Origin of the sequence: Acinetobacter sp. YH12043 (genome assembly GCF_013419915.1) — a bacterium.
In the GTDB taxonomy this organism is placed as follows: Bacteria; Pseudomonadota; Gammaproteobacteria; order Pseudomonadales; family Moraxellaceae; genus Acinetobacter.
Map to the genome: position 1 here is coordinate 1 of NZ_VOZD01000010.1, position 57671 is coordinate 57671.

Annotated in this window: 55 protein-coding genes and 1 pseudogene (1 of these 56 running past the window's edge); 24 read left to right on the forward strand and 32 right to left on the reverse strand. The window is 43.8% G+C overall.

Translation table 11 applies throughout. The features are described 5' to 3' along the window. The 6 genes and pseudogenes from FTU01_RS06400 to FTU01_RS06425 form a co-directional block, all read right to left on the reverse strand. Nucleotides 1–103, reverse strand: a pseudogene (locus FTU01_RS06400) (IS5/IS1182 family transposase); the annotation flags it as partial. A gap of 206 nt (nt 104–309) precedes the next feature. Then, nucleotides 310–1218 (reverse strand): acetylglutamate kinase, encoded by a 909-nt coding sequence (argB, locus tag FTU01_RS06405; RefSeq protein ID WP_159123314.1) that lies wholly within the window; start codon nt 1216–1218, stop codon nt 310–312. A 10-nt stretch (nt 1219–1228) separates the two neighbouring features. Next, nucleotides 1229–2647: a phosphomannomutase/phosphoglucomutase gene (locus FTU01_RS06410; protein WP_166137954.1), complete on the reverse strand. Its 1419-nt coding sequence runs from the start codon at nt 2645–2647 to the stop codon at nt 1229–1231. A gap of 419 nt (nt 2648–3066) precedes the next feature. Further along, on the reverse strand, nt 3067–3519 hold the full coding sequence (dut, locus tag FTU01_RS06415) for a dUTP diphosphatase (RefSeq protein WP_004783254.1): 453 nt from the start codon (nt 3517–3519) through the stop codon (nt 3067–3069). A gap of 65 nt (nt 3520–3584) precedes the next feature. Continuing rightward, entirely contained in the window at nt 3585–5624 is a 2040-nt protein-coding gene (locus FTU01_RS06420) for a UvrD-helicase domain-containing protein (protein WP_180011379.1), read from the reverse strand. Nucleotides 5625–5759: 135 nt separating this feature from the next. Further along, complete coding sequence (locus FTU01_RS06425; RefSeq protein WP_159124472.1) at nt 5760–6413, reverse strand: OmpA family protein; 654 nt, start codon at nt 6411–6413, stop codon at nt 5760–5762. A 253-nt stretch (nt 6414–6666) separates the two neighbouring features. On the opposite strand from FTU01_RS06425, the gene FTU01_RS06430 reads away from it, so the two are divergent. From FTU01_RS06430 to FTU01_RS06455, 6 genes are all read left to right on the forward strand, one after another. Then, the gene (locus FTU01_RS06430) at nt 6667–7593 is read left to right on the forward strand and encodes an acyltransferase (protein ID WP_180138560.1); all 927 of its coding nucleotides are present in this window, start codon (nt 6667–6669) and stop codon (nt 7591–7593) included. 17 nt (nt 7594–7610) lie between these two features. Then, the gene (locus FTU01_RS06435; RefSeq protein ID WP_180138561.1) at nt 7611–8675 is read left to right on the forward strand and encodes a preprotein translocase subunit SecA; all 1065 of its coding nucleotides are present in this window, start codon (nt 7611–7613) and stop codon (nt 8673–8675) included. Between the two features lie 157 nt (nt 8676–8832). Then, nucleotides 8833–9543 (forward strand): septum site-determining protein MinC, encoded by a 711-nt coding sequence (gene minC, locus FTU01_RS06440; protein WP_166137965.1) that lies wholly within the window; start codon nt 8833–8835, stop codon nt 9541–9543. Nucleotides 9544–9607: 64 nt separating this feature from the next. Further along, complete coding sequence (gene minD / locus FTU01_RS06445) at nt 9608–10420, forward strand: septum site-determining protein MinD (protein ID WP_166137968.1); 813 nt, start codon at nt 9608–9610, stop codon at nt 10418–10420. A gap of 2 nt (nt 10421–10422) precedes the next feature. After that, on the forward strand, nt 10423–10695 hold the full coding sequence (gene minE, locus FTU01_RS06450; protein WP_004783265.1) for a cell division topological specificity factor MinE: 273 nt from the start codon (nt 10423–10425) through the stop codon (nt 10693–10695). Between the two features lie 249 nt (nt 10696–10944). Beyond that, on the forward strand, nt 10945–11232 hold the full coding sequence (locus tag FTU01_RS06455) for a PA4642 family protein (RefSeq protein WP_004783267.1): 288 nt from the start codon (nt 10945–10947) through the stop codon (nt 11230–11232). 61 nt (nt 11233–11293) lie between these two features. Here the strand turns inward: FTU01_RS06455 and FTU01_RS06460 are convergent, their stop codons facing one another. Then, nucleotides 11294–14341 (reverse strand): DNA translocase FtsK, encoded by a 3048-nt coding sequence (locus FTU01_RS06460; protein ID WP_180138562.1) that lies wholly within the window; start codon nt 14339–14341, stop codon nt 11294–11296. Nucleotides 14342–14579: 238 nt separating this feature from the next. Here FTU01_RS06460 and trxB point away from each other — a divergent pair, with 238 nt between their 5' ends. The 3 genes from trxB to FTU01_RS06475 all read left to right on the forward strand — a co-directional run bounded on the left by trxB (nt 14580) and on the right by FTU01_RS06475 (nt 17191). Further along, on the forward strand, nt 14580–15539 hold the full coding sequence (trxB, locus tag FTU01_RS06465; RefSeq protein ID WP_004783272.1) for a thioredoxin-disulfide reductase: 960 nt from the start codon (nt 14580–14582) through the stop codon (nt 15537–15539). An 83-nt stretch (nt 15540–15622) separates the two neighbouring features. Then, nucleotides 15623–16354, forward strand: coding sequence for a leucyl/phenylalanyl-tRNA--protein transferase (gene aat / locus FTU01_RS06470; RefSeq protein ID WP_034704429.1), 732 nt, complete (start codon nt 15623–15625; stop codon nt 16352–16354). 21 nt (nt 16355–16375) lie between these two features. Beyond that, entirely contained in the window at nt 16376–17191 is an 816-nt protein-coding gene (locus tag FTU01_RS06475; protein WP_005234302.1) for an arginyltransferase, read from the forward strand. 27 nt (nt 17192–17218) lie between these two features. On the opposite strand, the gene rimI is transcribed toward FTU01_RS06475, so the two are convergent. From rimI to FTU01_RS06510, 7 genes are all read right to left on the reverse strand, one after another. Further along, nucleotides 17219–17677: a ribosomal protein S18-alanine N-acetyltransferase gene (rimI, locus tag FTU01_RS06480; protein WP_180002414.1), complete on the reverse strand. Its 459-nt coding sequence runs from the start codon at nt 17675–17677 to the stop codon at nt 17219–17221. Between the two features lie 113 nt (nt 17678–17790). Then, complete coding sequence (locus tag FTU01_RS06485; protein ID WP_180054089.1) at nt 17791–18672, reverse strand: metal-dependent hydrolase; 882 nt, start codon at nt 18670–18672, stop codon at nt 17791–17793. 234 nt (nt 18673–18906) lie between these two features. Further along, nucleotides 18907–20097 carry an elongation factor Tu gene (tuf, locus tag FTU01_RS06490; RefSeq protein ID WP_004781663.1) on the reverse strand — a complete coding sequence of 397 codons (1191 nt, stop codon included), beginning with the start codon at nt 20095–20097 and terminating at the stop codon, nt 18907–18909. A gap of 94 nt (nt 20098–20191) precedes the next feature. Then, nucleotides 20192–22327, reverse strand: coding sequence for an elongation factor G (gene fusA / locus FTU01_RS06495; protein WP_159123545.1), 2136 nt, complete (start codon nt 22325–22327; stop codon nt 20192–20194). A 131-nt stretch (nt 22328–22458) separates the two neighbouring features. After that, nucleotides 22459–22929 carry a 30S ribosomal protein S7 gene (rpsG, locus tag FTU01_RS06500; protein ID WP_004783282.1) on the reverse strand — a complete coding sequence of 157 codons (471 nt, stop codon included), beginning with the start codon at nt 22927–22929 and terminating at the stop codon, nt 22459–22461. Nucleotides 22930–23109: 180 nt separating this feature from the next. Then, a complete protein-coding gene (gene rpsL, locus FTU01_RS06505; protein WP_004783283.1) occupies nt 23110–23484 on the reverse strand; it encodes a 30S ribosomal protein S12 in 375 nt (124 codons plus the stop codon). Between the two features lie 155 nt (nt 23485–23639). Continuing rightward, on the reverse strand, nt 23640–25142 hold the full coding sequence (locus tag FTU01_RS06510; protein WP_180032230.1) for an EcsC family protein: 1503 nt from the start codon (nt 25140–25142) through the stop codon (nt 23640–23642). 275 nt (nt 25143–25417) lie between these two features. Between FTU01_RS06510 and FTU01_RS06515 the strand changes: the two genes are divergently transcribed. Next, nucleotides 25418–26647, forward strand: a complete 1230-nt coding sequence (locus tag FTU01_RS06515; protein ID WP_180032228.1) for a beta-ketoacyl synthase N-terminal-like domain-containing protein — start codon at nt 25418–25420, stop codon at nt 26645–26647. Nucleotides 26648–26670: 23 nt separating this feature from the next. Beyond that, the gene (locus FTU01_RS06520) at nt 26671–27123 is read left to right on the forward strand and encodes a CopD family protein (RefSeq protein WP_004783286.1); all 453 of its coding nucleotides are present in this window, start codon (nt 26671–26673) and stop codon (nt 27121–27123) included. Nucleotides 27124–27177: 54 nt separating this feature from the next. Here the strand turns inward: FTU01_RS06520 and FTU01_RS06525 are convergent, their stop codons facing one another. The 4 genes from FTU01_RS06525 to FTU01_RS06540 form a co-directional block, all read right to left on the reverse strand. Then, nucleotides 27178–28617, reverse strand: a complete 1440-nt coding sequence (locus tag FTU01_RS06525) for an amino acid permease (protein WP_180138563.1) — start codon at nt 28615–28617, stop codon at nt 27178–27180. A gap of 152 nt (nt 28618–28769) precedes the next feature. Further along, nucleotides 28770–29132, reverse strand: a complete 363-nt coding sequence (locus FTU01_RS06530) for a RidA family protein (RefSeq protein WP_034701622.1) — start codon at nt 29130–29132, stop codon at nt 28770–28772. A 38-nt stretch (nt 29133–29170) separates the two neighbouring features. Continuing rightward, complete coding sequence (gene alr / locus FTU01_RS06535) at nt 29171–30283, reverse strand: alanine racemase (protein WP_180138564.1); 1113 nt, start codon at nt 30281–30283, stop codon at nt 29171–29173. A gap of 35 nt (nt 30284–30318) precedes the next feature. Further along, nucleotides 30319–31578, reverse strand: a complete 1260-nt coding sequence (locus FTU01_RS06540) for a D-amino acid dehydrogenase (protein WP_034701616.1) — start codon at nt 31576–31578, stop codon at nt 30319–30321. Between the two features lie 140 nt (nt 31579–31718). On the opposite strand from FTU01_RS06540, the gene FTU01_RS06545 reads away from it, so the two are divergent. Next, nucleotides 31719–32186, forward strand: coding sequence for an Lrp/AsnC ligand binding domain-containing protein (locus FTU01_RS06545; protein ID WP_004783295.1), 468 nt, complete (start codon nt 31719–31721; stop codon nt 32184–32186). Between the two features lie 124 nt (nt 32187–32310). Here the strand turns inward: FTU01_RS06545 and lysM are convergent, their stop codons facing one another. The 6 genes from lysM to FTU01_RS06575 all read right to left on the reverse strand — a co-directional run bounded on the left by lysM (nt 32311) and on the right by FTU01_RS06575 (nt 36107). Further along, nucleotides 32311–32820 carry a peptidoglycan-binding protein LysM gene (gene lysM, locus FTU01_RS06550; RefSeq protein WP_004783297.1) on the reverse strand — a complete coding sequence of 170 codons (510 nt, stop codon included), beginning with the start codon at nt 32818–32820 and terminating at the stop codon, nt 32311–32313. 182 nt (nt 32821–33002) lie between these two features. Beyond that, nucleotides 33003–33239: an acyl carrier protein gene (gene acpP / locus FTU01_RS06555; protein WP_004783299.1), complete on the reverse strand. Its 237-nt coding sequence runs from the start codon at nt 33237–33239 to the stop codon at nt 33003–33005. A gap of 86 nt (nt 33240–33325) precedes the next feature. After that, nucleotides 33326–34060 (reverse strand): 3-oxoacyl-ACP reductase FabG, encoded by a 735-nt coding sequence (gene fabG / locus FTU01_RS06560; RefSeq protein ID WP_159123542.1) that lies wholly within the window; start codon nt 34058–34060, stop codon nt 33326–33328. After that, entirely contained in the window at nt 34057–35043 is a 987-nt protein-coding gene (fabD, locus tag FTU01_RS06565; RefSeq protein WP_034701605.1) for an ACP S-malonyltransferase, read from the reverse strand. The genes fabG and fabD overlap by 4 nt, the downstream gene beginning before the upstream one ends. A gap of 246 nt (nt 35044–35289) precedes the next feature. After that, nucleotides 35290–35472: a 50S ribosomal protein L32 gene (gene rpmF / locus FTU01_RS06570; protein ID WP_004783304.1), complete on the reverse strand. Its 183-nt coding sequence runs from the start codon at nt 35470–35472 to the stop codon at nt 35290–35292. Between the two features lie 77 nt (nt 35473–35549). Continuing rightward, nucleotides 35550–36107 carry a DUF177 domain-containing protein gene (locus FTU01_RS06575; RefSeq protein WP_004783305.1) on the reverse strand — a complete coding sequence of 186 codons (558 nt, stop codon included), beginning with the start codon at nt 36105–36107 and terminating at the stop codon, nt 35550–35552. A 99-nt stretch (nt 36108–36206) separates the two neighbouring features. Here FTU01_RS06575 and FTU01_RS06580 point away from each other — a divergent pair, with 99 nt between their 5' ends. The 3 genes from FTU01_RS06580 (at nt 36207) to FTU01_RS06590 (ending at nt 37882) form a co-directional block, all read left to right on the forward strand. After that, nucleotides 36207–36869 (forward strand): elongation factor P hydroxylase, encoded by a 663-nt coding sequence (locus tag FTU01_RS06580; protein WP_125278772.1) that lies wholly within the window; start codon nt 36207–36209, stop codon nt 36867–36869. Between the two features lie 84 nt (nt 36870–36953). After that, nucleotides 36954–37571, forward strand: coding sequence for an L-threonylcarbamoyladenylate synthase (locus FTU01_RS06585; RefSeq protein ID WP_004783309.1), 618 nt, complete (start codon nt 36954–36956; stop codon nt 37569–37571). Nucleotides 37572–37609: 38 nt separating this feature from the next. Beyond that, nucleotides 37610–37882 (forward strand): hypothetical protein, encoded by a 273-nt coding sequence (locus tag FTU01_RS06590; protein ID WP_125278773.1) that lies wholly within the window; start codon nt 37610–37612, stop codon nt 37880–37882. A 26-nt stretch (nt 37883–37908) separates the two neighbouring features. Here FTU01_RS06590 and FTU01_RS06595 read toward each other — a convergent pair whose 3' ends face one another. Next, on the reverse strand, nt 37909–38472 hold the full coding sequence (locus tag FTU01_RS06595) for a hypothetical protein (RefSeq protein ID WP_125278774.1): 564 nt from the start codon (nt 38470–38472) through the stop codon (nt 37909–37911). Between the two features lie 450 nt (nt 38473–38922). Between FTU01_RS06595 and FTU01_RS06600 the strand changes: the two genes are divergently transcribed. The 4 genes from FTU01_RS06600 to FTU01_RS06615 are packed head-to-tail and all read left to right on the forward strand — an operon-like array spanning nt 38923 to nt 41970. Continuing rightward, the gene (locus FTU01_RS06600; protein WP_180031794.1) at nt 38923–39717 is read left to right on the forward strand and encodes a ScpA family protein; all 795 of its coding nucleotides are present in this window, start codon (nt 38923–38925) and stop codon (nt 39715–39717) included. Next, nucleotides 39714–40304 carry an SMC-Scp complex subunit ScpB gene (scpB, locus tag FTU01_RS06605; RefSeq protein ID WP_004783317.1) on the forward strand — a complete coding sequence of 197 codons (591 nt, stop codon included), beginning with the start codon at nt 39714–39716 and terminating at the stop codon, nt 40302–40304. Before FTU01_RS06600 ends, scpB begins: the two co-directional genes overlap by 4 nt. Before the next feature lie 42 nt (nt 40305–40346). Continuing rightward, on the forward strand, nt 40347–41390 hold the full coding sequence (gene rluB, locus FTU01_RS06610; RefSeq protein WP_004783318.1) for a 23S rRNA pseudouridine(2605) synthase RluB: 1044 nt from the start codon (nt 40347–40349) through the stop codon (nt 41388–41390). 55 nt (nt 41391–41445) lie between these two features. Continuing rightward, nucleotides 41446–41970 carry a hypothetical protein gene (locus tag FTU01_RS06615; RefSeq protein ID WP_180052739.1) on the forward strand — a complete coding sequence of 175 codons (525 nt, stop codon included), beginning with the start codon at nt 41446–41448 and terminating at the stop codon, nt 41968–41970. Between the two features lie 46 nt (nt 41971–42016). On the opposite strand, the gene FTU01_RS06620 is transcribed toward FTU01_RS06615, so the two are convergent. The 6 genes from FTU01_RS06620 to FTU01_RS06645 are packed head-to-tail and all read right to left on the reverse strand — an operon-like array spanning nt 42017 to nt 51472. After that, nucleotides 42017–43744, reverse strand: coding sequence for an ABC transporter ATP-binding protein (locus tag FTU01_RS06620; RefSeq protein WP_180031796.1), 1728 nt, complete (start codon nt 43742–43744; stop codon nt 42017–42019). A gap of 10 nt (nt 43745–43754) precedes the next feature. Continuing rightward, nucleotides 43755–44903 (reverse strand): ABC transporter permease, encoded by a 1149-nt coding sequence (locus tag FTU01_RS06625; protein ID WP_180031798.1) that lies wholly within the window; start codon nt 44901–44903, stop codon nt 43755–43757. Nucleotides 44904–44910: 7 nt separating this feature from the next. Next, nucleotides 44911–45849, reverse strand: coding sequence for an ABC transporter permease (locus FTU01_RS06630; RefSeq protein WP_004783323.1), 939 nt, complete (start codon nt 45847–45849; stop codon nt 44911–44913). A 17-nt stretch (nt 45850–45866) separates the two neighbouring features. Then, nucleotides 45867–47870, reverse strand: a complete 2004-nt coding sequence (locus FTU01_RS06635) for a M3 family metallopeptidase (protein ID WP_180031800.1) — start codon at nt 47868–47870, stop codon at nt 45867–45869. Nucleotides 47871–47889: 19 nt separating this feature from the next. Further along, entirely contained in the window at nt 47890–49692 is a 1803-nt protein-coding gene (locus FTU01_RS06640) for an ABC transporter substrate-binding protein (RefSeq protein WP_180031802.1), read from the reverse strand. 22 nt (nt 49693–49714) lie between these two features. Continuing rightward, nucleotides 49715–51472 carry an ABC transporter substrate-binding protein gene (locus FTU01_RS06645; RefSeq protein ID WP_180031804.1) on the reverse strand — a complete coding sequence of 586 codons (1758 nt, stop codon included), beginning with the start codon at nt 51470–51472 and terminating at the stop codon, nt 49715–49717. A 741-nt stretch (nt 51473–52213) separates the two neighbouring features. On the opposite strand from FTU01_RS06645, the gene FTU01_RS06650 reads away from it, so the two are divergent. From FTU01_RS06650 to FTU01_RS06670, 5 genes are all read left to right on the forward strand, one after another. Then, on the forward strand, nt 52214–54880 hold the full coding sequence (locus FTU01_RS06650) for a TonB-dependent receptor (protein WP_180031806.1): 2667 nt from the start codon (nt 52214–52216) through the stop codon (nt 54878–54880). Between the two features lie 149 nt (nt 54881–55029). After that, complete coding sequence (locus FTU01_RS06655) at nt 55030–55731, forward strand: energy transducer TonB (RefSeq protein ID WP_086044090.1); 702 nt, start codon at nt 55030–55032, stop codon at nt 55729–55731. A gap of 36 nt (nt 55732–55767) precedes the next feature. Next, nucleotides 55768–56667: a MotA/TolQ/ExbB proton channel family protein gene (locus FTU01_RS06660; protein ID WP_180017059.1), complete on the forward strand. Its 900-nt coding sequence runs from the start codon at nt 55768–55770 to the stop codon at nt 56665–56667. 15 nt (nt 56668–56682) lie between these two features. Then, nucleotides 56683–57108 carry a biopolymer transporter ExbD gene (locus FTU01_RS06665; protein WP_005234255.1) on the forward strand — a complete coding sequence of 142 codons (426 nt, stop codon included), beginning with the start codon at nt 56683–56685 and terminating at the stop codon, nt 57106–57108. A 20-nt stretch (nt 57109–57128) separates the two neighbouring features. Further along, nucleotides 57129–57548 (forward strand): biopolymer transporter ExbD, encoded by a 420-nt coding sequence (locus tag FTU01_RS06670; RefSeq protein ID WP_004783336.1) that lies wholly within the window; start codon nt 57129–57131, stop codon nt 57546–57548. Between the two features lie 54 nt (nt 57549–57602). Here the strand turns inward: FTU01_RS06670 and bfr are convergent, their stop codons facing one another. Next, nucleotides 57603–57671, reverse strand: the 3' end of a protein-coding gene (bfr, locus tag FTU01_RS06675) for a bacterioferritin (RefSeq protein WP_004783337.1). Its footprint extends 396 nt past the window's final position; only the last 69 of its 465 coding nucleotides appear in the window; its start codon lies beyond the right edge, outside the window; the stop codon is at nt 57603–57605.

Genomic DNA, 57671 nt, shown 5'->3' on the forward strand with positions numbered 1-57671 from the left:
CTTCAATAAAATTGCGTAAATTTGAGTTGTGGTGAATGGATAAATTACGCAGAATAACTTTCAACTTTTGCCAGTGTTGATCTGTCAGCATGGTACGAGGCATAGCGAATAGTAAAATTGGGTTTGGCGATTTGATTTTACTACTTCGCTATTTTTTTAAGCTAAAAGTGTCAACACACCCTAAGCTTCAAAACTTAGCTTAAAAATAAATACTTTAGATTTAACTTTCATATTTCTAGTGATCAAAATCTTAAAATAAAAGAAATAAAAAAGAGCCTCAAGTGAGACTCTTTGATATTCAATTTATCTTTATGGACGATGTGGATTAGAACGATTGGTAATTAAAGTTCCTACACCATGATCAGTAAAGATTTCTAACAGGCTCGCATGTGGTACACGACCATCCACGATATGTGCACTGATCACGCCGCCTTTTACTGCGTCAAGTGCACAGCCGACTTTAGGAATCATGCCACCATAGATCACACCCGTTTCAATCAGACGATCAACTTCCTGAGTCGTTAAACCGGTCAGCAGATTTTTATTTTCGTCGAGCACCCCCGTAATATTGGTCAGAAGAATCAGCTTTTCTGCCCCTAATGCTTCTGCCACTTTACCCGCAACCAGATCCGCATTGATATTATAGGTGTTGCCTTCTTCATCGACACCGAGCGGCGCAATCACTGGAATGAAATCACTGTTGGTAAACATTTCCAGTACATCAGTTTTCACGCCAACGACTTCACCCACCATACCCAGGTCCACTTTTTGGATTGAACCGTCTTCAGCCGTCTTTTCCATTAACAGCTTTTTGGCGCGTAACAGGTTGCCATCTTTACCGGTTAAACCAATTGCACGGCCACCATGTTTGTTGATCAGGTTCACAATTGATTTGTTTACGCTACCGCCCAGAACCATCTCGACCACTTCCATGGTTGCCGGATCTGTCACGCGCATACCATCAATACGGTCAGATTCACGACCTAGCTGTTTCAGCATAGAATCGACTTGTGGACCACCGCCGTGTACCACAATCGGATTTAAACCGACTGTTTTTAATAAAACGATGTCACGTGCAAAAGAGCTTTCTAGCTCAGGATCCGTCATCGCGTTGCCACCGTATTTTACCACTAGGGTTTTACCCGCAAAGCGTTGGATATACGGCAAAGCTTCAGTCAAAATTTGTGCTTTGTCGATGCCTGTATGCTGATTTGGCATTCGCCTCTCCTTATTGAGCATCTAAAATGTCTTGAGCGATCTGTGGATAACGGTCACGCAACATGGATACAAACAGATGTCGAATTTCATTCAGGCCTTGTGCATCATTGGCATCAAAGCGCACCGTGAAATATTCACCCGTATTGGATGCTCGAATGATGCCAAAACCATCATCAAAATCAAGACGTATCCCGTCAATTTTACTGATTTGTGCATTTAATTGCGTAGATTGCTGCTCAACAAAGTTTAAAAGCTCAACAGGCTGCACCTGATGAGTGGAAATATATAAGTCTTCAGTTCCGTGACGTTTTGGATAAGCACGCAAGGCTTCACTTAAAGTCATACCTTTCTGGTCCAGATATTCCATGACCCGGAGCGCCGCATAAAGACCGTCATCATAACCCCAGCCACGTGCGTCATTAAAAACATAATGCCCGGCATATTCACCACCAAAAATGGCCTGATGCTGGGATTGCGCCAGATATTTACGCAGGAATGAGCTACCAGTACGAATCATCACCGGTTTTCCGCCCAGGCGTTGAACTGTATCGCGAATCAGGGTTGAACATTTAACGTCATAAACAAACTGACATGCTTTTGTGCCAGTCATACAAATTTCTGCGAATAAACAGAGAAGCTGATCAGCACTAATAATGACACCCTGTTCATCCACCAGTACCAACCGGTCCCCATCACCATCTAGGGCAATACCCAGATCTGCCTGCTGTTGCATGACAACCTGACGCAAGGTTTGTAAATGCGCTTCCTGAGAAGGATCAGGCGCATGATCCGGAAAATGCCCATTGGCTTCACAACGTAAGGCGGTAACTTCACAACCTAGTTTTTGCAGCACCAAGTTGGCACAACGTCCTGCTGAACCGTTCAGACCGTCCAGCACTACTTTAAATGGGCGCTTCAACTGAATATCTTCAAGCATTTCCTGCTGATATTGCAGACAAAATTCGGGAATAATTTGGTGAGGCAAATCATTCAGACACGATAAAGAACTATTTACATGAAGTTTTGCTTTTTGTGCGACCTGCTGAATCATCTCGGGACAAGGCGGCTCCCCTGCAATAATCCATTTAATTCCATTATCTTCTTTAGAATTATGGCTGGCCGTGACCATCACACCATTACCATCAAACTGACGCGCTGTGTAGTACAGCATCGGACTGGAACAACAGCCGATAATGACGGCTTCAATAGCATAGTCTTGAAAAATACGGCGAATGGTTTCAGCAAAAGCCGGACTGCTGATTCGGGCATCATAGCCAATCGCAACCCGAGTCTGTCCCGCAGCTTGATATTGCTGAGCCAGACCATGCGCAATAGCATCAATCACACCTGTACTGAGTAAACTGACTTTACCTCGGATATCGTAGGCACGAAAAATGTGAGCCGGAAAGGGTTGATTCATGGATCCCATAAACTGTTCTTTTCACTATTGAATATAAGGAGATAAAATAATGATTAAGCAATCATCATGACTTTAAACATTTGTTTTTGTTTTAAGACTCTGTATTTTTATATGAATTGAATGTGACAATCAATTATAAAAGTATAATTATTAATCTTTTATGTATTTAATTTGTATAACTAGTAAAATAAATAAACCCAACTAAAAATGACTTCTTGCATTATTTATCATCTATTTTCTTAAATTCTGAATGATTTTATTTTTCTATTTAAATGATACTAAAAATTTATTTAAATATTTTTCATTGAAATAAAATTCAAGAATAAAGTTTATTAAATAGCTCTGTCATTTTTTTATTGTTTTTATGATTAAAACTCTAAAAAAAGATGACTTAACTCAAAACATCCAAGTTAAGTCATCCTTTAATTTTAGTTTTTACCAGTATGACCGAAACCGCCCGCGCCACGCTCGGTTGCTTCAAACTCATTCACCAGATCAAATTCGGCCTGTACCACAGGGACTAATACATATTGGGCTAAACGCTCACCAGGTTCCAGGCTAAATGCCGTCTGACTGCGGTTCCATACAGAAACCATCAGCTCGCCTTGGTAATCTGAATCGATCAGACCCACCAGGTTACCTAAAACGATCCCGTGTTTATGACCTAAACCAGAACGTGGCAAGATCAAACCAGCAAATGCTGGATCTTCAATATAAATTGCCAAACCAGTTTTTACTAAAACTGTTTGACCCGGTTCAATCACAGTCGTTTCGTTGACACATGCACGAAGATCGAGTCCTGCTGAGCCAGTCGTTGCATAAGTCGGCAATGGCCATTCCTGACCTAGACGTGAATCAAGGACTTTCACCTGAACTTTCATGTATTTATTCCTGTTGTTTAATATCAAAAAATTTAAAGAATCAAAATCGTAGCGTTCTGTTACTTTTACCGTTTAATCAAGGCACGTAAATTATCCAGATAATGCTGAGCCTGCTGTTTTGGATCAATATTGCCTGCAAGTTTTTTCTTGCGGCCTAACCACTCCAGTTCATCTTCTGGCAGCTCATCCAGGAAGCGGCTTGGGGTCATCTGCTTCATCTGTCCACCCGCCTTACGCTGTTCCGCTAAGGTAATAGTCAAGCCCTGACGCGCACGGGTAATCCCCACGTACATTAGACGGCGCTCTTCTTCGACTGTTTCCGCAGCAATCGAGTTTTTATGCGGCAGAATTTCTTCTTCCAGTCCGATTAAGTAGACATAAGGAAATTCTAGTCCTTTAGAAGCATGTAAGGTCAGAAGGTTGACCTTATCCGTATCTTCCTCTTCCTGCTGCTGTTCCAGCATATCGAGGAGCACCATCTTACGAATGACACTTTCGATATTTTTCTCATCAACATCTTCTGCACGATTGATTAGGCTCTGAATACTGCTATACAGCACTTCAATATTATCGAGCTTGGTTTTTTCCTGTGCCGGCGTCGCTGCGGATTCCTTGATATAGTCGATATAGCCTGCTTCGACCATCATCTGACGGATAATCGGTACAGGTTCATCGTCTTCCAGCAAGTTGCGGGTAAAGTTATTAATGAAATCTGAAAATTCTGCTAGTTGTGTCGTTGCTTTCTTTGGAATGACCATAGTTAAACGCTGATCGCCTGCCGCTGACAGTAGAGACAGATTATTTTCCTGGGCAAACAGACCGAGTTTTTCTAGCGTCACCGGGCCAATGGCACGTTTCGGTGTGTTAATAATCCGCAGGAAAGCGCTGTCATCTTCCGGGTTAATGATCAGACGCAGGTAACTCATAATGTCCTTGATCTCTGCACGCGCAAAGAAAGACTGACCGCCAGAGAGCTTGTAAGGAATCTGCATCTGGCGCAGCTGAGTTTCCAGAATACGTGCCTGGAAATTACCACGATACAGAATCGCGTAATCTTTCCAGTTTTTACCATTCATCAGCTTATGCGTGATCAGGTCTTTCACTACGCGTTCTGCTTCATCATCATCATTACGACAAGTGATGACCCGAATCACTTCACCATGGCCTTTATCTGACCAGAGCTTTTTATCAAAGATATGCGGGTTGTTGCCAATCACGGTATTGGCAGCTTTCAGAATACGACTGGTAGAACGATAGTTCTGTTCCAGCTTGATCACTTTCAGATTCGGGAAATCCTGTTGTAACAGTGCCATATTTTCTGGCTTGGCACCACGCCAGGCATAAATCGACTGATCATCATCCCCTACCGCAGTGAACTGGCCCATGACCCCGACGAGCAATTTCACCAGAATATACTGTGCAGTGTTGGTATCCTGATATTCGTCCACCAGCAAATAGCGTACACGGTTTTGCCATTTATCGCGAACTTCCGCATTTTCCTGCAGCAGGCGCGTTGGCATCACAATCAGGTCATCAAAGTCTACAGCGTTATAGGCACGCAGATTACGCTCATAAAGTTGGTATAAATGCGCGAACTGAACATCTTCCGGGGTTTCACAAGTCGTGTGAGCCTGTTCTGGTGGAATCAGATCGTTTTTCCAGTCCGAAATCACCTTCATGGCTTTAGCAATCAGTTCTTTGCTTTCTGCACCTGAAAGATTATCGCGATGCATCAGATCCATCAGAATCCGCTTACAGTCATCGGCATCCAGAATCGAGAAATTATTTTTTAGCGGTGTGTGTTTGAGCTCTAAACGTAATAAATTTAGACCAAAAGTATGGAAGGTCGAGACTGAAAGGCCTTTGGCTTCTTCTCGGGTCAGCAATTTGGTGACACGCTCTTTCATTTCACGTGCCGCCTTGTTGGTAAAGGTCATTGCCGTAATCCGGTGAGCCGGAATCCCGCAATGCTTGACCAAGTACGCGATTTTTCTTGTAATTACCGAGGTCTTGCCTGAACCCGCTCCGGCAAGTACTAACAAGGGTCCTTGAGTATATTTCATGGCTTCAAGTTGCTTGTCATTTAACTGACTGGCGAGTGACATATGGCTTCCTCTTCTAGATTCGGCTCCGATTATAGTCATCTCATGCCCAGATGCCTAATTGAAAATTCATTTTCCTGCGTCATCTTTCAGACATAAAAAAACCACCCGAAGGTGGTTTTTCTGCAAAATCAGTGATTACTGAACGGCATATACTGCGATTTCAACACGACGGTTTTGTTCTTTACCAGCCGCAGTTGAGTTGTCTGCGATCGGGTTCGCTGAACCAAGACCTTGTGCATTAATACGAGTACGTGCTACGCCTTGACCAGCAAGGTAGTTCGCAACAGATTGTGCACGTGCTTGAGACAATGGAATGTTGATTGAGTCATTACCAGTGCTGTCTGTATAACCAGTTACCAAGATACCGCTTTGGCTGTCTTCAGTCAGAACTTGGGCAACTTTATTCAATGTTGCATAGAAGTTTGGTTTGATGTTTGACTTGTTAGTGTCAAATGTAATCGCACCAGGCATTACCAAGTTGATTGAACCGTCTGGATTACGGTTTACATCTACACCAGTACCCGCAGTCGCTTGACGTAATTTTTTCTCTTTATTGTCAAGGTAAACACCCGCTGCACCACCAAGTACTGCACCAATTGCAGCTGCACGGTTGTTTTGACGGCTAGTATTGGCATTACTTTTAGAAATACCATAACCTGCAGCAGCACCAATTACTGTACCCAAAGCTGTTTTGTCGTACTCAACACCACCCAGGTTATTGCCAGTAGTTTGACAACCTGTAAGTGCTACTGCCCCTGCTACAGCTGCTGAAATTAATAGTGCACGCATTGCATGCCTCCTTTGTAGTGTAATTTGTATCTTAGGTCAGATAATGATTTAAAAATAATGGGATAACCATTGAATTTTTGTTAATAATAAATCTTTTAGTAATATTTTATAATGTTTATGTGTAACCAATTTCCTGAATTTCATCATAGTTTCTTCATAGTTTAACGATCGGACTTTTCTATTCGCTCAACTCCCTCTATATTGTTCAAAATGTGATGAAATTTAGACGATTATTCTCTGGGACTGTTTTTATATGTCATCTAAAAGCAAGCAACAAACGACTTTAAAAAAACTTACCCGTGGCCTCACGGTGACATCTGTCATGACTGGCAGTACTTTTTTTCATGGACCACCCGTACTGGCTTTGGGGCTGACCAAACTTTTTAAGAAATCTTCTAAGATTGATGCAACCAATATCAAGATTACCAATAGCTGGTTGGGCGTAAATAACTGGCTGATTGACAATGTCCTGAAAAATACCGAATGGCAAATCAGTATTGACGAATCTCTGGATCTGAACATGCAGGGGCGTTATTTAATGACCTGTAATCATCAGAGCTGGGTGGATACCACGGTAAACCAGTATTTCGGTTTAACGCGCATGCCTCTCACCCGCTTTTTTACAAAATGGGAACTAATTTTTATTCCATTTGTAGGTCAAGCCTTTAAAATTCTGGGCTTCCCGATGATGAAAAGGCATAGCAAGGAACAGATTGCCAAAAACCCTTCCCTGAAATATCGGGATATGGAAGAAGCACGTAAGGCATGTGAACAACTGGTTAGCCAGCCATTTACCTTGCTGAATTATCTGGAAGGTACACGTTTTACCCCAGAAAAGCATGAACAGCAAAAATCGCCTTATAAGCATTTGTTGAAGCCTAAGGCGGGCGGTCTCGCGCTGGCACTGAACATTCTGGGGGACAAAATTGATGCACTGGTGGATATGACTATTGTTTATCCTGACGGTGTGCCAGGTTATGGGGAATTCTGGTTAGGCGAAGTCCCGCGTATTGCCGTGAACTTGAGAAAAATTGACATTCCAGACTGGGTACTCGGCGGCAATTATGAAGATGATGCAGATTACCGTGCGCGTTTCCAGCAATGGGTAGACCAAATCTGGACTGAAAAAGACCAATTAATTGAGCAAATGCAGCAGAACCTGATTTCCGCTTCTGCCTGACATTTGCCAGAGAGACTATGAAGAACGACAACCCGGACCTCGTGTCCAGCTCATTTAAGTTTATTCGCAAAGGCACCTGGGGCTGGAAAATTGCACTGATTTATGACATTTTCATGATGGTTGTCATCATCATCAATTTGTTCTGTCTCTGTGCCAATGCCATTCTGATGAGCGATTTTGGGCACTGGTTGTTTGACTTCATTCGTCTGCCTGATGTCTTGCAGTTTTATAAAAGTGAATTACGTCCCTGGGTAATGATTACCGAGGGATGGTTTACCACCTTCCTGATTATTGAACTCATCGTTCGCTGGTTCATTGCCATTGTTATGCGCCACCATGCCCGCTGGTGGTTCTTTCCCTTTGTGCACTGGTATGAAATTTTATCCATCATCCCACAGCTACGTTTTCTGCGTTTGTTACGTGCAGTCGCGATTGGCTACAATCTGCATAGCCATGGATACAAAGTCATACCGGCAAGCTGGTATAGACGGGGTAATTTCTACTATAACCTGCTGATGGAAGAACTTTCGAGCCGTGTAGTATTGACGGTACTGGATGGCATTAAACGTGAACTCAGCACCAGCACATCACATAAACAATTAATTGATGATTTGGTGGAACATCACCGTAAATTACTGGCTGTTGCTTTGACAGATATCTTGCAAGAGTCTTTGGGCAAGGAATTACAGGCACGGCGCTTCATGATTTCAAAAAATGTCGGGCAAGTCGTCAATCAGGCCATTGAAGATACACCTGAGCTCACCCAGCTTCTGCGTCTGATTCCCATTGTGGGTGGACGGCTGGAACGCCAGATCCAGAGTATTGGTCAACGTCTGGGAGAAAATATCACTCAAGGCCTGATCGATCCTTTTACACATAGTGGATCACAAGAAAACCCGACTTTTGCCATGATTTCAGATAAGATTAGCCAGATTCAGATTGAACATAATCCACATATTGATAAATTAGTCGAATCGGCTGTTTTTGAAACACTTGAAGCCATTCAAAAACAGGTCAAAGTAAAACAGTGGCAACAGATTTTAGAAGAACACGAACAAAATCAGGGCTCAATCGATAGATGAGTTTTCATTTGTGGAATCGGCTAAGATAAGTGGATTCTATTCGTATAAAAAAATAACTTGGATCGCTAGAGAATTAACGAAATTTGTTCTAGGATTTGCACTATTTACAACATTGCTTCGACATAAAACAGCAAGTCAGAAGTATTAAGGAAAAATTATGGCTGACATACGGATAAAAGGCAGAATGGTCAATGCGCTACGCATTAGCCTCGATACCAATGATCATGATGCAATCCGCCAGCAACTGAAACCAAAATTACAAGCGGCTTTTCCGCCAGGCACATTGGCGGTAATTGAAAGTTCAGTCGACCAGGAACTGATTGCCCTGATCCAGTTACTGATTGATCTCGAAGTTCAGCCTATGGCGGTGACTGAAGGGATTCTGGGGGATCAGGCTCGTGCGATTCAGTTCCCTGTTCTGCCACCTGACCGTCAGTTGCAGGAAATTAAGGCGACCAAAGAACAGGTCGTGGAAGTCAAACCTGAATCTACTGCTGACGATGAAAAAGCTGATGCAGCACCTATTATTGCGCATGTGACTTCTTATCATGATGAAATTCTGCGCACCGGCCAATGCATTGTGCAGAATCAGGGTGACATTATTATTACGGCCGGAATAAACAGTGGTTCAGAAGTGATTGCTTCAGGCAATATCCATATTTATGGCAGCGCGCGTGGCCGTGTGATTGCAGGTGCGGGTGGCAATACTGCAGCGCGTATTTTCTGCCATGCGCTGGAGGCCGAACTGATTTCTATTGCAGGTACTTACTGTGTGGCCGACGACATTCCACCGAATGTTGTGAAAAAACCCGTGCATATTTACTTGAATGATCAACAAGAGCTTGTATTTGAAGCTCTACAATTTTAATGTATAAATAAACACCAAAAACCCCATTTTATAGGGGATTTGAACCATAACAGGAGTGGATTCGGTGGCGAAAATTGTTGTCGTAACATCAGGCAAAGGTGGCGTAGGTAAGACTACAACAAGTGCATCTTTTGCAACAGGTTTAGCCCTACGTGGCCACAAAACTGTGGTAATCGATTTTGATGTAGGCTTGCGTAACCTTGATTTGATTATGGGCTGTGAACGCCGTGTAGTATATGATTTTGTAAATGTTCTCAATAACGAAGCACGATTACAACAAGCACTGATTCGCGATAAAGATATTGAAAATTTATATATTTTACCTGCTTCACAAACACGTGATAAAGATGCTTTAACTGATGAAGGCGTAGAACGTGTAATGGATGAGCTTTCACAGGAATTTGATTATATCGTCTGTGACTCACCTGCAGGTATTGAACGTGGTGCCATTTTAGCCATGTACCATGCAGATGAAGCCATCATTGTGACTAACCCTGAAATTTCTTCAGTACGTGACTCTGACCGCATCATTGGCATGTTAGATAGTAAAACTAAAAAAGTAGAACAAAACGAAGGTCGCATCCGTAAACACCTGTGTATTACCCGTTTCAATCCGGAACGTGCCGATAAACAGGAAATGTTAACGATTGACGATATTTCTAAAGATATTTTACGTGTTCCAACCTTAGGTGTTATTCCTGAGTGTCCAAGCGTTCTACAGGCATCGAATGAAGGTAAACCAGTGATTCACTTTACCGAATCTGCCGCAGGTCAGGCTTATGATGACCTTGTAGCACGTTTCCTGGGTGAAGAGCGCCCTTACCGTCATATCGAAGTAAAACCTAAGGGCTGGTTAGCACGATTATTTGGAGCGTAAACATGGCTGGATTCTGGAGTAAACTTTTTAGTAGCGAGGATAAACCATCAAGCGCACAAACCGCGAAAGACCGTTTGAAAGTCATTGTTGCTTCTGAACAGGGTTTGGGGCGCCGTTTGAGTCAGGATAAAATTGACCAGATGAAGACAGAGATCATGCAAGTGGTCAATCGCTACGTCCGCGGGGTTGATGAACAGCACATTCAGATGCAGGTACGTTCTGAAGCAAACATTGAAATGCTTGAAATGAATATCAATTTACCTGAAGAGCGATAATCTGAATTTTGATTAGTCAAGTAAATTGATTCAAGGCAAAATATGAGCCTCAACAAAGCGCCGCTTTGTTGAGACGCAAGACCAGAAGCTTGGCTTCGCGTAGACTTGATAGTAATTAGTATTTTTTTTACCTCATCTCAAAACGTGAAGTGATACTTCGAATAGACAAAGTGCATGATAAGACTTTGCCTCTTGCGAACTCATATTTTGCCTTTTTTCATGCCGAAGAATTACATCAAGGAGATTGCGATGGCATTATCTCAACCAGCGACCTTTAACGAAGAATGGTCAGATGAGCGTGTATATGCCTACCTGAATCAGCTTCCTCCTGCAGGCGTCAATGCAGATTTTCATGTGCTTTATCATGCATTCAAGCATATGCGCCCTTTTGATTATGAACGCCTACTAACCAAATTTGTCGCAGACGGTCGCGATCTTAACGCCACCAATCCGGAAGGACAGCGCATTCATGACGTGATTGCCACTTATCCGCGTCAAAGTGCCGAGTTCCTCGCAGTATTAGAAAAATTTGCATAAGTTGTAATGCATAAAAAAGCCTGCTTAAAGCAGGCTTTTTTAATCGCTAGAGATTCTGGATTTAAACCAAGATCTCACGCTTCCCATTGGCACCCATTGAGCTGACAATGCCATTTTCTTCCATCTGGTCAATGATCCGTGCAGCACGGTTATAACCCAGACTGAACTTACGCTGCAAAGATGAAGTTGATGCTTTGCGGGTTTCCAAAACAAAAGCCACACACTGATCATACAGCGCATCTCGATCAGATCCACCATCTCCACCATCCTCAAAGCCGCGACTAGACGGTTCTTCATCAAATGGAGTCAGGATCTCATCCACATAGTTAGGCGCCCCACGTTCACGCCATGCATCACAGATCCGGTTCACTTCATCATCGGCAATAAAGGCACCGTGTACGCGCTCCGGCTCAATTTTACCCGGGCCAAGGAACAGCATATCACCATGACCGAGCAGATCTTCTGCACCACCTGCATCGAGAATGGTACGTGAGTCGATTTTCGAGTTCACACGAAGTGCGACACGTGTCGGAATATTCGCCTTGATCAGACCAGTGATCACATCTACTGAGGGACGCTGAGTTGCCAGTAACAGGTGAATACCGGCAGCACGGGATTTTTGTGCCAGACGGGTAATCATCTCTTCAGCTTTCTTACCGACCTGCATGATCATATCCGCGAACTCATCGGCAACAATCACAATCGATGGCAATGGCGTTAAGCGCGGTGCACGTTCCCCTGCGACTGATTCACTCGCTTTCCAGGTTGGATCAAATAGCTCTTCACCATTGGCAAGCGCCTCTTCTACCTTACGGTTATAGTCGCTGAGCTTACGAATTTTCAGGAAAGACATCAGTTTGTAACGACGTTCCATTTCATTCACACACCAGTTCAAGGCACTGACTGCATCTTTCATATCGGTCACAACTGGGGTTAACAGGTGTGGAATATCGTTATAGTTGGCCAATTCAAGCTGTTTCGGATCGATCAGGATCAGGCGTAACTGGTCTGGTGTGTACTTCAATAGCATCGATAGAATCATCGAGTTAACCGCCACCGACTTACCAGAACCCGTAGTCCCTGCTACCAGCATATGCGGTGCTTTACCCAGTTCAGTAATCACCGGATTGCCCGAAATATCCTTACCCATGGCCATCGACAAAATGCCATCTGGATCATTGAATTTTGGAATCTGTACCAGTTCAATCAAACGCACCATTTCACGGCTACTGTTCGGAACTTCAATGCCGATATAAGGCTTACCTGGAATAACTTCGACTACACGTACTGAAGCCATTGACATCGAACGGGCCAAGTCACGTGAAATATTAGTGACTTTGGAAGCTTTCACACCAGGCGCAAGGTCCAGTTCAAAACGGGTCACGACTGGGCCTGGCTGAGCCTCGACCACTTTGGCTTTAACGTTAAATTCCTGAAGCTTGATTTCCAGAAGTTCTGATAAACGGGATAATTGCTCTTCAGTGAAATTCACTTTTTTGTTCGGATCGACTTTATCCAGCAATTCCAGACCCGGCAATGGTGACAGGTCTTTACGGCGCTCAGCGACCTGCATGGCACGTGACATTGGACGACCAGCGGCATCGGTCAGTGGCGCATCGAAGTCAAACTCGTCTTCATCCTGAGGCTTACCGGCAGTTTCATGCCAAGCCTCAATAAATTCTTCTTTGGACAATGCTTCTCGAACTGCTGCATTGGTCGCTGCGGCTTGAGCTGTTGTCTCTACACGCTGAATCGGTGCCTGAACAAAAGCAGAAGATTGGGCATAACTTGATGCACGTACAGGTGCAGGTTTTGGTTCATCAGCTTCAACCAGTAAATCGTCCAGATCATCAAAATCTGCTTCCAGACTGGTATTTTTAATGGCATGTGCAGCCATGATCGGAGCAGCCGCAGTGGAACTGACCATTCCAGCATCTTCTACAATTCTGAGGGATTTTTCAGCTGCTGCTGAATTGAACGGGCTATGCACATCCGTTGCGGTTTTACCTTGCGGAACTGCCGCTAATAACTCATCAAAAATTTCATCATCATCCCAGTCCAGATTCTTGACTGTAGATGATGATGTCACTTCATGAGCATTGTGATTCGTTGACGCAGCTGCAAATGCATCAGGAGAAAAATCAGCTTGCTCTTCTTCTGCAGCTTTAAGCAAAGCATCGATATCCTGCTTGTGACGCTGGTCTTCATTGGAATGTAACGCACGCCACACCTCCCCTGTTGCCACCACACGATCCGGCTCTACTGTTCGCGGTGCTTGTTCCTGAACAGGTTCTGAAGCTGATGTCTGTACAGGTTCAGAAATATCTTCTTCATAGTGGTGAGGCTGGTGCGATTCTTTATCTGCAAAATCCTCAAACAGGCGTTCAGCGACATGATCACGAACTACAGGGTCGACTTCTACCAGATCATGCTCAGGTGCGGCAGTGACTGGTACTGTCACTTTTTTGGCAGCTGCTTTTACCGCTTCTTTTTTCATTACAGGTGCGGTACGGTCAAAATCAGACATACCTTCTGGCACATTACGGTAGAACAGGTCTTGCAGATAAGCAGGTGTTGCCTTGAGACTGCTCCAGGTCTTGTTCCATTTCACACCAAATGCCAAGGTAAACAGAACCACCCAAAGCACCAGCAAGAAAAAAGCTGCGCCATAGACAGTTAGTAATTGTTCAAGACTTTGGCCCAGCTCATAGCCAATGATCCCGCCTGAAGAATTATCCAGCGTATCGGCTGGAACTTGCCAGAACAGGAACAGCAACGCCGATGTAGTCAATAACAGGAAGAATTGGGCAGCATAGCGGAATGGACGGTTCAGGAAGCTGCGCGGCCACCAGACCTGGATTGCTTCCATAAACAGATACACAGGGATCAGCAGGCTTGCCCAACCGAGAAAACCAAATAACAGGTCTGAAATCCAGGCCCCTGCAACCCCACTCGCATTTGAAACTGTCTGCGTATCACTAGAGATATGCATCCACCCCGGATCAAATGGTGTATAGGTCACTGTTGCAAGAAACAGATAAATCCCAAATGAGACTAAAAATAATGTCATTACTAAGCGCTGTGCATAGGCACTCGACACCGCTGTCATATACTGTCCTGTAACCAATTCTTCATGAATATTCTTTTGCTGGTATGCTTCAAAAAAAGCGTCGCAATAAAATGCATATTATGCACCTGTTGCATCAAAAAAGATGCATTATTGTGTACTTCTTCTATATAGCCCAAATCGATTTCGATGATCAATAATATCGACTTTAATCTCACACCACTGTTATACAGTTTCACGTATAATTCAATAAATTTCTAAATAAAAAAGGATACAGCGAATGAGCGCACGTCACTCACGACTGATTATTTTAGGTTCTGGCCCTGCTGGCTATAGCGCAGCAGTCTATGCAGCGCGTGCAAACTTAAAACCGACCCTGATTGCAGGTCTGCAACTGGGTGGTCAATTAACCACAACGACTGAAGTAGATAACTGGCCTGGCGATCCTGAAGGTCTGACTGGTCCAGCTTTAATGGAACGTATGCAGGCTCATGCAGAACGTTTTGGTACTGAAATTGTTTATGATCATATCAATGAAGTTGACCTTAACGTTCGTCCATTCGTCCTGAAAGGCGATATGGAAGAGTTTACTTGTGATGCCCTGATCATTTGTACTGGTGCAACTGCGCAATACCTGGGTCTGGAATCAGAAGCTGCATTTATGGGTCAAGGCGTGAGCGCGTGTGCAACCTGTGACGGTTTCTTCTATAAAGAGCAAAAAGTGATGGTTGTGGGCGGTGGTAATACCGCTGTTGAAGAAGCATTATATCTTTCTAACATCGCTTCTCACGTGACTCTAGTTCACCGTCGTGATACGTTACGTTCTGAAAAAATCCTGCAAGACCATCTTTTTGAAAAAGAAAAAGAAGGAAAAATCAGCATTATCTGGAATCATCAAGTAGAAGAAGTGTTGGGTGATACCACTGGCGTCACTGCGGTACGTTTGAAATCAACCCAAGATGATTCAACTCAGGATGTTGAAGTATCAGGTCTATTTGTTGCTATTGGTCATAAACCAAATAGCACCATGTTTGAAGGCCAGCTAGAACTGCGTGATGGTTATATTCAGGTTCAAAGTGGTACCGCGGGCAATGCCACTCAAACCTCTATCCCGGGTGTATTTGCTGCAGGCGATATCGCAGACAGTATCTACCGTCAAGCAATTACCTCTGCAGGTTCAGGCTGTATGGCGGCACTGGATGCAGAAAAATATCTCGATGCCATGGGCAAATTAGACTAAGCAGCGAAAATAAAAAGACCGTCCATCATGGGCGGTTTTTTTATGTATGATAAAAACAGTCTATTTCAAGATCAGGGTTCTGCATGCATCTTCTTCCTCCTTCACAGTACATTTTCCCCAATCCTGAAGAAGCAGATCTTGAGGGTGAAGGCCTGATTTGTATCGGTGCAGACCTCTCCCCTTCTACTTTGTATGAGGCCTATACCCATGGTCTCTTCCCCTGGTTTTCTGAAGGTGATCCGATCTGCTGGTGGAGTCCGGAACCACGCTGTATTATTCGGCCAGAAGATTATCATCCAAGTAAATCCCTGCTTCGAAGCATGAAAAAACAGGATTATAAAATTACGGTGAATCATGCTTTTGAAAGAGTCATCCGTTCCTGCTCATTGCCTCGCGCTTATGCAGATGAGACCTGGATTAGTGAAGAGATCATTCAAGGTTATTGCGACCTGTTTAATGCGGGTTATGGTTATAGTATTGAGGTTTGGGATGAAGATCGCCTAGTAGGTGGACTCTATGGGGTGACTATCGGCAAGGGCTGTTTCGGTGAATCCATGTTTAGTACCCAAACCGATGTTTCTAAAATGGCTTTCTATGCCCTGATGCTGATTGGCAGAGAAAATCAGCTGCCCTGGATTGACTGTCAATTGGTGAATGATCACTTGATGAGTCTAGGTGCCTGTACAATTTCTCGCCATACATATCTTAAATCGTTACAAGATGTGATAAAACAGCCTGCGATCAATTGGAAAAAGTATCAAGACGGTGTATTTTCAAGTAAAACAATAGCGCAGTCTGCGCGATTAAGTGAATGAAAATAACAGAGGGCACTTGTTATGAACTCTTATCAACCACAGTCCCTACTGAACGATTTACAGTATTATATTACGCCGCCGCATGACTGTAGCTATCTGCCCAACAAGTCCGCGCGCATGGTTTTTCTTGATCCAGCGCACCGTATTGATGTAGTGACGCTGTCCGAGCTTTCTCGTACCGGTTTCCGTCGTAGTGGTGATTTTGTCTATCGGCCTGAATGCCACCTGTGCCGTCAATGTTTATCTTCACGTATTCCTGTTCATGAATTCCAAATGAACAGCTCGCAAAAAAAAGCCTGGAAACGTAATCAGGATTTGACGGTTAAAATTACCCATCCTGAACAGGCCACAGATATACATTACGCCCTCTATGAACGTTATATTAATGAACGTCATGCAGATGGTGATATGTATCCACCTAGCCGTGACCAGTTCGAAAAGTTTTTACTGCAAAGCTGTACCGATAGTTTCTTTCTGGAATTATGGAAAGATGACCGTCTCATCAGTGTATCGACTTGTGACCTGCTCGATGATGGCGTTTCAGCGGTGTATACTTTCTTTGATCCTGATGAGAACCGCCGTTCCCTTGGTGCCTTTGCGATTCTGAAACAGATTGAGCACACTCAAAAACTTGGCTTACAGTTTGTTTATCTGGGCTACTGGGTGCCACATTCAGCCAAAATGAACTACAAGTCTCAATACCTGCCACTTGAATTATTGATTGACGGGCAATGGCGCCGATTAAACCGCACCCTTACCCCTGTGGAGATTGAACATCTGGGAAACTCCTTGATGACGACCTTGCCTAGCGGATGGAATAATCCCATCATCAAGTAATTTAGTCGTCAAATAAGAGCTGGAATATTATTTAAACAGGCTGGCAAAATCATCAGTACAGGACTTCACCATAATAATGGCATGTTCCCGAGTGCCATTCGAATTCGGATAATAGTTCTTGCGCAGATCAATCTGATGAAAACCGGTTTTTTCATACAGTTTAATTGCAGCAGTATTGCTTTCCCGTACTTCCAGAAAGATTTGTACTGGACTATTTTTCAATAATGCAATTGAGGCATCTAGCAACTGATAACCTAAACCTTTGCCCTGTTGCGCAGGATCAATTGCCATCAGTAATAAATTGGCTTCATCCAACACCGGCTGTAAAATGCAGAACCCTACGACTTGCCCTGCTTGTTCAATCACAGTGCTTTGATAGGCAGTAACAGCATCTTCAAATTGTTTAAAGGTCCAGGGATGGGATTGTACTTTGGTTTCAATCTTGGCAACGGCTGGTACATCCGCAGCTTGCATCAAACGAATCATCTTCGTTCATCTTATCTAGAATTAACCTCCGCATTATAGAAACTTTATTTAAAAAATCGAGCAAAAAAAAGAGCAACTTAGGTTGCTCTTCAGTCTTTTAATCTAGTTTTAAATTAAAGGCCCAGTTTTTGTTTCCAGCTTTGTAATAAGCTATGGGTGTCATGATCATTTGGATGAAAACCAGGTTTAAAGTACATCAGCATTTCTTTACCCATACCGGTAATAATTCCTTTAGATGGGCTATAACCATAAGTATAGATTTCTTTTAAAGCTCCAAGACTTAACTGACGGTCTTCTTTCAATAAACGCAATACGAAGTAGCTTTGTACAAAGAATAGCGTGACCATCGCTGCAACCAGTGAAGTGGTACGCAGTAGATAAGATTTTAAACCTTTACCGAAAACACCTTCGAATACATCATAGGCCACGGCCTTATGTTCATTCTCTTCAATTGCATGCCAGAGCCACATGGTTTTCATGGTGTCATCTTTCATCAGTTCCTGAATATGCTGATTGGTCAGTAACTGAGATGCAATGGTCGCAGTAAAATGTTCTAGTGCAGTCGTCGCAGTGAGGTCGACCATTTCCTGGGTAATACCAACTGGCTTACCGACTGCCGCAAAGATTTTGCGTGCAGTTTGAATGACTCGGTCAGTATAATGATCTAGCGTATCAACATCATGGCCATGGCGTTGCGCTGAGGCATTAAAGCCAACATGTTCCTGGGTATGCATGGCTTCCTGACCAATAAAGGCAGAAATTTCTTTTTGCAATGCTTCATTGTCTTTAATTGCTGGGTGCTGACGTACAGCGCGAACAGAATCAATAAAGAATTTTTCGCCTGCCGGGAATAATGCAGAGAGTGCAGTCATAAAGTGAGTCAGTCCTGCTGAACCATTCATCCAGTATTCTGGCACTTGATCAAAATCAAAACTCATACGACGTACCGGAAAACTTGCGCCTGCACGATTGGTAATTTTCACTTGAGCATTCATACACTTACTCCCATCAGTTCTATATAGAGCTGAAATCTAATTATTAAAATTCTTATAGTTATATTACTGCGTTGAATTTTTCACATAAGGGTAGATAAGGTCAGTGAAATATCACTTAAGGACAGCTTGTAAATATATTGTTAGACAATTTAAATATGCTTGAAAATGAGTAGGTTGAATTTACAGATATAAAAAAAGCGTCCCAAAGGGACGCTTTTTTCACACAATCAGCGATTATGCAGTTACTTTAGCAACTACACCAGCACCAACTGTACGACCACCCTCACGGATCGCAAAACGTAGACCTGGGTCCATTGCGATTGGGTGAATTAGTTCTACTGACATTTCTACGTTGTCACCAGGCATAACCATTTCAACGCCTTCTTTCAAAGAAATCGCGCCAGTTACGTCAGTTGTACGGAAGTAGAACTGTGGACGGTAACCGTTAAGGAATGGAGTGTGACGACCACCTTCGTCTTTAGAAAGTACGTATACTTCTGCATCGAATTTAGTGTGCGGTTTGATAGAACCTGGTTTAGCAAGTACTTGACCACGTTGTACGTCTTCACGTTTAGTACCACGAAGCAAGATACCACAGTTCTCACCAGCACGGCCTTCGTCAAGAAGTTTACGGAACATTTCAACGCCAGTTACAGTAGTCTTAACTGTGTCTTTGATACCCACGATTTCAACTTCTTCACCAACTTTGATGATACCAGTTTCAACACGGCCAGTTACAACTGTACCACGGCCAGAAATTGAGAATACATCTTCGATTGGCATCAAGAATGCTTGGTCGATTGCACGTTCTGGTTCTGGGATGTAAGAGTCAAGCGCTTCAACAAGAGCTACAACTGCGTCTTCACCGTATTGACCAGCTTCACCGTTCAGTGCAGCAAGTGCTGAACCACGGATTACAGGAGTGTCATCACCTGGGAAGTCGTAAGTAGAAAGAAGTTCACGAACTTCCATTTCAACCAGTTCAAGAAGCTCTTCGTCGTCTACAAGGTCGCATTTGTTCAAGAATACAACGATGTAAGGTACACCTACCTGACGAGAAAGCAGGATGTGTTCACGAGTTTGTGGCATTGGACCGTCAGTCGCAGCACATACAAGGATCGCGCCGTCCATCTGAGCAGCACCAGTAATCATGTTTTTAACATAATCGGCGTGGCCCGGGCAGTCTACGTGAGCATAGTGACGAGTTGGAGAATCGTATTCTACGTGTGAAGTATTAATTGTAATACCACGTGCTTTTTCTTCTGGTGCAGAGTCGATTGCAGCGTAGTCTTTCGCTTCACCACCGAATTTTTTAGCACATACAGTTGCAATCGCAGCTGTTAAAGTTGTTTTACCATGGTCAACGTGACCGATTGTGCCCACGTTAACGTGTGGCTTATTACGTTCAAACTTAGCCTTAGCCATGTTCATCTTCCTTTGTAGATTACTCATGCAGTAAACCTGCATGAGTATTAGATTTTAACTATAAATTTAGTTAGGCAATATAGTAATCGAAAGATTACTCGTCGTCACCTTTTTTGCCGCCAGCTTGGAACTTAGCAATGATGCCTTCAGCCACGTTACGTGGAGTTTCAGCATATTTAGCAAATTCCATAGAGTAAGTCGCACGACCTTGAGACATAGAACGCATGTGAGTTGCGTAACCAAACATCTCAGAAAGTGGAACTTCAGCACGGATTGCTTTAGTACCGCCAGGAAGATCGTCCATACCTTGAACCATACCACGACGACGGTTTAAGTCACCCATGATATCGCCCATGTAGTCTTCTGGAGTTTCTACTTCAACTTTCATGATTGGTTCAAGAAGAACAGGATCTGCTTTCATGAAACCGTCACGGAAGGCATAAGAACCCGCCATTTTGAACGATAATTCGTCAGAGTCGACATCATGGTAAGAACCGTCGAACAATGTCGCTTTGATGCCAACTACTGGGTAACCAGCAAGGACACCATTCTTCATACGTTCTTGGATACCTTTGTCAACCGCACCGAAGAATTCTTTCGGTACTACACCGCCGACAACTTCTTCAGCGAACTCGTAGTCTTTACCAGATTCAGGGTCCATTGGCTCAAGACGTACGTATACGTGACCAAATTTACCTTTACCACCTGTTTGACGAACGAATTTACCTTCTTGTTCAACAGATTTTTTGATCGTTTCACGGTAAGCAACCATTGGTTTACCAATGTTTGCTTCAACGTTGAACTCACGTTTCATACGGTCAACGATGATGTCAAGGTGAAGCTCACCCATACCAGCAATGATGGTTTGACCAGATTCTTCGTCAGTACGTACGCGGAACGATGGATCTTCTTTCGCCAAACGACCTAAAGCAACTGACATTTTTTCTTGGTCAGCTTTAGTTTTAGGCTCAACTGCAAGTGCAATTACTGGCTCTGGGAATTCCATACGCTCTAGTGTAATTACGTGGTTTTCATCACATAATGTATCACCAGTCGTTGTATCTTTAAGACCTACACATGCCGCGATGTCGCCCGCACGAATTTCTTCGATGTCGTGACGGTCATTTGCGTGCATCTGTACGATACGGCCGATACGCTCACGTTTCATTTTCACTGGGTTATAAACCGGGCTACCCGCTTTAAGAACACCAGAGTAAACACGTACGAACGTTAAGTTACCAACGAATTTGTCGTTCATGATTTTGAACGCTAACGCAGCAAACGGTGCATCATCAGACGCTTCACGAGAACCTTCAGTTTCGTCTTTGTCGTCTAAGATACCTTTGATTGCTTCAACGTCAGTCGGCGCTGGAAGGAATTCAATTACTGCGTCCAACATACGTTGAACACCTTTGTTTTTGAACGCCGAACCACACATCATCGGTTGAATTTCGTTTGCAAGCGTACGCGTACGTAAACCAGCTACGATTTCTTCTTTCGTCAAATCACCTTCTTCAAGGTATTTGTCCATAAGCTCTTCAGATGCTTCCGCAGCTGCTTCAACCATGTTTGTACGCCATTCATTAGCAGTATCAACTAGGTCAGCTGGGATGTCGCCATATTCGAACTTCATACCTTGAGATGCTTCATCCCAGATAATCGCTTTCATTTCGATAAGGTCAACAACACCTTGGAAGTTTTCTTCAGCACCGATTGGAACAACGATTGGCACTGGGTTAGCACCCAAGCGAGTTTTCATTTGTTCAACCGCACGGAAGAAGTTCGCACCAGTACGGTCCATTTTGTTAACGAACGCAATACGTGGAACTTTATATTTGTTCGCTTGACGCCATACAGTTTCAGACTGAGGTTGTACACCACCTACAGCACAGTAAACCATACACGCACCGTCAAGAACACGCATAGAACGCTCAACTTCGATTGTGAAGTCAACGTGTCCTGGGGTGTCAATAACGTTAATACGGTGTTGTTCGAACTGGTTGCCCATACCTTTCCAGAAGCATGTTACAGCTGCTGAAGTAATGGTAATACCACGTTCTTGCTCTTGTTCCATCCAGTCCGTAGTTGCCGAACCTTCGTGAGTTTCACCTAGTTTGTGGCTCTCACCTGTGTAGAACAAAATACGTTCAGAAGTCGTTGTTTTACCAGCGTCAATGTGCGCTGAGATACCAATGTTACGGTAACGAGAAATTGGGGTTTGACGAGCCATGATTTCTTGCATTCCTAAATTTTGTTGTTTAAAACAGGACGCTTTAAGCTGCTGGGCAACTTAAAGCGATTCGATGACAAAACAGCGAAAACTGGCTCATCATCCTCCTGAATAGGGGCTGTTTTAACCGCTTAGAAGCGATAGTGAGAGAAGGCTTTGTTGGCTTCAGCCATACGGTGCACATCTTCACGTTTTTTAACCGCTGCGCCTTTACCTTCAGCTGCATCAAGCAACTCACCAGCAAGACGTAAAGCCATAGTTTTTTCAGAACGCTTAGCAGCAGCATCTACTAACCAACGCATAGCCAAGGCAGTACGACGGGATGGGCGCACTTCCATAGGTACCTGGTATGTAGCACCACCAACACGGCGTGCTTTTACTTCGACCATAGGACGAACTTTTTCAAGAGTAGTCTCGAAAAATTCAACTGGATCTACTTTAGATTTTTCTTGAACGCGGTCTAAAGCACCGTAAACGATACTTTCAGCAATAGATTTTTTACCATCTTGCATTACGTGGTTCATGAATTTAGCGATTGTTTGGCTGCTGAACTTAGGATCCGGAAGGATTTCACGAGCAGCGACTACGCGACGTCTTGGCATTTTAAAACTACCTATAAATATGACACTTCAGGTTAATCCAGCAGTAGCACAAAGTGTCGTGTGCATTCGCTGGCCTTACTACACGTCGCTTGAATTTTCACAAAATTAAATGCAGAAATCAGACAAGCGAGACGATAAAGGATTGCAGTTCTAGCGAACTAAGAGCTTAATCTCGAAAGATTATTTCTTAGGACGTTTAGTACCGTATTTAGAGCGAGCTTGGTTACGATCTTTAACACCAGCACAGTCTAAAGAACCACGAACGGTATGGTAACGTACACCTGGTAAGTCTTTAACACGACCACCACGGATAAGAACAACACTGTGCTCTTGCAGGTTATGGCCTTCACCACCGATGTAGCTAGAAACTTCGAAACCTGAAGTTAAGCGAACACGGCAAACTTTACGCATTGCTGAGTTAGGTTTTTTAGGTGTAGTTGTGTAAACACGTGTACAAACACCACGGCGCTGTGGACAAGCCTTCAACGCAGGAACTTTAGATTTTTCAACTAAAGTCGTACGACCCTTACGGATCAACTGATTTGTTGTTGCCATGTGGCAATTCTCCCGTTAATAAAAAGCCCCAAAAAAATACTACTTTTTGAGGGCATGCAATTGTATGTCAAGATGCAAAATCGGTCAATATGCCGGAGTCAGGCAAAACACGATCGCATCTCGACTTTAAGCGTTTATTTTATGGCGAAAATCACTTATTTTTTCGATTTTGTGGCAGCATTTTTTGTAACATCTTCCGTAGTTTCCTCAGCTTGCGTTTGTTTGTCTACAGTCTCGGAGTTTTCTGGATTGTTTGTATCCGTCTCTTCTTCAGCGGCTGCCTGTAACATTTCTGTGTCATTTTCCTGTAAGCCAAGCTCTTCTTCCAGTGCTGCATCTGCATCAAAAGAATCTTTTGGAATAGCTGGTTTTTGTTCCTGTTTAGCGTCGGCATGTTCAACCAGTTTATCGGTCAATTCATCCAGACCTTCACTGACTTTTTCATCTTTTTTCACTTCAGCTTCTTCTGGGCTTAGACTTTCCTGATCCTTCTTAACCAGCTTGACCTGCTTAATAGTTTGATTGCCTTCAATTGGGATTTCTTTATCCAGAATTGGCTTATCTTTATCCGCTGCCAAATGGTCAAGATTTTCCATCAGCTTAGGGGCTGCCTGCTGGAGCAGGTCAACGGCTTTTTCATAGGCAGCATATGGCGACAAACCTAGATCCTGATGCTGCTGCAGATACTGACGGGCATGAGAAAATACTTCTTGAGCTTTCTGGTTCACATCATTCACAAAGCGATGACTATAGACTGCGCCAATCCCTGCACTCGCCAATGGAGTCAGTTTGGTTAACTGCTCTAATAAAGACAGTTTCGGGAAATGGTTCATCCATTCCCACTTCATGCTACCATCCTGATTGCTGAGCCATTTTTTCAGTGTTTCCACATCATTGCTTGATCCAAGCATAGTCTGCAACTGGGAAAGGTCATGTGTTTTCAAAGTACTGCTCAGCGCTTTAAGCCCCATCAACAGCGCCTGTTTTTCTGCAATCAGACTGAGATCAATCTGTCTAAAGATATGCTGTACAATTTCCTGATCGTCTTCCTTGCTCAGGTCAAAACCATAAGAACGTCCCACTTGATAGATGGTACGCAGTGCCATCAGTAAAGAAGCTGGAATATCAATCGCGGTTCCCAATACGCCAGTGACGCCACTTACAGCGCCTTGTACTGTCGCCATCCATTTATTTTGTTCGGCAAACGCCTGAGAAATGCGTTGTGAACGCGTAGTATCCTGAGTCAGTTCTTCTAGATCCTTTGCCCCTGCTTCATTCAGGATGGCATCAACTGAACTCATTTGGTTACTAAACTGATTCAGGTGATTATAAAAGTAGTCAGATACTTTGTCGGCCAGCTGGGGAGAAACAAAATGCGCGACATTATTCACGGTATTAAAACGACGGCCCAGCAGCTGACGGGAAACATTTGGAAGATGTTCGCGTAGCATGTCTTTGGGATTTTCATATTTTTTTGAAGCAAAAGGGCTTTTGACTTTTGCCGAGCCATCAACAGCATGATCGGTATTGAAGGTTTTAGTCACAGAATCTGGTGCAACATGATTTAACAGCTCCAAACCTGTTGAACTGAACTTTTTCGCCACTCCAAAGGCATTCGAAATCAGACCATTAGATTGTTTATTATTAGCATTTACCATTTTTTACCTCAGCATGCACGTGCTTGTATTTGGTATAAATACTAGGTGTAGTCAGCATTTATCTCAACCTTATTCTGTTTCATTTAGTAAAAGCTCTACACAGTACTTTATAAACTCAACCTACTGTCACACGGCATAACATTTGCCATAAGATTTCAAAAATCTTTCTGCTATGATGTTCTGCATTGTGAAATAGGGGTCAGCGCTATATTTTGCTGTCTTATCAACGCCAAATATCTCCCGCTGCCCCAGAGATAAACTATAAGGATCTGTAGATGAAACGTGTTGTCATCACTGGTATGGGTATTAACTCGTGCATTGGTAATACATTAGAGGATGTGAATCACTCTTTACAAAACGGGATTTCAGGAACACGTTTTAATCCGACTTATGCTGAACTGAATTTCAAGAGTCATGTGAGCGCTGCTGCTGAACAGGATTTTGATGGTATTGACCGTAAGCTGAAACGCTTTATGGGCGTGTGCGCGATGTATGCCTATAATGCTGCTGTGGCTGCTGTTGAGCATGCGGGTTTAAAGCAGGAAGATCTGGCGAATAATCCACGTTATGGTATTGCGGGTGGTTCAGGTGGCAACTCGACAGCTTCTGTAGTAGAAATGACAAAATTGCTGGAAGAAAAAGGCGCACGCAAAGTTGGTCCATTCTTCGTACCACGTAACATGTCGAATACCATTACAGCAAACGTCGGTGTGGCATTCAAATTACAAGGGATTGCCCACTCGATTACCAGCGCCTGCGCAACTTCTGCCGATGCCATTGGTTATGCTTATAACCTGATTCAATTAGGCAAACAGGATCTAATGCTTGCCGGTGGTGGCGAAGAAGATCACTGGTCTCAAAGCCTGCTGTTTGATGCGATGGGTGCACTGTGCTCTAAATACAACGACACACCTGAAACAGCTTCTCGTCCATATTCAGCAGACCGTGACGGTTTCGTGATTGCTGGTGGTGGCGGTTTTGTGGTGCTTGAGTCACTGGAACATGCTCAGGCACGTGGCGCGAATATTCTGGCTGAGGTTGTAGCTTATGCAGCCAACTCTGATGGTGCTGACATGGTTGCTCCATCTGGCGAAGGTGCAACACGTTGTATCCTGATGGCTCTAGAAGAAGCCAAACAGCATGGTATAGATAAAATTGACTATGTGAATACACATGGTACTTCTACTCCAGCGGGTGATGTTACTGAACTTAAAGCCATGGCGCGTGCCTTCGGTGAAGGTCAGGTTCCTCCACTCAGCTCAACTAAATCTATGACAGGTCATAGCCTGGGTGCTGCAGGTGTACAGGAAGCGATCTACTCTATCCTGATGATGCAAAATGACTTTATTGCACCAAACATCAACGTGACTGAACTGGATGAAGGAGCAAAACCATTTGATATCGTACTTGAAAAACGTGACGCAAAATTGAATACTGTGATGAGTAACAGTTTCGGTTTCGGCGGCGTAAATGCTTGTCTCGTTTTCAAAAAATGGGAAGGCTAAGCCGCCCATTTTAGGGTGACTTGATGGATGCTCCTTCTGATGCTTTCTTGTGGGTAAAAGCATTACATATTATTGCTGTGGTTTGCTGGTTTGCTGCATTGTTCTATCTGCCACGGCTTTATGTCTACCATGCCATGAGCGAAGATGTCGTAAGTCATCAACGCTTTGAAATTATGGAACGCAAGCTGTATCGCGGGATTATGTGGCCAGCTATGGTCGCCACGCTGATCACAGCACACTTTCTGGTCGATTGGGGTGATGCAACGCGTCATTACCATGAAGCCTTATGGTTCTATCTGAAAGTCGGCTTGGTTGGCTTGCTAGTCATTTACCATTTGGTATGTGGTTATTATCGTAAGAAACTGATGGAAAATGCCCATTACAAGTCACACAAGTTCTGGCGCTTCTTTAATGAAATGCCAACCTTGATCCTGTTTGCAGTAGTGATTTTAGTGGTGGTAAAACCTACTTTCTAAAATTCCCTAAAATAAAAAATCCCCGATTGATCGGGGATTTTTTATGTCTGCACTTTATTCTCCGGAGAGAAGTTGCTGACATTTACGAAGACGTGGTTTATACAAAGTATGATAGGTAGTAAACAGAATCACCAACCACAGCGGACTAATCATCAGTGCTTTCATGGTATCTGCTTCCAGACTTAAAATAACTAAGGCAAAGAACAAGAAGATTAGCACCAGATAGGACATCCAGATTCCGCCCGGCATTTTGAAGGTCGAAGTGGCATGTTTTTCAGGTTGCTGTTTACGGTAACGGATATAACACACCATAATCAGCCCCCAGATACTGATAAACAGAATCACACAGAGTGAGCTGGCCAGCGTAAAGGCTTCCATCGTGTTCGGCACAAAATACTGGAAAGCTGCACCCGCCATAATAAAGGCACAAGAAAATAACAGACCTTTAGCCGGAACTGCACGACTTGAAAGCTCAGCCAAAGCCTGGGGTGCCTGACCATCACGTGCCAGACCAAACAGCATCCGGCTGGTAGAGAACACGCCACTGTTCATGGAAGACATTACAGAAGACAGCACCACCAGATTCATGATAATGGCTGATACGGGAATACCCGCATGCAAGAAAAGAGTCACAAAAGGACTTTGATCAGCAGGAATTTCTACCCACGGCGTTACAGACATAATCACCAGCAGAGACAACACATAGAACAAGATGATCCGTGTAGGAATCGCATTCACTGCTTTAGGCAAGTTTTTTTCCGGATCCTTGGTTTCAGCCGCCATCGTACCCAGCAGCTCTACCCCTACAAAAGCAAACATCGCAATCTGAAAACCAGCCAGAAAGCCCATTGTGCCCTTAGGGAACATACCATCATAGGCCCAGACATTGGTCAGGCTGGCAGCCGATCCACTTGGTGCCTGGAAGTCGCTGAAGATCATATATCCGCCAATCGCAATCAGGCCCAGAATCGCCAAGATTTTAATCAGGGCGAACCAGAACTCGATTTCACCAAACAGCTTCACGGTCAGCAGGTTAATTCCCAGTACCAGCAATACACAGCCAGCACTGATCATGGCCTGCCCCATGGGTGTAAAGGTCATGTCGGGCGGCAGCCAGAAATTCAGATAATTGATAATTGCCGCTAAGTCAGCAATGCCGACCAGAATCCAGCCTAGCCAGTACGACCAGCCAATATAATAGCCAGCCCCCGGACCAATCAGGTCATGCGCCATATCAATAAAGGATTTATAGTGCAGATTAGATAACAGGATTTCCCCTAATGCACGCATCAGGAAAAAGAACATGGCTCCAATAATCATGTAGATAAACAAGATTGAAGGCCCTGCCAGTGCAATCGTTTTACCAGAACCCATAAACAGGCCTGTACCAATGGCACCACCAATGGCAATTAACTGCAAATGTCGGTTAGAGAGCTTACGTTGTAATTCATGGGGAGATGATGATGCATCATCTTTAGAAGAGGCTGTATTCATATTCGGTTCCTTTTTCACATCAAGCCTTCGCTTATCTGATCGGATTTCTTCCTGAAATCCTGATTACAGATGCAGTTTCATTTAATAAATTAAATGATCAGGCCAGATGTGCTTACAAAATCAAGTTGGGAGATATAAAAATCTGAAACAACTTAAGGGAGCGCTGCAATCACTGCAATTTCAATTAACCAGGCGGGATTCACCAGATCCGCCTGAATGGTTGCGCGTGCTGGTGTACCACATCCCTCGAGCCATTCAATCCAGAGCGCATTGACGGTTTGAAAGTCTTCCAGGTTTTTAACAAAGAGCTGTGCAGATAACAGACGGCTTTTGTCTGTACCTGCCAGTTTAAGGAGTTGATCAATCTTCATGAGCACTTCCCGCGTTTGACCACGAATATCCAGACTGCTGCTGTCTGGCACCTGCCCTGATAAATACACCGTTTTATTGTGAATGGTGACAGCACTCATGACCTGATTGCTGTTCAAACGCTGAATATCTGCATGTTCCGTCATAATTTTATCCTCTCTTATTTCTAATATTTGTTTAATCTTTAGCTTTCAATCTGCACGGGCACACGTTGAGTAATGGCACACATCAGCTCATAGCCAACCGTACCCGAACCCGCGGCCACTTCATCAATCGGCAATACTGTGCCGTGTATGGATTGTCCCCACAGCACAACTTCGCTACCAATCTGCGCATCAGGTACAGAACCTAGATCAACCGCCAGCATATCCATACTGACGCGACCGACCGTTTGGGTTCGAATCCCATCTACCAAAACTGGTGTTCCAGTTTGTGTGATTCGCTGATAACCATCCGCATAACCACAGGCCACAATTCCAATCTGCATATCTTGCTCAACTATAAAAGTAGAGCCATAACCAATGCTGTCTCCTGCCCGAACCTGCTGAATCGCGATCAGTTCGCTACGCAGACTCATGGTCGGCTTTAAGTTCCAGTGATCAATCGTATGGGCGGGATAGTCAGGTGAGCTGCCGTAAAGCATGATGCCGCTACGTACAATGTCTGACTGTATATGCTGATGATGACGCAGAATGGCAGCACTATTACTGAGTGAAGTTTTGCCCGGCAGATTTTGAATGGTTTCGGTAAAGACCAGCTGTTGATGTTCAATACCTTCCTGTCCAAGGCGCATGCCATCCGCATCGGAAAAATGTGTCATATGACTGATGGAGCATACTTGCTTAATATTTTTTAATTCCTGAAAAGCGACACGATACTGCTCAGGTAAAAAACCCAGTCGGTTCATTCCGCTATTCATTTTTAAAAAGATATCAAACTGTACGTCTGGTTGTAAGTCGACAAAGGTTTTTAACCATTCCAGTTGATGCTGGGCATGAATTGCAAAACTTATCCCGTACTTGGCGCAGTCGAATAAATCTTCAAGGCCAAAAATGCCTTCCAGTAACAATAAGGGTTTGTCACAGCCTAAGGCACGCAAACGCTTTCCTTCAGTAAGATCCAGAAAGGCAAAACCATCAGCACTTTTTAATGCGGGATAAACCCGCTCAATACCGTGCCCATAGGCATCAGCTTTAACCACTGCAAAGACCTGGCTTTGAGGTGCGCAGGAACGTGCAACTTGCAGGTTATGTTGCAATGCCTGTTGATGAATCACCGCGTGTATTGGACGTGGCATAAATTTCTTCCCTGAAACTGATAATCCTTAAAAGCTTAAGCAACCTGCTGATAACGATTCAGCGACAAGCCTTCAGTACTAATCTCAGGTGCTTGACCCAGCACCAGATCACTGATCAGCTTTCCTGAACCACAGGCCATGGTCCAACCTAGGGTACCGTGTCCAGTATTTAGGAACAGGTTATTAAAGCGTGTTGGTCCAATGATTGGCGTACTATCCGGGGTCATTGGACGTAAGCCGGTCCAGAAACTGGCCTGCGCCATATCGCCGCCCGGGAACAGGTCACGAGTGACCATTTCCAAGGTTGCGCGACGATCTTCATTCAGACCCAAATTAAAGCCTGTCAGCTCTGCCATACCACCGACACGGATGCGCTGATCAAAACGAGTCAATGCAATCTTGTAAGTTTCATCCAGCACAGTCGATTGCGGTGCATGAGTCTGATCCACAATTGGAATGGTCAATGAATAACCTTTAACCGGATACACCGGCAGATCCAGGTGTAACGGCTTCAGGAAATCACGGGAATAGCTACCGAAAGCCAGCACATATTTATCTGCGGTCAATACCTGACCGTTGACCAGCACACCTTTAATCTGGTCACCTTCAAACAGCAGTTTTTCAACATGCTGGTTAAACTTGAACTGTACGCCCATGCCTTTGGCATAATTGGCCAGCGCATTGGTGAACAGGTAGCAATCACCAGTTTCATCATTTGGCAGATGCAAACCACCTACCAGTTTATCTTTAGCTTCTGCCAGTGCCGGTTCAACTTTGGCTAGCTGTTCACGATCCAGCAATTCAAAATCCACGCCGGTTTCTTTCAGCACTTCGATATCACGTTGCACTGCATCGAGCTGTGCTTCCTTACGAAAAATCTGCAAGGTTCCTTTAGAACGGTTTTCATAAGAAATGCCGATATCACGACGTAGATTACGTAAACAGTCACGGCTATATTCAGCGACCCGCACCATACGTTCTTTATTCACTGCATAATGCTGGGCATTACAGTTTTTCAGCATCTGAGCCATCCACTGTAACTGCCACAGACTACCATCGACATTAATCGCCAATGGTGCATGATGCTGGAACATCCATTTCACTGCTTTAAATGGAATGCCAGGTGCTGCCCACGGTGTCGAATAACCAGGAGAAATCTGGCCTGCATTACCAAAACTAGTTTCTTCAGCTGGACCTGCCTGACGGTCAAGGACAGTCACTTCTGCTCCCTGCTGCGCAAGATAGTAGGCACTTGTTACACCAATGACACCACCACCTAATACAATTACGCGCATGACATTACCCTCAATGACGTTTATAGTTTATTTCACCAGTATATTTTTGGATCAATAGTGAATTTCACTGTTTTAAACTGATATATTCAGCAAATTCACTAGATTTTTCGCGTCATTTTTAAAAATTAAGGGAATAATAGATGCGTAAATTAGACCGCATAGACCGCATGATTTTAGATATCCTGCAGCGCGATGGGCGCATTGCAATCAGTGAACTCGCCTCCCGAGTCAACCTCTCCACCACACCCTGTTCCGAGCGAGTGAAGCGGCTAGAACGCGATGGAATCATCATGGGTTACCATGCCCGGCTCAATCCGGAAAAGCTGGAAAAGAACTTACTAGTATTTCTGGAAATCAAACTTTCTGCCAAATCGGGCGATGTATTTGAACAGGTCGCGCGTGACTTAAGTGAAATTCCTGAAGTGCTGGAATGTCATCTGATCTCGGGAGATTTTGATTACCTGGTGAAAGCCCGCCTAAAGGAAATGAGTGCTTACCGGCGTCTGCTTGGGGATTTATTAAAAAAGCTCCCCTCTTCTGCTTCCTCACATAGTTATGTGGTGATGGAAGAAGTAAAGGAAAGTTCATATCTGGATGTAGGAATCTAATTCTGACAAGGGTTCAAGTGGTAGACACAACAAAACCCCATAAGGGGCTTTGTTGTGAACCGTTTATCTGAATCAGATAAGTTTAAAATAAAATTTTATTATTTATATTGATAATTATCTAAGACTAGGCAGGAATACGTAGTACTTGCCCCGGGAAAATATCATCCGCATTTTTCAATAAAGGGCGATTCGCCTCGAAAATCTTGTTGTACTGGTTGGCATCACCATAAAATTCTTTCGAAATTTTAGATAAGGTATCACCCGATTTAACCGTATAGAACTTGCTTTCAGGTTCCGGATTCGCCACAGTCAGCTGGTCATCCACTTTAGCGACATGATCAACATTTCCTACTGCTAAAATAATCTTTTCACGATCCGCCTGACTTTGTACCTGTCCGCGTACGGTTGCCAGATCTGAGGTTGAGTTATAGCTGATCGACAATCCTGTAATTGGCAGTCCTAGGCTTTTAACATGGCCTAATAATTTGTTCGCTATTTCCTGTGCAGAAGGTTCAGCCGATGCTGCTTTAGGTGCAGCGGCAGGTGCCTGTTGAGTTGCTGCCGGTGTTTGTTGTGGCTCCGCAGCTGCAGTGTTCTTTTTACCAATGCCTTTTACAAAATCAAAAAGACCCATAGTGGACTCCATTCTTGTTATTCATCAGATCATTCTTATTTGTACAAGGAAAGCAGCAGATACAAAGTTAGTCATTGGTAAGCAAAAGGTTATCGATTGTAAAATCACCCTATATCTATTCTACAGGCACAAAAAAACCACCTTGCGGTGGTCTTTAGGTTCAGCAAAGCTGAAAATCAGCATTAACCAAGTTTTTTAGTAACATAGTCAATAGCAGATTGAACAGTTGTGATTTCGTTAGAATCTTCATCAGGAATAGTGATGTCGAAGTCATTTTCGAAAGACATAACAAGTTCAACTAGGTCTAGAGAGTCAGCACCTAAGTCATCCATGAAAGATGCTTCGTTTTTAATCTCTTCGACTTTGATACCAAGTTGTTCTGCAACCGCTTGTTTAACGCGTTGTTCGATATCGCTCACAGGAATTCTCCTCATTGCTTGTGGCGTTTTTAATGCCGTTAGTTTAATTGAATCTATAAAATTTGGAAAGTTAATACATGTGCCGTTTAGCTCATGTATAAACCACCATTAACGTGAATGACTGTACCTGTAATGTAACTGGCTTTGTCCGATGCCAGGAAACTTACGGCATTAGCGATATCTTGTGGATCACCTAAACGGTTTAAAGCCACTTGATCACTCATTTTTTTGCGAATTTCTTCACTTAACTGTTCAGTCATTTCAGTCGCGATAAAGCCTGGTGCAACAGCATTAACTGTAATCTGACGACTACCCATTTCTTTAGCCAGACTGCGACCAAATGCCTCAATACCTGCTTTGGCAGCTGAGTAGTTTGCCTGACCTGGGTTAGCAAAATGCGCCACCACAGAACTGATATTAATGATACGGCCGAAACGTGCCTTAGTCATACCTTTCAGCACACGTTTAGATAAACGATAAACGGCTTTCAGATGAATGTTTAAAATATCATCCCAGTCGTCTTCCGACATACGCAATAACAGATTGTCTTTGGTAATACCGGCATTATTCACCAGTACCAGCACAGGACCATAGTTTTGCTCAATATCGCTGACCAGTGCATCAATCGCAGCACCATCACGTACATCTAAAACTTTACCGGCACCATGTTCAGCAAATTGTACGTTAAGTTTCTCTGCACCCGCTTCAGAAGTTGCAGTACCTACGACAAAATAACCGTCTTGAATTAATTGTTGTGCAATTGCAGCACCAATGCCGCGGCTTGCACCTGTCACCAAGGCAACTTTACGTTCCTGTGTCATGCAATTTTCCCTTCTGCCACCAATACGGTGTTAAGCGCATCTTCCAGACGAGATTGAGTATCTAATGGAAGTGCTTTTTCGATATTTGGTAAACGTTTTGCCATATTGGCCAGTACATTACCTGGGCCACATTCTACAATGTACTCAACGCCTTCATCTTGAAGGAATTGTAGTGTTTTAGTCCATTGTACTGACTCATACAGCTGCTCAGTCAAAGCCTGACGAAGCTCACTCACGTCCGCAGCTGCTTTTGCGCCTACATTTTGTAATACAGGTATGCGTGGCATCTCAATGGCAGTTTGTTCCAAAGCTGTTGCGAACTGCTCAGCGGCAGGTTTCATCAGTGAACAATGTGAAGGAACTGAAACTGGCAGTGCAATCGCTTTACCGCCATTTTCTTTCGCCAGTGCCATCACGGCTTCTACACGTTCTTTATTACCGGCAACTACGACTTGCCCCTGAGCATTATAGTTGGCTGCTTCAACTGAACCTTCGCCTGCTGCTGTTGCTTGTGCACAAAGCTCGATCACTTTGGCATCATCCAGACCCAGAATCGCTGCCATTGCACCTACGCCTTGAGGTACAGCAGTTTGCATCAACTTACCACGCAGGTTCACCAGCTTGACTGCATCACCCAGACTTAAAGCACCCGCTGCAACTAACGCGCTGTATTCACCGAGTGAATGGCCCGCCATATATTTTGGTGCTACCCCACCCAGCTCTAACCATACACGCCATAATGCGATGGATGCTGTTAATAGTACCGGTTGAGTAAATTCGGTTTGATCCAGACCTTCACCCGTCTGTGCAATCTGCCACAGATCAAAACCCACCGCTTCAGATGCTTCAGCAAATGTATCGCGGATACCACTAAACTGTTCTGCAAGTTCAGCGAGCATGCCGACTTTTTGTGAACCCTGACCTGGGAACACAAATGCAGTTTTAGTTGCTTGAGCTGCTTGTTCGAGTTGTTTAGCAGACATAAATAAAATCCTTTCATTCAAGAGGTGCGAATCTTTTCTTAGACCTAAAAATTGGCCGATCAGATCACCTTACCCATTGTGGAGCGCAATTTAACACGTAATTTTGGCTTGGGTAATTGCCAAATACAACAAAAACCACGACTTCACATGATGACCGGAAAACCTGGAGATAAAATCAGGCATAAAAAAGGGAGCTTAACGCTCCCATTTTTTTCTACTAAGCTTTAACGCTTAATACATCATCAATTATTCAGCAGATGCTTTAGCGAATAATTGACGACCACGGTAGATACCATCTTTAGATACGTGGTGACGACGATGAGTTTCACCAGTAGTTTGGTCTACAGTTAATGCATTCTCAGTTAAAGCGTCATGTGAACGGCGCATGTCACGGCGAGAGCGACTTTTACGGTTTTGCTGAACGGCCATGATGGCTCCTTACAAATATCGAAAAAATGGATCAGAACAAATTCGATTGTCTTATACGCATGAGTATAACACAAAAATTAGTTAAGTTTACCCTTCAAAGCTGCCAAAACTTCAAACGGATTATCCCGTTTTTCTTCAACAACTTCTTCTGCGGCAGGTTGATGCTTATGCTCACAAACGTCATGCTTAGGAGACAGCGGCATCAACAATAACAATTCATCTTCTATCAGTGCGAGTAAGTCAGCGGTGGCAGGTGCATCATATGAACCCTTCGTCGTTGCTTCACTTTCACCTAAGACGATGAAATCAGCATCCTCATCCAAGCGCTCTATCAGTGACTCATCATCCACAAGAGCTAGATGAAAATCTGAAACGAGTTCGATTTCAACGGTCTCCAGACAACGCTGGCATTCCATTGGAACTTTCGTTTCAACATGACCATCCAACCATGCAATGCGATGATAGGCATCCATTGATAGCTTACAGTCTATGTTAATCAATTGATCATCAATTGATCCAACAGCTTCACGAGCAATACGAACAAAGCGGGATAAAGGCAGTTGACCTGACCATTTAAAGCCCTGTTCAGCCCATTTAAACGGCTCAATCTGTGCCGGAAAGGTATTTGCTGACATAATTAAGGCGGCAATTCTACAAATTCATCAGAACTCTGTCAAAGATTAAGATACAATTTTGTACTTATTTTTAGACAGACCAATTGGGTAATTTCAGTCATGCATCTGTTGCAGCCGCAAACAGAAGTGAATGTTTCATCACTCGTTAGCACACTTTCAACCTCCGATTCTGACAGCTCACTACAGCAAGTGCAACGCTTACCGTGGGCGAATTTATCCTCAGAAGCGGAACAGGTTGATTGGCTCATCTTACACTTTAATCACTGGTTTTCCCACCTAAATGTCACTTTAGTCCGTGGTGAGTTTGAACCGGAGTATTTCCCGGCAACAAAAGATAGCCCTGCCCGGATCCAGTTTGCGCATGGCTTCTTTAATAGTGCCCTGCATGAAATCAGTCACTGGACGATTGCCGGTGATAAGCGCCGTTTGCTGCCAGATCTGGGTTATTGGTATGCGCCAGATGGTCGCACCAAGGAACAGCAAGCATTATTTGAGCAGGTCGAAATCAAGCCACAAGCGATTGAATGGATGTTTTCCAAAGCATTTGGCCGTAAGTTCCGTGTGTCCCTGGACAATTTAACCGGCGATGGTGGCGATGGCTCCAGCTTTAAAGATAATGTTTATGCTCAGGTACAACGCTATTTTAGTGGTGAAGCCAAACTGCCACGTGATGCCAAACGTTTCATTGATTGTATCTGTGTCTGCACCCGTGCGGGCAAAAGTTTACAATCTGATGAATTTCAACGTGAAATGCTTGATTAAATTACACAAATCTACCTGTTTGTCATTGTTACTTTATACAAAGGCATTTCATAATAAGTTTAAGGCAGGTTGGGAGGAATATTTATGCTGCATTTACGTGTACACCCGGATAATCCGCAAGCTCGTCTGATCAGTCAGGCAGTAGAACGTATTCGTGCCGGTGATGTTGTGGTTTATCCGACCGATGCAGCCTATGCGATTGGCTGCCAGATCGGGAATAAACATGCGATGGAGCGAATCGCACAGATTCGTGGTCTAGGACCTAAGCACCAATATGCCATTATCTGCTGTGACTTATCCGATCTTGCGACTTATGCCAAAGTCGACAATGCCGTCTATCGTTTGCTGAAAAATAATACACCTGCTGTGACCACGTTTATTCTTCCGGCAACCAGCGAAGTGCCTAAACGTTTAATGCATCCAAAGAAAAAAACCATTGGTTTGCGTATCCCTACCAATCCTGTGTGTCAGATGCTGCTTCAAGAGCTGGGCGAACCGCTGCTCACTTCAACGCTCATCCTGCCAGACCAGACGGATCCTTTAGATGATCCTTATGACATTGAAATGCAGCTTGGTAAGCGTATTGATGTTTTTATCGACAGTGGACTAGGCACATTAAGTACGACTTCTATTGTGGATTTATCAGGAGATCAGCCTGAAGTGATTCGTCGTGGTGTTGGTGATGTCAGTGCTTTTGAATAAATAAAGCTGCTTCTAATGAAGTCTCAGAAGAAAATAAAATGGATTTGTTTTATATCCTCCTGAACCTGAATGAATTTCCTGCCGATCATCTGATCTATGCTGAATTGCCTTGGACACTGGAATCCAAGGCAATATCTATCGATAAAAATTCCAAGCCAGAATTAAATCTGAATATCAACAATATTGAATACTCATACTTTCTTGAGATCGCGATGGCAAGAAAACTTCTACAAGTTTATTCAACAAGCAATGTTTGTCTGGCAGCTACCTGCCAACGTATCATCGAATATGTATTGCGAGAGCAGAATTAAAATAACCTTATCACGCATGCCAAGATTTAATAGCTCGCTGCACGCTCCTGAGTAGATGTACTGACCGCTGGTGCAACCGAAGGAACCTGATTATTCAAACTTGGCATTGGGGGTAACGGATCACCTTCTTTATAATGTTTTAACTGCAAGAAGTTTGGACATTCCGACAGTTTTTGCTGATGAGTTGCAAGTTCAGCACCAAACCTGTTTTTGACTGAAACATGAAAAGTGATTTGATCCTCTTCAAGCACATTCAATAACGCAGTCCGGGCTGTGGATTCCATAGTCCTAAAAGAATCAATAGAATTACAGCTCATGGTTTTGACCATTGCAGTAACACCGTCGGGTAAATCTTTGCCCGTATAAAGCGTATTACGCATATAGAAACGAATATGAGGATACTGGTCCAGTACGCTAAAATCCAGTTTCATGGCCTGCATCACTGGTTTGGCCTGCTCGACAAAGCTGGAAAAGCCGCCAGACTTCAGATTGGTACGCATTTCATTTTCAAGCTGCATGAGCTGATATTGAGGATAGCCCCAGAATACCCCTAAGCCGATGACGCCGATTAACACAAGTATGATTGGCATTTTTATAATTAACCTGATCTATGATTGTTATTTATCAATATTTTTTTTGGCTATATTAGTTTATTTTTTTGGCGATAGATAACTGTTTTTTCTTATTTTTATCACATATTTCCTGATGAGCTTTCACACATTCACTATTTAATAGGTGCTGAGATTCTTTTAAAAATTTTCTATATGAAGTTACAGTTTCTTATACCACCCAGACTATATTGCATTTAATTTTAGCTAATATGCTGTTTAATATCAGACTTGTGCGTTTTACCCAATTAAAAAAATAGAATTTCTCCTAAAATAAATATGGTTTTTTTGCTTTTGAATGCATATCTATTTTATTTAACGACAATTTTCCAGTACAATGCCAACTACTAAATTATGTGCTTTTTCTCCTGACAAGAGCTCGGGGAATAAGCCATTTCATGCCTTTGAAAATTCGCGTGGCTTATAATTGTAATGACTCAAATGCCCCATAACGCTATGGAATCTGTTCCAAACATCCGGGTTCTGGATGAATGGCAAAATACGATTCCAGAGGATCTGTATATTCCTCCAGCAGCGTTTGAAATTCTGTTAGAACATTTTGAAGGCCCCCTCGACTTTTTAATCTACCTGATCCAGAAAAATGGTTTTGACCTGTTGCAGGTTGATATCGCGCCGATTGCCTCCCAATATCTGTCCTATATGGATGCGATGAAATCCCTGAATATTGAATTGACCGCAGATTATATGGTGATGGCAGCCTTGCTAGCCGATCTCAAATCTCGTTTATTGCTGCCTAAACCGAAAAGCGCGGCTGCGGTTGAACAGGATCCGAAACAGGATCTGATTGAGCGTCTGGAAAATTATTTACGGATCAAACAAGCTGCAGAACGTCTGGGTCAGATGACGATTCTGGAACGTGATACCTTTCAGACCAATGTTCACCTAGGCGAGTTTATCCAGCCCAATGAAGGTCATAGTGCTGATCTGCTGCGCGATGCCTTGCTTTGTGTCTTTAACCGTCCTGAACCGGTCATTCATCAGGTGCAACAGGAGCCTGTTTTACTGGAAGAACGGATTGCCTATATTGAAAGCTGTCTGGAATCTGGTGAAGTCTTGTCTTTTGATAACTTACTCAAGCCAAGTCAGGGACGCATGGGTGTAGTCGTGACCTTTATGGCCGTGTTGGAACTCACCCGCCAGCAAAAAATTCAAATTATTGCCTCAGGTGTTGAGGCACCGCTCGCAATTCAAGGAGCACACGCATGAACACAGACCATAATATCTCCTTGTCTGCGGAAGATAATCTGCATGAAATTCTGATGCAGCTGGAAGCCATTATTTTTGCCAGTGACTCCCCAGTTTCCTTAGCTCGACTGAAAGAAGCATTTCAGGATCGCTATAGCAAGCAGGAGCTGCGCCAGTATTTACAACAGCTTTCCATGCTGATGCATGGCCGTTCTATTGAACTGGTTGAAACTGTGCAAGGTTACCGTTTTCAAGTGCGTGTAAAATATCGTAATATTATTGCACAGACCTGGCCCGAGCGACCGACACGCCTGTCACCTTCATTACTGGAGATGCTTGCGGTGATTGCTTATCATCAGCCAGTGACCCGAGCTGATATTGAACAAATTCGTGGTGTCACGAATAACAGTCAGATTTTGCGTACGCTGTTTGACTGGAACTGGATTAAAGAATCCGGCTTTCGTGAACTCCCTGGAAGACCTGCGTTGTTAGTGACAACGCCACAATTTTTAAATGCGTTTGGCTTAAATTCTTTAGGCCAATTGCCTCCCCTGCAGGATGCCAAGGAAGCTTTTATGGCGCTCGATGCGAATGCACCGAAGTCATAAATAGGTGAACTGTTGAATAATTATTTCTAAGGTTATGCTGTCATGAGTGAAAAGTTGCAAAAGGTGCTTGCACGTGTTGGTTTGGGTTCTCGCCGTTATATGGAAGAAGTCATTGCCGCAGGTCGTGTGAGTGTGAATGGGCAGATTGCCCAAGTGGGTGAACGAATCGAACCAGGTGATGAGCTTCGCATCGATGGTCGTAAAGTGCAGTTCCAGATCGAAGACGAAATCCGTCGTCGTGTCCTGATTTACTATAAGCCAGAAGGCGAAATCTGTTCACGTAATGATCCTGAACAGCGTCCAACAGTATTTGACAACCTGCCATCAATTCAAGGCGATCGCTGGGTAATGGTCGGCCGTCTGGATATTAACTCGACCGGTCTGTTACTGTTCACAAATGACGGTGAACTAGCGAATCGTTTAATGCACCCATCAAATGAAATCGAACGTGAATATGCGGTTCGTGTCATGGGTGAAGTGACTCCACAACTGAAAAACAACATGCTGAAAGGCGTGGTGCTAGATGATGGTCCTGCGAAGTTTGAATCATTCTCTGAACTGGGTGGTGATGGGATCAACCGTTGGTATCAGGTGGTAGTGAAAGAAGGTCGTAACCGTGAGGTTCGTCGTATCTTTGAATCACAAGGCCTGAAAGTCAGCCGTTTATTACGTACCCGTTACGGTACCGTGATTCTGCCACGTGAACTTCGTACAGGTCGCTGGATTGAACTGGATAAACAGGATATCGATAACCTGACCAAATCAGTTGAGCTGAAACCGCGTCAAGGTACCGGCTTATTCGGCATGGCGAAACGTCGTAATGAGCGTATGCAGGAAAAACCAATGGCAGCGCGCCGTGGTGGTTACTTGCGTCAGCAACGCCGTGATACCGATGAGCAGCAGCCGCAATACAACAACCGTGAACGTCGCGATGATCAAGGCTTTGGTCGTCGTGAAAACCAGAATGGCACCCAGTTTGCACGTCGTGACAACCGTGAAGACAACCAGTTTGGCCGCCGCGAAAACCGTGAAGGTAATGCACCACGCGGTTTATATGGTGCGAATAAAGGCTTTAAAAAGTTCTAGGCTTTGAATAAGATAGAGTCACTTCGGTGGCTCTTTTTTTGCAAGAACAATAATAATGACAAACCAATATTATAAACCTATGTCTACTAAGACTAACCGGCTTTACGGCTTCTATATATTGATGCTGATCCATTTTATGCTGGTTCATTACAACATCTGGCAAAGAGCTGATCCAGAGCGCAGCCCTATCCCTTTTAGTGATTTTCATTTTATTCGTGATTTTAGTACGCATCCTTTGCAAGTGCTGGATCTATGGACCTGTATCCTAATCGGTTCCTCCCTCTTATTGGTTCTTGTCATCCATCTTATAAAAACATACCGGGCACTGGTCATTTCTGAGCATAGTATCTACTGGTTTCTCTTTGAGCATCCTTACCGCAAGGTATGTAAATTGAGTGAAGTTCAGCAGCTTGAATATATTGCAATTCCTCCCAATGACCAGCATCAAATGGTATTGCTCCGCTTACATACAGCGGCACAAAACTATGATCTTAATCTCAGTCAATTTAATATGCTAGACCAAAAATTAATATACGAGCAGTTGGCTCAGCGATTTCCTGAAAGTGAATTCCCATCATAAAAAATGCCCAGCAATGTGGACATTTTTTATTTCGTACTTTAGCAAGTTACTGCGGAATACCCTGAGGAATCGCACTTAACAGACGCTTGGTATAGTCGTGTTGCGGAGACTGATACAGATCATCTGAGTTGGCAATTTCCACCAGATCACCATGATTTAGCACCATGATCTGATCAGAAATATATTTCACCACTGACAAATCATGCGAAATAAAGATGTAACTCAGACCAAATTCATCCTGTAAATCCTGCAATAAGTTCAGTACCTGCGCCTGTACGGATACATCCAGTGCGGACACTGATTCATCACAGATCAAAATCTCAGGCTTTAAGGTCAGACAGCGTGCAATTGCAATCCGCTGACGCTGGCCACCTGAAAACTCATGTGGATAGCGATAGAAGGCCTGAGCCGGTAAGCTGACCCTTTCTAATAAATCAAGTGCCATCTGTTTACGTTCTGCATCATCCTTGCCAATATGATGAATCTGCATCGGCTCCATCAGGATTTGTCCCACGGTAAAACGCGGATTCAAAGAAGCATAAGGGTTCTGGAAAATGATCTGGATTTTACGCTGATAGGCCGTAAACTCTTTTTCAGTCATCGACAAGATATCTTTACCCTGAAACAACGCCTTGCCGCCTGTAGCTTGTTGCAGTCGCATCAATAGCAAACCGATTGTAGTTTTGCCAGAACCTGACTCCCCAACCAGCCCTAAGGTTTTGCCTTTAGCCAGCTGAAAAGACACGCCTTTCACAGCCTGAAATTCATCTTTGCCAAATAGGCCTTTACGGCTATAGAAGGATTTTTTCAGATCACGTACATCGAGAATGATCTCTTCATTACCTTTTAAACCACGGGAACGTTCCTGTTGTAGCGGAGCGTTCGCATGCAGGTCATGCGCCAGACTATCCTGTTTCATAAAGTCGCTAATCACCGGCAAACGCAAAGGACGGTGCGACAGCTGTGGACGGCAATGCAACAAGGCTTGGGTATAAATATCCTGAGGATTGTTCAGGACTTCTGTCACCGAACCTTGCTCACGAATCTCGCCATAACGCATTACAATGACCTGATCCGCAATTTCACCAACTACCGCCAGGTCATGACTGATGAATAACATCGACATTTGACGGCGCTGACGCAAGGATTCAAGCAGGTCCAGAATCTGTTTCTGGATAGTCACATCTAATGCCGTCGTTGGTTCATCAGCAATCAAGAGTTTCGGTTCACAGGCAATAGCCATGGCAATCATCACCCGTTGCTGCTGTCCACCAGACAACTGGCTTGGATAAGCATCAATCTTGGTTTCCGGTGAAGGAATACCGACTTCCTGCAAAAGTTCCAGTGTTCTTTGACGGGCCTGCTTTTTATTCATGCCCAAATGCAGGCGTAGAATTTCAGAAATCTGCATGCCTACGGTAAACACCGGATTTAATGAGGACATCGGCTCCTGGAAGATCATGGCAATTTCTTTGCCACAGATCTGACGCATTTCACTCGACTTGAGTTTCAATAAGTCCCGACTTTCAAACAGGATCTGACTGTCTTCAGCGACCTTCGAGTTCTCAGGTGCTAATAGTCCCATCACTGCTAATGAAGTCACAGATTTACCACTTCCGGATTCACCGACTAACGCCACTGTAGTATTGGCCGGAATTTCAAATGAAATTCCTTTGACCGTTTCCACATACTGTTTATTTTCACCTTTAAAACTGACACGTAAGTTATCTACGCGAAGTAACGCGGGTGCTGTGCTTGGATTCATTTCAGACATCGCTGCGCTCCTATTTCAGTTTTGGATCTAATGCATCACGTAATGCATCAGTAAACATTGAGAAAGCTGTCACCAGTACCGCCATCGCCACCGATGCCGCAGTCAACTGCCACCATTTGCCTAAAATCAGCTCGCTTTGCGCTTCATTCAGCATACTACCCCATGACACCACACCAATCGGTACGCCAAAGCCTAAGAAGCTGAGAATGACTTCGGACTTGATAAAGGCCACTGCAAGAATGGACATTTGAACCAAAGCGATATGACTGACATTCGGAAAAATATGCACGAAGATACGGCGCATATTGCTTACCCCAATGGCTTTCGCTGCCAGTACATATTCACGTGCAGTATGCTTCATATATTCCGCACGAACCAGGCGGAATACCCCGGTCCAGCCGGTCAGACCCAAAATCAGGATAATCGATAAGATCCCTTTTTGTTGCAGTACTGCTGCAATCGCTAACACCAGCAACAGATAAGGAATAGAAGTAAAGATATTGTAGAACCAGTTCAGCACATCATCGACCCAACCACCGAAATAGCCAGCAATCGCACCAAGTACTGTACCAATCACCACCGCAACCAGCGCAGCAATCAGGCCAACTAAAATCGAAGTTTCTGCACCTTTAATGGTTTTCAGTAGTACATCCTGACCCCATTTATCTGCGCCAAAGAACAGGCTCTGTTTAAGCTCACTACTCTGATCCAGTAACTGACCCCCTAATTCCTGATCAATGGCTTTCATATCTTCAGCCAGTGGATCGACTACACCATAATAATCAATCACACCTGCGCCCTGTTCAGCAGCAATTTCTGCTTCCAGTTCTGCAATCACATCTTTTAAAGGATCAATTGGATTAACTGGTACTACGGCAGATTCAGTACTTTGATCTTCACCTGCCGCTCCAGGCATAGACGGTGTATAGATAAAGCTTGGGGGTGCATAACTCACCGCTACTTCTTTATTCCAGTCCTTGGCAATCACACCTGTCATGGAAAGCAGCAACATCAGCAGATAAAACAGCACCACAAATAGGGAGAACATCGCAATGCGGTCACGTTTCAGACGACGCAACGCCAGCTGCCATAATCCGGTTGAAGCAGACTCAGGCACTGCTGAAGTATGTTGCTCTTTTTTAAATATCGCACTCAGCATAATTCACCTACTTCAACTGTACACGTGGATCGACCCATTTATAGATCAGATCGGCAATCAGGTTAAATAACATGGTCGCAGCCGCAACATAGACCGTAATCGCTTTAATTACCGGAAAGTCAGAACGTTCAACTGCGATAATCACTTCACGGCCAATGCCTGGAATACCAAAGAAACGTTCAATCAGGAAAGCACCGATCAGTAAAGCCGGAAGTCCCGCCATGACATCGGTAATGATTGGAATTGATGCATTACGCAATACATGCACGCCCAGAATGCGGCTTTCGCCCAGACCTTTGGCGCGTGCGGTACGGACATAGTCCTGATTGACTTCATCCAAGACAAAACTACGGTAGAGACGTAAAGTCGGTGCAATACTCACCACCAGCATGATTAATACTGGCAATAGTGCATATTTGAATAAGTTTTCAGTAAAGTTATCGCTCCAGCCCTGTACCGGGAACCAGCTCAGTTCATAAGCCAAGACGTACTGGAATACGATGATATAGACCAGAATACTGATCGACATACCGATGGTACACAGCATCATGATCATGCGGTCAGTCAGTGAACCGCGCACTGAAGCTACCCCAAGTGCCAAAATGATTGAAACAATCGTTTGCAGAATCGTCAGTGGAATCAGAATGGTCAGTGATGGCCCCAAACGCGTGGTAATAATCTGTGATACCGACTCACCGGTACTCCAGCTCACGCCATAATCAAAGGTCAAAATCTGCTGGATAAAAATCCACAGTTGTACGTAATAAGGCTGATCGACCCCGAGCTGTTGGCGGATATTTTCAATCTGCTCAGCATTGGCCATTTTACCGGCCAGGATATAGGCCGGATCTCCCCCGACCCAGTTAAATAACAGGAATATCAGCAGAATCACCCCCAGCATGGTGGGGATCATTTGCCAAATCCTTCGAATAATATATGCCAGCATCGCTTTCCTTCCTTGACTTAATGTCCTGAAATTTCATTAAAGAAAGCTTTGCTGTCCGGATCACGGCCCAGAAAATCCTTAACCATCTGATCGCCCGGCTTTTGTCCGCCTTGTGCTAGTACAGTCTCGCGATAGTGCATGCCGACTTTTGGATTCATCAGATGGTCACCATAAGCAGACAACATATCGAGTGCCAGCACTTCAGACCACATATAGCTGTAATAACCCGCCTGATAGCCACCCATTAAATGTCCGAACTGACCCGGGAATTGCTGACCTGGAACAGAGCCCAACGCAGTTTTACTTTCCATATCCTGCCAGAGTTTTAATGGATCAATACTTTTCGTATCTTTACCGTGCAGGGCCATGTCGTACTGAGCATATAAAGTCTGACGGGCATAATGCAGGCCGCGGCCATAATTTTTCACGTTCTTTAAGCGTTCGGTCATGGCTTCATCGACACGCGGACAAGCAGGTTCACAGTAATCTGCTACTTTAGATAAAGTCTCGAAACGGCGCGCCCACTCTTCATACATTTGCGAAGGTGCTTCAACAAAGTCACGCTCTACCGATGTGCCTGACTGCTCGGTATAACGGGTTTTCGATAAAATTCCGTGCAGCGCATGACCCATTTCATGTACAAAGGTTTCCAGTTCATTACTGTTCAGACCTTTACGGTTGAAGTTGGTCACCAAAACAGAGACCGGACGGCGATGATTTAAACGGCTGCCACCATAAACGCCCCAGACTGCAGCATGGCCATATTTGCCTTCACGTGGATATTTATCGACATAAAGTCCGCCCATAAACTCACCGGTGGCTTTGTCATGCACGGCATAATATTCAACTTCATCGTGCCAGGCTTTGACTTTTACCGGCTTGAATTCAATCCCATATAAATCGGAAGATATGGCAAATAACCATTTTTGTGCCGCTTCAGTCGGGAAATAATCACGCAGTTTTTCCTGATCCACCTTATATTTGGCCTGACGCAGTTTTTCACTCCAGTAGCCTTGGCTCCAGCGCTCAATCTCTGCTTTTTCCAGCGGAATTTTTAAGGTTTCTGCCTTGAACTGACGTAATTCTTCAACATCCTGCTTTTCTAATGGTGCAACTTTGGCATAAACCTCATCCAGAAAACTATTGACTGCTTCTGGGGTTTTGGCCATACGATCTTTTAAGGCAACATACGCATAGCTGTCTTTATCGAATAGCTGAGCCAGTTCATAACGCAGATCAATGGCCTTTTTCATGTATTCGAGGTTTTTCTCAGTCCCTCGGCGGGTATAGGCAGTCTGATAACGTTTACGTGCTTCATCACTCTCTGCCAGCTCCATAAATGGCTGATATTCCGGATAGTCGAAGCCGAGCAGATAATTGCCCTTTTCATTTTTCTTTAAACCGGCGATATAGCTCTCAGGTAAACCTTTCAGCTCTGCAACAGTGAATTCAACTTTTTCAGGGTTATCACGTACATTCTTGGAATAGTCCTGCCCCAGTTTGGTACTTTCTTCAATAATTTCCTTCAGACGCTTCTGTTTCTCTGCGCTGAGTTGTACCCCGGTTTTTTCAAACTGATTCAGAATATCTTTCAGGAATTTTTCATCGACCGAATCTTTGGCTTTCAGTTTCTTGAATTGGGCATACAGTTTTGGACTCTGATACATGGAAGTCAGGTATTTACTGATTTTCAGTTCACAGTCATCTGCTGCCTGACGCAAGGCCGGATCAGGATCAACATTGCTATATAAACCGATAGGTGAAACAAAATCACCAATCGATGCCTGCAATGTATCCCAAGCTGCCAGATAAGGACGGGCTTCAGCCTTATTTTTGATTTTCTGGCTTTCAAATTTCTGGATATCTTTTTGCATTTTATCCAGATTGGCATCACACAATGCCGGAATTTCTGCAGCCTTGAATAAAGGCAAAAGCTGGGTTTGGGTCTCTGCCATGACGGTTTGAGATCCCCCGATCATCGCCAGACAGAGTGTGGTAAATTTCAAGTGTTTTAATGTCATCATCATCTCCAGCTTTTTCTTACTTTTTAGTATCAATATCGATATACATCCATTCTGTGGACAGAATCGGATGGGACTTGTGTCCAATAACATGAGGTTGCGCTAATGCATTACGGTAGGTGCTATACAGCATCATGGTTGGCATATTGACCTCTAAAATACGGGTCATTTTGCGATAAACCAGATCACGTTCAGGACCCGGTGGCATGCTTTGACTCTGTTCATATAAACGGTCATATTCCGCATGCTTGAAACAGGCATTATTGGTGACATTGACGTTTTTGCCATAGAACAGCTGCATGAAGTTATCTGCATCAGGATAGTCGGCAATCCATGCAGAGCTTTTAAACATGGTTTTACATTGCTTTTCCAGCTTAATGCCTTCAGCAAATGGCATGGCCTTACTGGCCAGTTTGATATGAATATTATCTAGGGTCTTTTTCCAGAATTCGCCCTGTTGCTGACCACGACTGGTATTGGCCGTAATCAGTTCAATCACCAGAGGTTTGCCTTCAGGAGTTCTCCTCCAGCCATCCGCACCGATCTTATAGTTATAGCGATCCAGCAACATGTTGGCTGCCTTGACCGAATATGGCGTACTGGTTTTATAAGCGGGTGAATAGCCTGCAACTCCTGGCGGAATAGGCATGTGCAGTTTTGCACCATCTCCTTTAAGGAGTACGCTAATCATATTTTCAACAGAAAAAGCCATTGCCATCGCACGACGTAAGGCAATTTTTTCTGGCGTAAAGCCACCTACTACCGGATCTTGCATATTCCAATAATGGTAGTTAATCGATGGCTCCAACATGCGTGACAGCTTGATGCCTTGCTTGACCAGCTCAGGTTTTAACTTGTCACCATCCAATGCCTGCACGACCAGATCGCCGTCGATTTCCACCAGATCCAGTTCATTTTTCTTGAATGACAACATCCGTGATTGGGCTTCTTCAATGACACGCACATCAATGGTGCCGATTTGAGGCATTTTTTTGCCCTGCATCGCACTGACAATCGCCTGGTCTTCTGCACTATTGGCTTTATAATTCCAGACAAAACCACGGTAAGCCGGATTTGGCTTTAAGATAATGCGTGATCCCGGTGTCCAGCGACTAAGTACATAAGGCCCTGTACCGACCGGCTTACTCATTACCCAGCCAGCTTTGTCTTTATACTTTTCAATGACTTCGCGTGCAACTGCGGCAGCTGGACCGTGGGCCAGCAACATCGGAAAGTTCTGATCCGGATTATTCAGCTTGAGTACCAGCGTATAGCGGTCTGGAGTCTGAATGCCTTCAAATGGATTTTCATAGACTTTACCATTTTTTTTCGCCATGGCTGTCCATGCTTCCAGCCCTTTGATCCGGCCATCCAGCAACCAGCTATTTGGTGAATTAAGTTTTGGATCTAAGAGACGCTTTAGAGAATAGGCATAGTCATAGGCGGTCAGTTCACGTTTTTTACCGCCAAAGACCGGATCATCTGCAAAGTAAATGCCCTTTTTAACTTTAATGGTATAAGTCAAACCGTCTGCACTGACTTGAGGCATATCTACCGCAGTCAATGGCACCAGTTTCGCTGGTGAGGCCAGATAATCATAGGTATATAAGGTTTCGAAAATTGCCGAGTTAATCTTGGCCGAATAACGGTCATGGATATAACCGGGGTCGAAACCGGTTTCAGCCGCGGGAAAGACTGTTTTTAAGACTTTATTCGGATTGGCGGGATTGGCAGCCCATGTGGGTGCAGCACCTGCCATCATTAAACTGGCCATTAAAACCCCACTGGCCAGCTTTTTTAAAGCGTTTGTATTCACATTCATACTGGTTCTTAATCTTCTCAAGTTATTTTTTAACAGGTTCAATATCCAGATATTGCCAAACTGCTCTAGTCACCGGATGTGCCTTAAAGCCCTGTACCTGTGGGTGAATCAGCCAGTTGCGTACCCGGGTATTGTGCAAAATCCATGGATTATCGGCCTCCATCTGGCGGTTCATCTGCTCATAATATGGAGTGCGTTGCTGAGGCGGCAGTTTCATCGCAGTTTGATACAGCGCGTCATAGGCTTTAGAGGTATAGCAGCTCAGGTTACCTTGCTGGGCATTTGGGCCATACAGCAACTGAGCAAAGTTTTCCCCTTCCGGATAATCTGCAATCCAGGCGCCACCCCACATCATATGTTTGCATTGGGTGGCTTCTTTTAAATTGTCGGCAAAGTTACTGACTTTAAATTCAACTTTTACCCCGATTGCATCCAGGTTCTTTTTCCATAGTTCCGCAGAAATAACGGAAGAACTTGAGCTGGTCGAGTTCATTTTCAGAACCAATGGTTTGCCATCAGGCAAGGTACGATAACCATCGGCGCCTTTCTTGTAGCCAAAACGATCGAGCAGTTTATTGGCGAGTAATGGGTTATAGGCAATGCTGCTTCTATAATTCGGGTTATATCCGCCTACGCCTTCAGGAAGAATCATTTCAGCTTTAACCGCATGGCCCTTGTATAGCTGCTGGATGGCTTCTTTCTGGTTATAGGACAAAGCAATGGCACGGCGTAGTGCAATTTTTTCCAGTGAGTTCCCACCAATCACCGGATCACGCATATTCATGATGGTATAGGTGATTTCCGGTTCTTTATTCGGATAATGCAGGATGCCTTTTTTCTTGTATTCACTTTTCAGCTGCTTATTTTCCAGTGCCTGTTCAGCGCCACTTGCAGTCAGTTTGTCATAGTCTAATTGTCCAGATTTTAAAGCCAGCCAACGTGATTGTTCTTCTTCAATGATACTGATCTTGACCTTGCCGATTTGCGGCATCTGCTTGCCTTGCATGGCTTTAACAATCCGTTGATCCCACTCTGAACCATCCCCCTTAAAGTTCCAGACAAAACCGCGATAATTTGGATTAGCGGTTAACTCAATGCGGCTACGCGGCACATATTTGTGTAACTGGTATGCCCCTGTTCCGACTGGATGCTGACCTACCCGATCGCCATAATGTTCGATGACTTCACGTGCAGTACCAGCAAAAGCGACATAGGCCAGAATGTAAGGAAAGTTCAGGTCTGAACGGGTCAGGGTAATTTGTAAGGTATATTTATCTAGGGCTTTTAAACCGGGAATAGGTGCATCGTAGTTGAACTTGCCAGTTTTTTTAGCCTGCTGGATGACCTGATCTGCCCCAAGGATTTTTCCCTCGATAAAAGAAAAAGAAGGAGAATGATTTTTGGGATCCATGATCCTTTGCATGGAGTAGATATAATCACGCGCCACCAGTTCACGCTTCTTGCCCTGAAATACAGGATCAGGACTAAAATAAATCCCTGGCTTGATTTTAAAGGTATAAACTTTTCCATCCTGCTCAACCTTGGGTAAAGATTCGGCTGTATTTGGAGCCAAGATTGCAGGCCGCGCCAGATAATCATAACGCAATAAAGGTTCAAAAATAGCTTCGGCAATGCTGCCACTGTAGAAATTATAGGTTTTGACCATATCAAAACCGTCATCAGGTGCTTCGAAAGCCAGGTTTAAAACTTTATCCGGATGTGCAGATGATTTTGCTAAAGCCATCCCCCCTGATGTTACTGCCAGTGCTAAAACTGTCATCCTTAAAATTACTGATTTCAAATTCACACCTATTTTTGTTTATTTAAATCATTAAAATGATTAAGTTTTTTTAAAAGCATTTAATCTCTTCTGATTTGCTTCATGTTTTTTTATTTTTCAACATTCCGCCTATCTTATGAATCTAGCGTTTAAAAGCTAATTTCATGCCACTCTATACTTTAAGTAACAATTAAGTTCTTTTTACAACAAAAAATATATTTTTATTAATCATTTAAAATAATAATAATTTAGGCAATTACTTAGATACTATCTGCAGTATTTACTGCACTAATCCTACAATGACTTTCACTTTATTGCACAAAAATAATTCACTAGTGGGTCATTTTATAGCACATTCCAATTCAGCCATTCGTAATCCAAAAAAATAAATCTATATTTTTTAATAACTAAGAATATGTCTAAAAATTAAACAACCACCCCTCATAACTCATATTTCACCTACATTAAAGAATCTAAAAATATCGATTAGTTCACATATTTTTCAATTAATGTTTAGAGTTAATCAATAAATACTGATTTGCAATATCATTTTTTCTTATTACTTCCAATACAGCTCATCTGTTTTCCCTGACGCACAAGTTCTCTCTTTCTAAGACCCTATAAATTAAGCATTTCTTAATATATTGAATATTTTTAGAAGAATTCTGACTAAGTTGGCACTTGCTTTGCTTAAAAAAAATACAGCATTATCTTCACACAACAAGAAAGGTGAACTTTACGATGAAAATAAACAAACTAGTCGGATCTATGGGGGCTCCAACCGTCAGCAAAAGACTACTCAAGTTAAGCGCACTCAGCTTAAGTATGATGTGCTTGTCTTTGGCACATGCAGCCGATGAACCAGAAAACTCTGCCGCTCAACCTACCAAGGTTCAAAAAGTGACAGTGACAGGTTCATCTATTAAAGGAGTAGCTGCACAAAGTGCATCTCCTATTACTGTGCTTAAAGTCGAAGATCTGGTGAATCAGGGGGTCACCACAGTTGAAGAAGCAATTAATAAAGTAAGTGCTAACCAAGCTGGTTTTGCTGTTTCTCAAAATATTGGTAAAAGTAATACTTCAGGCTCTTCTGCCAACCTGCGTGGGATTGGTACTGATAAGACCTTAGTTTTATTAAATGGGCGTCGTTTGGCTAACAGCCCATTTAGTACTTCTGAAGTTAACCTGAATATTATTCCGCTCGCGATGGTTGAGCGAATCGAGATTCTGCGTGATGGTGCTTCTGCAGTATATGGTGCAGATGCAATTGCCGGCGTAATTAACTTTATTATCAAAAAGGAATACCAAGGTTTCGGTATTTCTGGTGGACTGCAAGCACCTGAAGAAAAGAATGGCGACAAATATGATGTCTCTATTTTCGGTGGTTATGGTGATCTGGATGAACAAGGTTTCAACGTTTACGGTGTAGTCGATTATCGTACTTCTGACATGATCATGGCCAAAGATCGTAAAGTCAGCCGTCGTGGTGGTTTAATTCCAGAGTTAAACATGGCGATCGGTTCAAGTGCCGGCTTCCCTGCCAACCTTTTAGATTCAGGTGTAGGTGTAGTTAACCCTTATATCAATCAAAACTGTAATAATGCACCAAATATGTTTGTATCTGGTACACGTTGCTTGTTAAACACTCAAGCACTCATTGGTATTACTCCAGAAGAAGAAACTTTTTCAGCTCTAGGTAAAGGTACCTTCAAATTAACCGATTCATTAAATGCGGTTGCTGAATATATTTATACTGAAAGTAAAGTAAAAACCTCGATAGCACCTGATGTATGGGGAGGTAGTCTTTCTATTCCAAATACCAGCAAATATTATCCAGGCAACGGCATTACACCAGACATCGCTGGTCTGGTAGATCCAAGAGCAGCACTTTATTTACGTTCACAATCAGGTAACCGTGTTTCTCAATCAGAAAATGAATCAAACCGCTTTTTTGCAGGGATTGAAGGTGAAGTCTACGGTTGGGATGTAAATGGTGGCGTTACTTATGCCAAAAGTGAAGCAACTGATAATTTTGTCAGTGGTTACCTGAATCAAAGTTTGGTTCAAGCCGCACTTAATGATGGCACCTTAAACCCATTTGGTCCTCAGGCCGCTGCAGATGCTGGGAAATGGTCTACTTTTGATGTGGCAGGTCCAACAAATATGGCAAGTCTGGATTCTACCACTATAGATTTCACTGTCAGCCGTCCAATCTATGAACTACCTGCAGGTGAAGTTGGATTTGCCTTGGGTGGTAGCTACACCACTCAGGACTGGGAAGCCAAGGTGAATGCCGATCTTGTTCGCCAGGTTCCAGGTTCTGGTATTGATCCAAATAAACCGTCAAGTTCAGGTGACCGTGATATTACTGCGGTGTTTACTGAATTACATGTACCGATCTTGCCGACTCTAGAAGCTCAACTTGCGGCACGTTATGATGACTATAGTGACTTTGGTGATACTTTCAATCCAAAAGTATCCCTACGTTGGGAACCGGTTAAAGAGTTAATGTTCCGTAGTTCTTATAGTACTGGATTCCGCGCCCCAAGTATGTGGGAAATCAACTCTTTACAAAGTGAAACCAATACTAGCACTAACTTCAATAACCCACGTTTTTGTGATGCTAACGGTCAACCGACCAGCACCCAATTTGCAGACCAATGTGGTATGCAGTTCAAGCGTAAACAAGGTGGTAACCCAGACTTACAGCCAGAAGAATCAACCTCTTTTACAGCCGGATTCGTATATGAACCAATCAAGAATCTGGTATTCACCGCTGATTACTACAATATTGATATTGAAGGTTTAGTCAGCTCAGTTACTCCTAATGACATTTTTAATGACCTTGATCGCTATGGCAATCTGATCGTTTACGCTCCAGATGGTCGTATCCAGTATTTAAATACAACTCTACAAAATATGGGTGGATTAAAAACTGAAGGGATTGACCTCAGCCTGAACTACTTAAGCCCAATGACAGCAACAGGCCGTTTTGGTTTTGGGATTGATGGTACCTATGTCATCAAAATGGATGAGCAAGAAGAACCAAACGGTGAATGGGAAGGGCTCGTCGGCATCTATGATGATCCTGCAGTCGTCCGCTGGAGACATATTGCCAATATCAACTGGTCTTATGAAGACTGGAAAATGAGACTAGAACAACAATATATCCGTGGTTATGAAGACTTTTCTCAAGAACGTGATGTAAGTGCCTATACGCTTTATAACTTTGCAGGCACCTATAGCGGATTCAAGAATTTAGAGCTAACTGCAGGTATTCGCAACATGTTTGATGCAGAACCACCTGCTTCTGATGCAACTAACAATGCTCAATATGGCTATGACCCTCGTCACGGTGATCCAATGGGCCGTACCTACTTCCTACGTGGTACCTATAAATTCTTTTAATTAATTACTTCGCAAACACTGCTGCCAAGCGGTGTTTGCGGTTTTCCCCGTTTAATTTTAGCCAAACAAAAAATAATGCTGCCTGTAACTAAAAACAATTTTCTCATCAGTGCACTATTTCCTGTTTGTCTTAAATTCTAGGAGTCATGATGGGCACAAAGTTTGAAGACTTAGAAAAAAACTCCGCCAAAAAACTGACTGGTATTGGGGTCGTTGTTTTTTTGCATATCCTGGTTGGCCTAGTACTCATGGCTGGTATGGCAAAAGACATTATTAAACCGACAGAACAGCCGGTTGAACTAATGATTATTCAAGATATTAAGCCGCCTGAACCTGAGCCACCAAAAGAAACTCCACCTGAACCACCAAAAATCGTGGAAAAAGTGGCACAAGTGCCTGAGGTGAAACCGGTTGAAAAAGTAGTTCCTGTACAGAAAACGCTTCCAACGCCAACCCAACCGACAACTGTTGCAGTACCTACTCCCGTTGCAGCGAGTCCTTCACCAAGTCCGGTAGCAGCACCGGCTCCAGTAGTCGCAGCCGCTCCAGCCCCAGCTCCTCCACCCGCTGGCGTAACTCGTGGTGTTTCACAAGGTGAAGCAGGATGTAAACGCCCAGACTATCCACGTGATGCACTGATGAATGAAGAGCAAGGTGAAGTCCTGATCTCTGTATATGTAAATACCTCCGGCAAGGTCCAGGATGCGAAGGTGAAAAAGTCGAGCGGTAGTCGTGCGCTGGATCGTGCAGCATCCAAGGCCTTCAGTTTATGTACTTTCAAGCCGGCAATGAAAAATGGCGAACCGCAAGAATCTTGGTATGACATTCCCTATGAATTTGTCCTTGACTAACAGATACAACAGATAAAGAAAAAAATCAGGAGATCCATGATGAAAAAATCACTAAAACCTTTAAAAAACATGACTGCTGCCGGTGTAATTGCCATGAGCACTTTATTACCTCTGCAAACAATTTTTGCAGAACAGTCCGCTACACCAAATACCAGTGCTGTCACTGAAACAGCGGTAACAACACCTGCAACAGCGGCCACACCAACCCCGCCCCCACTGCCTGATGAAGCTAGTGATGAAAAAGCTGGATACAATCCTTATGGCCTAGAAGCCATGTGGAAAGAAGGTGATATTGTTTCGAAAATCACTTTGTTTATTCTGGTTGTCATGTCGATCGGCACCTGGTACATCATGATCAGCAAATGCCTACAACAAGGCAAGATTCGCAAACAGGCTAAGCAAGCTGAAAATACTTTCTGGGAATCTTCTTCTCTGGATAATGCCACCGAGAACCTGGATGAAGCCAGCGTCTACCGTTTTATTGCGGAAAAAGGGATTAAGTCAACCAAAAATCATGGCGGTACATTACTTGAGCGTATTGACTTCAATACCTGGGTCACCATTTCAATTTCACGTGCAATCGACAAAATCCAGAACCATCTGAGTGGCGGTCTGGCCTTCCTTGCTACAGTCGGTTCTACAGCACCTTTCGTAGGTCTGTTTGGTACCGTTTGGGGTATTTACCATGCACTGACTGCAATTGGTATTTCAGGACAGGCATCAATCGATAAAGTTGCTGGTCCGGTCGGTGAAGCACTGATCATGACTGCAATCGGTCTGGCTGTGGCAGTTCCGGCAGTACTTGGTTACAACTGGTTAACTCGCCGTAATAAAGCTGTAATGGAAGAAGTTCGTACCTTCGGTTCTGATCTGCATGCTGTACTACTAAGCGGCGAAATCAGCTCAAACAATCCTGTTCACCGCGACACAAAATAAAAATGGGGGTCAACCATGGGAATGATGGTCAATTCAAACGACAGCGATGATGAGGTCATTGGTACCATTAATACCACGCCTCTGGTTGATGTGATGCTGGTACTGCTGATTATTTTTCTGATTACAGTACCGGTTGCAATTCATACCGTACCGGTCGATCTGCCTGAAGAACGTAATGTCCCGTATGAAACCAAGCCGGAAAATATCCAGCTGGCAGTCAATAAAAATGGCGATATTTTCTGGAATGAATCCTATATTCCGGACAAGGCAATTTTACTGACCCGTTTACAGGCAGAAGCCCAGAAACGTCCTCAGCCTGAGGTGCATATTCGCGGTGATCAAAGAACAGCTTTTGAAGCGATTGATCAGGTCATCAGTACTACCCAGCAAGCAGGTATTGGCAAGATTGCATTTGTCACGACCCCGCCCGCTTCACCTTAAGATTGAGGGAGAATCCAGTTATGGGAATGAATGTTGGCTCAAATCAGGATGATGATGTAATGCTGGACGTCAACATGACACCATTGATTGATGTCATGCTGGTCTTGCTGATTATGTTTATTATCACTATTCCATTGCCGAATAATTCGATTAATATCAACCTGCCGAATGGTACACCACCACCAACTGAGGAAAAACCGCCAGAGATTGTGAATTTACGTCTCGATGCTCAAGGCCAAATCTTCTGGAATGATCAGCCAGTGGCCAATGCTCAAGCGCTAGAAGCCTTATTCAAGACCGTGGCGCAAAAAGCCGATCAGGATCAGATTAAAATCAAGGCTGATCGTGCAACTGAATACAAGCATATCGCGATGGTGATGGCTGCGGCTCAGCGTCTGGAAGTGAAAAAAATCGGAATTGTCAGTAACAACAATTCTTAAGTCTATAGAATCAAAAAACCCAGCATCTGCTGGGTTTTTTTATTATTCAATATCTTACATTTGTGACTGGATATAGTTTTGTAGACCAATCAGCTCGATCAAACGTAACTGTTTTTCTAACCA

Coding starts and splice junctions, on each gene's coding strand:
- FTU01_RS06635 (WP_180031800.1), bottom strand. CDS start 47,870: ATGACATTAAAACACTTGAAATTTACCACACTCTGTCTGGCGATGATC.
- FTU01_RS06665 (WP_005234255.1), top strand. CDS start 56,683: ATGGGAATGATGGTCAATTCAAACGACAGCGATGATGAGGTCATTGGT.
- FTU01_RS06530 (WP_034701622.1), bottom strand. CDS start 29,132: ATGACGGAACATGCAGATATTCAGCGTTTGAACAGCAATCAGGTCATG.
- FTU01_RS06630 (WP_004783323.1), bottom strand. CDS start 45,849: ATGCTGGCATATATTATTCGAAGGATTTGGCAAATGATCCCCACCATG.
- FTU01_RS06650 (WP_180031806.1), top strand. CDS start 52,214: ATGAAAATAAACAAACTAGTCGGATCTATGGGGGCTCCAACCGTCAGC.
- FTU01_RS06590 (WP_125278773.1), top strand. CDS start 37,610: ATGGATTTGTTTTATATCCTCCTGAACCTGAATGAATTTCCTGCCGAT.
- FTU01_RS06410 (WP_166137954.1), bottom strand. CDS start 2,647: ATGGGATCCATGAATCAACCCTTTCCGGCTCACATTTTTCGTGCCTAC.
- FTU01_RS06430 (WP_180138560.1), top strand. CDS start 6,667: ATGTCATCTAAAAGCAAGCAACAAACGACTTTAAAAAAACTTACCCGT.
- FTU01_RS06640 (WP_180031802.1), bottom strand. CDS start 49,692: ATGAATGTGAATACAAACGCTTTAAAAAAGCTGGCCAGTGGGGTTTTA.
- fabD (WP_034701605.1), bottom strand. CDS start 35,043: ATGTCTGCTAAACAACTCGAACAAGCAGCTCAAGCAACTAAAACTGCA.
- alr (WP_180138564.1), bottom strand. CDS start 30,283: ATGCCACGTCCAATACACGCGGTGATTCATCAACAGGCATTGCAACAT.
- FTU01_RS06520 (WP_004783286.1), top strand. CDS start 26,671: ATGGATGCTCCTTCTGATGCTTTCTTGTGGGTAAAAGCATTACATATT.
- dut (WP_004783254.1), bottom strand. CDS start 3,519: ATGAAAGTTCAGGTGAAAGTCCTTGATTCACGTCTAGGTCAGGAATGG.
- FTU01_RS06510 (WP_180032230.1), bottom strand. CDS start 25,142: ATGGTAAATGCTAATAATAAACAATCTAATGGTCTGATTTCGAATGCC.
- FTU01_RS06525 (WP_180138563.1), bottom strand. CDS start 28,617: ATGAATACAGCCTCTTCTAAAGATGATGCATCATCATCTCCCCATGAA.
- FTU01_RS06655 (WP_086044090.1), top strand. CDS start 55,030: ATGGGCACAAAGTTTGAAGACTTAGAAAAAAACTCCGCCAAAAAACTG.
- FTU01_RS06455 (WP_004783267.1), top strand. CDS start 10,945: ATGGCATTATCTCAACCAGCGACCTTTAACGAAGAATGGTCAGATGAG.
- FTU01_RS06625 (WP_180031798.1), bottom strand. CDS start 44,903: ATGCTGAGTGCGATATTTAAAAAAGAGCAACATACTTCAGCAGTGCCT.
- tuf (WP_004781663.1), bottom strand. CDS start 20,097: ATGGCTAAGGCTAAGTTTGAACGTAATAAGCCACACGTTAACGTGGGC.
- FTU01_RS06580 (WP_125278772.1), top strand. CDS start 36,207: ATGCATCTGTTGCAGCCGCAAACAGAAGTGAATGTTTCATCACTCGTT.
- rpsG (WP_004783282.1), bottom strand. CDS start 22,929: ATGCCAAGACGTCGCGTAGTCGCTGCTCGTGAAATCCTTCCGGATCCT.
- FTU01_RS06460 (WP_180138562.1), bottom strand. CDS start 14,341: ATGACAGCGGTGTCGAGTGCCTATGCACAGCGCTTAGTAATGACATTA.
- FTU01_RS06515 (WP_180032228.1), top strand. CDS start 25,418: ATGAAACGTGTTGTCATCACTGGTATGGGTATTAACTCGTGCATTGGT.
- FTU01_RS06660 (WP_180017059.1), top strand. CDS start 55,768: ATGATGAAAAAATCACTAAAACCTTTAAAAAACATGACTGCTGCCGGT.
- argB (WP_159123314.1), bottom strand. CDS start 1,218: ATGCCAAATCAGCATACAGGCATCGACAAAGCACAAATTTTGACTGAA.
- FTU01_RS06620 (WP_180031796.1), bottom strand. CDS start 43,744: ATGTCTGAAATGAATCCAAGCACAGCACCCGCGTTACTTCGCGTAGAT.
- FTU01_RS06425 (WP_159124472.1), bottom strand. CDS start 6,413: ATGCGTGCACTATTAATTTCAGCAGCTGTAGCAGGGGCAGTAGCACTT.
- rluB (WP_004783318.1), top strand. CDS start 40,347: ATGAGTGAAAAGTTGCAAAAGGTGCTTGCACGTGTTGGTTTGGGTTCT.
- rpmF (WP_004783304.1), bottom strand. CDS start 35,472: ATGGCCGTTCAGCAAAACCGTAAAAGTCGCTCTCGCCGTGACATGCGC.
- fabG (WP_159123542.1), bottom strand. CDS start 34,060: ATGACACAGGAACGTAAAGTTGCCTTGGTGACAGGTGCAAGCCGCGGC.
- FTU01_RS06600 (WP_180031794.1), top strand. CDS start 38,923: ATGACTCAAATGCCCCATAACGCTATGGAATCTGTTCCAAACATCCGG.
- FTU01_RS06485 (WP_180054089.1), bottom strand. CDS start 18,672: ATGAATGCTCAAGTGAAAATTACCAATCGTGCAGGCGCAAGTTTTCCG.
- aat (WP_034704429.1), top strand. CDS start 15,623: ATGCATCTTCTTCCTCCTTCACAGTACATTTTCCCCAATCCTGAAGAA.
- fusA (WP_159123545.1), bottom strand. CDS start 22,327: ATGGCTCGTCAAACCCCAATTTCTCGTTACCGTAACATTGGTATCTCA.
- lysM (WP_004783297.1), bottom strand. CDS start 32,820: ATGGGTCTTTTTGATTTTGTAAAAGGCATTGGTAAAAAGAACACTGCA.
- FTU01_RS06615 (WP_180052739.1), top strand. CDS start 41,446: ATGACAAACCAATATTATAAACCTATGTCTACTAAGACTAACCGGCTT.
- FTU01_RS06645 (WP_180031804.1), bottom strand. CDS start 51,472: ATGACAGTTTTAGCACTGGCAGTAACATCAGGGGGGATGGCTTTAGCA.
- FTU01_RS06420 (WP_180011379.1), bottom strand. CDS start 5,624: ATGTCACTCGCCAGTCAGTTAAATGACAAGCAACTTGAAGCCATGAAA.
- FTU01_RS06575 (WP_004783305.1), bottom strand. CDS start 36,107: ATGTCAGCAAATACCTTTCCGGCACAGATTGAGCCGTTTAAATGGGCT.
- FTU01_RS06670 (WP_004783336.1), top strand. CDS start 57,129: ATGGGAATGAATGTTGGCTCAAATCAGGATGATGATGTAATGCTGGAC.
- FTU01_RS06595 (WP_125278774.1), bottom strand. CDS start 38,472: ATGCCAATCATACTTGTGTTAATCGGCGTCATCGGCTTAGGGGTATTC.
- FTU01_RS06435 (WP_180138561.1), top strand. CDS start 7,611: ATGAAGAACGACAACCCGGACCTCGTGTCCAGCTCATTTAAGTTTATT.
- FTU01_RS06540 (WP_034701616.1), bottom strand. CDS start 31,578: ATGCGCGTAATTGTATTAGGTGGTGGTGTCATTGGTGTAACAAGTGCC.
- minC (WP_166137965.1), top strand. CDS start 8,833: ATGGCTGACATACGGATAAAAGGCAGAATGGTCAATGCGCTACGCATT.
- trxB (WP_004783272.1), top strand. CDS start 14,580: ATGAGCGCACGTCACTCACGACTGATTATTTTAGGTTCTGGCCCTGCT.
- FTU01_RS06585 (WP_004783309.1), top strand. CDS start 36,954: ATGCTGCATTTACGTGTACACCCGGATAATCCGCAAGCTCGTCTGATC.
- rpsL (WP_004783283.1), bottom strand. CDS start 23,484: ATGGCAACAACAAATCAGTTGATCCGTAAGGGTCGTACGACTTTAGTT.
- minE (WP_004783265.1), top strand. CDS start 10,423: ATGGCTGGATTCTGGAGTAAACTTTTTAGTAGCGAGGATAAACCATCA.
- FTU01_RS06475 (WP_005234302.1), top strand. CDS start 16,376: ATGAACTCTTATCAACCACAGTCCCTACTGAACGATTTACAGTATTAT.
- scpB (WP_004783317.1), top strand. CDS start 39,714: ATGAACACAGACCATAATATCTCCTTGTCTGCGGAAGATAATCTGCAT.
- rimI (WP_180002414.1), bottom strand. CDS start 17,677: ATGATTCGTTTGATGCAAGCTGCGGATGTACCAGCCGTTGCCAAGATT.
- FTU01_RS06545 (WP_004783295.1), top strand. CDS start 31,719: ATGCGTAAATTAGACCGCATAGACCGCATGATTTTAGATATCCTGCAG.